Origin of the sequence: Sphingopyxis solisilvae (genome assembly GCF_015475875.1) — a bacterium.
Classification (GTDB): Bacteria; Pseudomonadota; Alphaproteobacteria; order Sphingomonadales; family Sphingomonadaceae; genus Sphingopyxis; species Sphingopyxis solisilvae.
On the sequence record NZ_JADKYM010000019.1, the window covers coordinates 1 to 55020 of the forward strand.

The window sequence follows — 55020 nt, forward strand, 5'->3', positions numbered from 1 at the left end:
CCCTTCGGCGGCGCGCCAGGCCGATACCCCCCTCCACCACCGCCTGCGGCGGCGGTCCCCCTCCCCGCAAGCGGGGAGGATTTCGATGTCTGCAACCGGCTAAAACCGGCCGCTACGGATAACTCACCGTCTTCGGCACCTCGGGAATCGGGATGAACTCCTCGCTGTCCCCCGGGACCAGCGGGAACTTGCCGTCTTTCCAGTCGTGTTTCGCTTCGTTGATCCGATCGCGCGACGAACTGACGAAATTCCACCAGACGTGGCGCGGCGTCGTGAAGGCTTCGCCGCCAAGCAGCATGACCCGCGCATCGCTCTCCGCGCGCAACGTCATCGCCTGCCCCGGCCGCAGAATGTAGAGACTGTAGCGATCGAGGCGCTCGCCATCGAGGCTGGCATCGCCGAGCGCCACGAGCACGGCCCGCTCGTCCGCGTCGGCTTCGATCGGGATGCTGGCCCCTGCGCCCATCAATATGTCGGCATAGATTGTCGCGGCATGCTGGGTGATCGGCGATGTCGCGCCCCACAGGCTGCCCATGATGACGCGCGCCGACACGCCACCATCCTCGACCAGCGGCAGGTCGTCCTTCGCGACATGTTCGAACGCAGGGTCGATCTCTTCCCTGCAGTCGGGGAGCGCCAGCCAGGTCTGCATCCCTGAAATGCCAGAGCCGGTTGCGCGTTCGGCGGCGGGAGTGCGCTCCGAATGGACGATGCCGCACCCCGCCGTCATCAGATTGCACGCCCCCGGCCGGATCGTCGCCAGCGTGCCCAGGCTGTCGCGATGCTCGATCGCCCCTTCGAACAAATAGGTGACCGTTGCGAGGTTGATGTGCGGATGCGGGCGCACATCCATGCCCTTGCCAATGTCGAAATGCGCGGGACCGAACTGGTCGACGAAAATAAACGGGCCAACCATCGTGCGCGCCTTGTTCGGCAGCGTGCGCCGCACCTCGAACGCACCAAGATCGTGGGTCGATGGGGTGATGATTTCAAACATGCGCGTCTCCTTTTGGCGGATGGCTCAGCGTTCGGCGGGTCCGGGCGCGCGCAGGATCTTCTCCATCGCCTTGCCCTTTGCGAGTTCGTCGATCAGCTTGTCGAGATAGCGAATCTCGCGCATCAGCGGCTCGTCGATATTTTCGACGCGGATGCCGCAGACGACGCCTTTGATTTGGTCGCGCCGGATTCATCGTCGGCGCATCGGCAAAGAAGGCGCGGAAATCGACCCGCGCGGCGATCCGGGCTTCCAGCTCCATCTGGCTATAGCCGGTCAGCCAGCGGATGATCGCGTCGACCTCGTCCCTTGTGCGCCCCTTGCGCTCGGCCTTGGCCACATAGTGCGGATAGACGCTGGCAAAGCTCATGCCATAGATGCGGTGCTCCGCCATGCGCGCCGCTATTCCCCCGGCGCCGTCGCGCGGATCGCCAGCGCGTGGACGCGCTGTCCGGGCAGGTCGCCGAGCGCCTTGTTCACCATGCGCTGGCGCATCACGCGGTTCATTCCGGCAAAGCCCGCCCATTCGATCGCCAGGCTGAAATGCGATTCGCCGCTGCCGTCGTCGCCGGCGTGGCCATGATGTCTGGCGCTGTCGTTGCTGACGGTGAAATTGGCGTCGGGAAAGGCTGCGGCGAGCAGGCTTTCCATCTCTTGCTGTACGGGACCTTGGCTGCTCATGGGGTTGACCATAGGCGCTGCGTCGCCAAATTATAAGACCCCCTCCCCCGACGTTCGAGTCCGAAAGCCCCTTTTGCCGTCCTCTGCCCGCCCCTCCCGTTTTCATGGCCGCGTGCCGCGCGAGGCGCCGTGCGCAGTGCCGGGCTGCCGCGAGCCGGGCGAATTTCGCGCGCCAGCATCGGCGCACCGCTCGCCCGACGGCCCGCCCCCATATCGCTGGCTGTGCCTTGACCATGTGCGCGAATTCAACGCGGGCTATAATTTTTTCGAAGGCATGAACGCCGACCAGATCATGGCGGCGCAATCCCCGACCGCGGGCTGGGAAACCGAAAGCCGTACCTTCCGCCCCGCGGGCAGCGCCGACCTGCCGCCCCGCTGGGCCGATTTCAAGGATCCGATGGACGCGCTCGGCGCGCGGTTCCGGCAGCGGATGGACGAAGCCCGGCGCGAGGCGGCCAATCCCGGCCTGTCGCGCGAAGAACATGCCGCGATGCAGTTGATGGGCCTCGCGGCCGATGCCGACCGCGCCGCGCTACGTCGCCGCTACAGCGAACTCGTCCGCAAATATCATCCCGACCGCAATGGTGGCGATCGCAGTTTCGAGACGAGACTCGGCGAAGTGGTTGCGGCATATCAGTTGCTGCGGAAGACGAAGGCATTCGTATAGGAGACGCGCGATGAGCGATCTGGACGCAGCACGGATCGAGGTGGTCCGCCGCCATATGGCGCTCGAGATCACCCACGACTGGGACGGCGTCATCGCGACCTTCGACCATCCGCGCTACGAATTGCTGGGCCCCGGAACGGTGTTTGATGGCGAAGCCGCTGTCCGCTCCTATTTTGCCGCGTCGCGCGAGCCCTTTCCCGATCAGGCGAACGAAGTCATCGCCATCGCCGCTGACGCGGCGGCGAACCTGGTGCTGGTCGAATTCTGGCTGACCGGCACGCATCTCGGTCCGCTCAAGCTCGGCCCGCGCACGATCGCGCCGACCGGCAAGGCATTCCGCATCCGAATGGCCGCCAGCTTCGAATTCGCGCCCGGCAGCGACAAGATCGTCTGCGAGCGTCCCTATTACGACCAGTCGGCAGTGATGAAGGCGCTCGGCCTCCTCTGAAAAGGCGTTGCAAGCTGAAACGGACAGCGATACCGCGCTAGCGCAATTCCCCTCTCCCCATGCGGGAGAGGGTTGCGAAGACTTGGCGGCTTGCCGCCTAGTCGAAGCTGGGTGAGGGGTATGCGAGCCGCAGGCTCGCGCGGTACAAAGTGCCGCCCACCCTCATCCAGCTACGCCTCGTCGCTTCGCGGCAAGGCTTCGTATCCTTCTCCCGTCAAGGGAGAAGGGATAGAGATTTTTGAAGGCAGCAAGATGACCGATATCCCGAACAGCCTCCCGGACCATCACGGATCGACGCTACTCGCGGCGCCCGATATCGAGGTCGATGCGCGTGAGGTGTTCGGCGTCGATATCGATATGAAAGTCCCGGCGTTCAGCGAGGCCGACGCGCGCGTTCCCGACCTCGACCCCGCCTATGTGTTCGACGGCGACACAACGCTCGCGATCCTCGCTGGCTTCAAATACAACCGCCGCGTGATGGTGCAGGGCTATCACGGCACCGGCAAGTCAACGCATATCGAACAGGTGGCGGCGCGCCTCAAATGGCCGTGCATCCGCGTCAACCTCGACGCGCATATCAGCCGCATCGACCTTGTCGGCCGCGACGCGATCGTGCTGCGCGAGGGCCAGCAGGTCACCGAATTCCGAGAAGGCCTGCTCCCTTGGGCGCTGCAGACGCCGACCGCGCTGGTCTTCGACGAATATGATGCGGGGCGCCCCGATGTGATGTTCGTGATCCAGCGCGTGCTCGAGACCGAGGGCAAGCTGACCCTGCTCGACCAGAACCGCGTCATCCGCCCGAACCCTTATTTCCGCCTGTTCTCGACCGCCAATACGGTAGGCCTCGGCGACACGAGCGGGCTGTATCACGGCACGCAGCAGATCAACCAGGGCCAGATGGACCGCTGGAATATCGTCGTCACGCTCAATTATCTGCCCGCCGCGACCGAAAGCGCGATCGTCCTCGCAAAGGTGCCCGACACCGACGACACCACGGTCGCCAATATGGTCAAGGTGGCCGACCTGACGCGGCAAGGTTTCATCAACGGCGACATCTCGACCGTGATGAGCCCGCGCACCGTCATCAGCTGGGCCCAGAACACCGCGATCTTCAACAACATCGGCTTCGCCTTCCGTCTGTCCTTCCTCAACAAGTGCGACGAGGCCGAACGGATGATCGTCGCCGAATATTATCAGCGCGTGTTCGGCGAAGATCTGCCCGAAGGGGTGATCGGCAAGTGATTCCGAAACAGTCGCTGGCACGTTTAGGAGCCACCCTTTTCCTTATTTTTGCTTGCTGGAATACGGCACCAGCCCAAGTGACGGCGCAAAAATTTACTGCTCGCCAAATTATAGATTTGCATTTGCCTGACCGAGCATTTGAAGATGCTATCGCCCCAACTTTGCAGCGAATTCGCGATGATATCGAAGCTAACGAACAGACGCGGGCATTAGAGAAGAAGTTTCCTGGCGCACGCAAGGCGCGCGCCGATGCGATGATCATCGCAACCAGCGCTATATACAAGATCAAATTTGATCAAGCTGTGGGGGAAGTCGTGGTCGAGCTTTCTAGTCAGTTCGCTCCGGCTTCGTTAGATGAGGCACTCAATTTTTATCAAAAGCCGCACGTCGCCAATTTTCTCACGTTTGTTCGAAAGCAAAGGCCCTGTCAGGCAGCAATTGTAGCCGAATGTGAACGGCAAGGAGCGGTGGCGGCGAACGATTTCTTCTCAGAAGCCCGAAAGGACGAGAAGGAGGACTGGGCCGCATTCCTTTCGTCGGATGCAGGACGGGTGGATGCCTTCCTCGAAAACTTGTTGGGCCTCGTATTAGATCGCTTTGCAAAAATGCCCCTCACACCCGCCGAAAGTGAGGCCCTCCTCAAGAACGATAGGGAAACCTTGCGCAGGATCCAAAGCTAGCACCTTTTCCTCAATATCTAAGGCAGGGCAAACCCATGCTCCACTCGCATACGGCTCTTCGGAACTCCATCATGCTGCTTGGGTGTGCCGTTCTTTCGGGATGCAGCATCGCTGCCGTCGATTACGGCCCTGTCCGCCACGCCGACTATGTCGCCGATCCGCGCTGCACCGCGCAGCCGGGTGCCGTCGTCGATGGCGAGGCACTGCCGCTGTTCTTCGCGACCACGCGCCTGCCCGACTGCCGCACTGGCGACATCAGCATGCTCCGCCATCGCGGTGACAAGATGCGTTACGGCCGCTTTTCCGCGCCTGTTGAGGCCGAGCTCGGCGGCAAGAAAAAGCTCCGCACCCCGATGGCGTTTCAGGAAGCCGGGGACTGGTGGCGGGCGCTGCAGGCAGAAACCGACCGGCGGCAGGGTCGCGTCCTGCTCTATGTCCACGGCTATCGCGAGACGTTTGAAACCACATCGAAAGACGCGGACCAGATCGCACGGATGACCGGGTTCGACGGGCCGGTGATCGAGTATAGCTGGCCGTCGCAGGGCGAAGTGCTGAGCTATGCGGTCGACGAAACCAACATGTATCACGACGTCCGCAATTTCCGCGACTTTCTGAAGACGCTGGCCGAGCGGCCGTGGGTCAAGGAGATCGTCGTCGTGTCGCATTCGCTTGGCGCGCGGCTGGTAATTCCGGCGATCGCCTATGTCGATCGCACGTCGAGCAGCGCCGACAGCAGCAATATCTCGAACGTCATTCTGGCATCGCCCGATATCGACCGCGAAACATTCGAGCGCGATATCGAGGAAGAAGTGCTGGCGCCGCGCCGAGTCGCCAACGACCGACGCATCACCGTCTATGTCTCGCGTGCCGACAAGGCGCTTGCCGCGTCGCGCGCGCTGCACGGTTATCCGCGGCTCGGTTCGCCCTATTGCTTCGATCCGTTCGAAGCGGCCGAACTGAAGGCCAAAGGGCTGCCGATCCGCTGCTACGTCAAACCGGTGTCGGGCCTCATCGTAATCGACACCACCGATGTGTCGCGCGCGACCACCGGACACAGCAATTTCCTGCGCAGCGCCGCCGCATGCCGTGATTTCGTCGATGTCGTTGCAGGAAAACGCACGCGGCCGGAACGAACGGCAACGCATCTGGCGCATGTGTTCCAGCTGTTACCCGATCCCGCCGACCCGAAACCCGCCGACGAAGCGATCTGTAACCGGGTTCCGGCTCCCTAAAAGCCGCACAGGACGGCAAAGTCGGCCAGCCAGACCGCCGGTCCTTCGCCCGTCCACAGCCACAGCCCACCCGCCGCAATCACCGCGAACAGCCCGAGCGCCGCTGCGTCCTGCCGCGCCCATTTCATGCCGGTTGCAGCCGCCTGACGGGAGCGTCCGCAATCGGCAGATGAACCAGTCCCGCAAAGACCCCCAGCGCGATCGCAAAGCCCCAGGCGATGTCATAGCTGCCCGCCCAGTCAAAGATCAGCCCCGCCATCCATGCGCCGAAAAAGCTGCCGATCTGATGGCTGAGGAAGACGATGCCGTAGAGCATGGAGAGATATCGGACGCCGAATATGCGCCCGACGATCCCGCTGGTCAGCGGGACAGTGCCGAGCCACAGGAACCCCATCGCACCCGCGAACACCAGCGCGCTGGCGTGGGTCAACGGCAGGAACAGGAATAGCGCGATTACGATCGAGCGCGCGGTGTAGAGCGCCGACAGGACATATTTCTGGCGCAGGACATCGCCCGCACGCCCGAACACGTAGGAGCCGAGGATGTTGAACAGCCCCACCAGCGCCAGCACCTGTGCGCCGATGTCGATCCCCAGCCCCTTGTCGTCCAGATAGGCGGGCAGATGCGTTGCGATGAAGGCGATGTGAAAGCCGCAGACGAAAAAGCCCGCGTTGAGCAGCCAATAGCCGCGATGGACCGCCGCCTCGCGCAGCGCCTCGCGCGCGCTCTGTTCTTCCAGCGCCAGCGTCGTGCCGCCGTCGCTGCGACCCGCAACGCCGATCGCAAGCAAGCCGCATAGCGCGACGAGCCCCGCCATGATCCACAGCGTCTGCTGATAACCGACGTCGCCAAGCAGCATCGACGCCAGCGGCACGACCAGGAATTGCCCCAGCGAACCGCCCGCGGTCACAATGCCGAACGCGCTGCTGCGTTTTTCCGCGCTGACGACGCGCCCGACCGCGCCGAGCACGACGACGAACGTCGTTGCCGACTGCGCCATGCCGATAAAGATACCGAAGCTGATATGCAGCCCGATCGCATCGGTCGCGAATGCGGCCCCGATCAGCCCGAGGGCATAGAGGAGCGCGCCCGCCACGACCACGCGCCCCGCGCCATGTTTGTCGGCCAGCGCGCCAACAAAGGGCTGAACCAGCCCGAAGAGCAGGTTCTGCAGCGCCATCGCCAGCCCGAAATCCGACCGGCTGATCCCGATGTCGACGCTCATTTGCGGCAGGAACAATCCGAACGACTGGCGCACGCCCATCGCCAGCGTGACGATGAACGCGGCGCAGGCGATGACGATCCAAGGGCGTTTCATGGGGGACGTTGTGGGGGAGGCCATGACGCGGCGATGCGCCCGACGTTCCATATCGTCAAGCGAGCTTCACTATGAGACCCCTTACTCCCGCTTTCATCATTCCGGATCGGTCCGGGGCGACGATGAAAGGGATTTCCTTCGCCCCCCAAAGCCGGTTAGAGCCGACTCGAAATGACTACCCAGTCTCCCCTCGACGATTTCAAGGCCGCGCTCTCCAGCGTCGCGCGCGCGGTGACGCGCGATGCCGAGGTCGAGGTGGGCTTTACCGCCGACGCGCCCGCGCAGGTCGGCAAGGCGATCAAGGTGCCGACACCGTCGCGCACGCTGCCGGCGGATCAGGTGGCCGAAGCGCGCGGGTTCGCCGACGGCTATGCGCTGCGGATGAAGCATCATAGCGAGAAGGTTCACGCCGCTGCCCGTCCCGCCGAACCGGTTGCCGCCGCCGCGTTCGATGCGATGGAGCGCGCGCGGGTCGAGGCGCTCGGCGCGCGGCATATGGACGGCATGCGCGCCAATCTGTCGGCCAGTCTGGCAATGCGGATGCGCAGCGATCCGATTTCGCGCGCGCAGGGCCGCGACGACGTGCCCATGTCGAGCGCGCTCGAACTGCTGCTGCGCGAGGCGCTGACCGGGCAGCAGGCGCCGCAGGGCACCGAAACCGGCCTGTCGCTGGTCCGCGAGCGGATCGCGCGCGATGCCGGCGGCGACATCACGGCGCTGTCGATGCTGCTCGACGACCAGGCGGCGTTCGCCGAAACGGCAAAACTCGCGCTGCGCCACCTCGATCTGATCCAGGCCGACGACCCCGCCGAACAAGGCAGCGAGGACGGCGGCGAAGAGGATGAGAGCGAGGCCGAGGAAAGCCAGGAAGAGCAGGAAAGCGAGGACGGCGGCGCTGGTGAAAGCCAGGTCGACGCGCGCGCCGAAATGGCGGGCGACCAGGCCGACGACGGCGACAGCGACCCCGACGCGCAGGAAATGGAAGCCGACGGCGAACCCGAAATGGGCGGCGAAGGCGACGAAGGGATGCTGCCGGTGCGTCCCAACCGCCTGCCGACCGATGTCCCCGACTTCAACTATGTCCGCTTTACCGACAAGCATGACGAGATCATTCTGGCGACCGAGCTGTGCGATGCCGACGAGTTGACTCGCTTGCGCGCCTATCTGGATCAACAGATGGCGCATCTGCAGGGTGCGGTCACCAAACTCGCGAACCGCCTGCAGCGCCGCCTGATGGCGCAGCAGAACCGGGCATGGGATTTCGACCAGGAGGAAGGCCAGCTCGACGCCGCGCGGCTTGCGCGTGTCATCGTCTCGCCCGGCCAGTCGCTGAGTTACAAGATCGAGCGCGATACCGATTTCCGCGACACGGTGGTCACCTTGCTGATCGACAACAGCGGCTCGATGCGCGGCCGGCCGATCAGCATCGCCGCGATCAGCGCGGACATCCTCGCGCGCACGCTCGAACGCTGCGGCGTAAAGACCGAAATCCTCGGCTTTACGACGCGGACGTGGAAGGGCGGACAGAGCCGCGAGGACTGGCTCGCCGCGGGGCGCCCCGTACACCCCGGCCGCCTCAACGACCTCAGGCACATCATCTATAAGCCCGCCGACGAACCCTATCGCCGCGCGCGCAAGTCGCTCGGGTTGATGATGCGTGAAGGGCTGCTCAAGGAAAATATCGACGGCGAAGCGCTGTCGTGGGCGCACAGCCGCATCATCGGCCGACCCGAGGAGCGCCGCATCCTGATGGTGATTTCGGACGGAGCGCCGGTCGACGATTCAACGCTGTCGGTGAACCACGGCGCCTATCTCGACCAGCATCTGCGCCAGGTGATCGACTGGATCGAGAAAAAATCGCCGGTCGAACTCTGCGCGATCGGCATCGGTCACGACGTGACCCGCTATTACAGCCGCGCAGTGACGATCATGGACGCCGAGCAACTGGGCGGCACGATGGTCGAACAGCTGGCGGGGCTGTTCGACGTGGATTGAACCAAAATGTCGCTTCTGACGCTTCGAAAATCGTATGGAAAATCAGACTTGCAAATACTGCTGCCGGAATTAATTCTCGCCTAGTTGGGGGAGAGTCAAACTTCATGTCGTTAAAACAATCGCATTGCTACGCCTTTGGCGTCGCAATGATTTTGTGCGTTCACTTTGGCGCTGTTGCGGCGGTGCAAGGTTCGACATCGACCGACCCTAATCAACCCGCTGGCGTCGAAGTGGTACCTACTTCCTGTGAACTGCATGTGTGGCCAAGTAACGGACTACGCTCGGTTTTTCACGGCTGGACTCGCGGCGGTATAGTCGATGGGGCGGTGACCGGTCGCGAAGGCTATCCCGTAGTCCCAAAAGATCCGATCGGCACCAGCCAACAGGCAGCGCTGTTGCGCGCGGCCAACGTTGCGGACCGCGTTGGGTTAGCCGGATATCAGGTAATCGTGCACGACACGCCGCTGGAAAGCCGCGTGATCCGGACATCAGCTAGCCGGATCGCGGATTCATCGTCATCCTGTTATGCCGAATTGATTGCCGACGACGTGTTCTTGCAACAGGATATAGTCAACGGAACTTATCTTAAATCGCTGGTGCGTTTTCGTCAGTTTGGCGCATCGGCGTCGCCTGAAAATATCTTCGGCACGTTCGTGCAGACAAAAATGACAGCATTTCCGCCGAAACCAGACAGGCCGCAAGATAATCAAACCGCGCTTAATGAGCTTCACTCCGCCTATCTTGCGAACTTCGATGCTTTCGGCGCGGCAATGACGCGGGATTCTCAATCAAAGCGCAAATAGCAACGGTCCTTAAATGAGAGGGAAATATGAAATCTGTCATCCAAACTGCCTGCATTATTTTTGCCGCAACTTCGATAACAGCTCCCGCGGCCGCACAGGATGCGCCGTGTGAATTGCATGTTTGGCCCGCTGAGCGGATGACATCAATGACGACCGGCCTGCTGGGCGGCGGATTGATCGACGCTCTGGCACACAGCGGCCGAGATGCGAGCAACAAAGCGCAGCTCGCCAGCGCGCTTGACAGTCCGTCGCAGCTGGATGCACTTCAGTCGCTTGATCTTCACAACATGCTAAAACTTTCTCCGGGCACGATTATAGTTCGCCACGAACAACCGCTCGAACGCAAGACTATGAACAAGATCAAGACGCGCCGCTCGGATTCGGTCTCCAAATGCTACAGTGAATTGATCGTTGCCGATGTTTTCTACCAAAAAGCAGCGATTTACGGCCGCTCTTTGCGCACTTTATTTATGCTTCGTGATTTCGGTAACGATCAAAAGATCGACTTTGAGTATAAGGCGTGGGGAGGCAACGGCCTGAAACTATTCCCCCCGAAAGAGGGTGAGGACGCGGTTGCGGCGCTCGATGAACTCGTTGCCGTGTTCCAGAAGAATTTTGACGAATATGCAAACAACGCTCGGAAGTCGATTGATGCGCGATCCTCGCGCAAGGGCGGCTAATAAGGACATTCACGAGCCATTGTCGGCCGTCGCATATAATATGCGACGGCCGTTCCGCATGGTGACAACCCCTTCTCCCCTCGTTACAAACTCTCCCCGGAGCAGCAGGGACTCGCGGCCTGACGACGAGAGCCGCTGCACCGGAAAATCATGCTGTGGTCGCCAGCATGGCTTGGGGCTGCACCGATGGAGGTGCGCGGCTGAGGGGGCGACTGTCACATGAAAAAAGCATCCGACCTGTTCATCGAATGTCTGGAAGAAGAAGGCGTCGAATATATTTTCGGCGTTCCGGGCGAGGAAAATCTCGACTTTCTCGACAGCTTGTCGCGGTCCAAGCAGATCAAATTGATCCTGACCCGGCACGAGCAGGGTGCGGGCTTCATGGCCGCGACCTATGGGCGGCACACCGGCAAGACCGGTGTTTGCCTCGCCACACTCGGCCCCGGCGCAACCAACTTCGTCACCGCCGCCGCCTATGCCCAGCTTGGCGGAATGCCGATGATGATGATCACCGGGCAAAAGCCGATCAAGAAATCGAAGCAGGGCCGCTTTCAGATCCTCGACGTCGTCGCGATGATGGGGCCGATCACCAAATATACCCACCAGATGGCCGCATCGGACAACATCCCGAGCCGCGTGCGCGAAGCATTCCGCCTCGCCGAGGAGGAAAAGCCCGGCGCAGTGCATATCGAACTGCCCGAGGATATCGCCGACGAACATACCGACGCGACCCCGCTGAAACGCAGCCATTCGCGCCGCCCCACCGCCGACACCAAATCGATCCGCGAGGCGGTGAAAGCGCTTGAAGCAGCGAAGTCGCCCGTCCTCGTCATCGGTGCCGGTGCCAACCGTACCATGACCAGCCGCATGCTGCTGCAATTCATCGAAAAGACCGGCATCCCGTTCCTGACGACGCAACTCGGCAAGGGCGTGATCGATGAGCGGCATCCGAAATTTTTGGGCTGCGCCGCGCTCAGTTCAGGCGATTTCGTCCACCGCGCGGTCGAGGCATCGGACTGCATCGTCAACCTCGGCCATGACGTCATCGAAAAGCCGCCCTTCTTCATGCAGCGCGGCGGGCCGACGGTTATCCACGTCTCGACCAAAACCGCCGAAGTCGATCCGGTCTATTTCCCGAATATCGAGGTCATCGGCGATATCGCCAACGCGGTGTGGCAGATGAAGGAAGACATCGTCCCCAGCGGCAGCTGGAAATTCGACCATATGCTGAAGTTCCGACAGGGCGAGATTGAACACACCAAGCCGCTGGCCGAAGACGCGCGTTTCCCGATCTTTCCGCCGCATCTGGTCCAATCGATCCGCGACAGCATGCCCGACGACGGCATCATCTGCCTCGACAACGGTGTGTACAAAATCTGGTTCGCGCGCGGCTACACCGCCTATCGCCCGAACACCGTGCTGCTCGACAATGCGCTGGCAACGATGGGCGCCGGGCTGCCGTCGGCGATGATGTCGGCGATGGTCTACCCCGACCGCAAGGTCATGGCGATCTGCGGCGACGGCGGGTTCATGATGAACAGCCAGGAGATGGAAACTGCGGTCCGGCTTGGACTCAACATGACGGTGCTGATCCTCAACGACAACAGCTATGGCATGATCCGCTGGAAACAGGCGAACATGGGCTTCAAGGATTGGGGGCTGACCTATGGCAACCCCGATTTCGTCAAATATGCCGAAAGCTATGGCGCGCACGGCCACCGCGTAACGAGCGCAGACCATCTCAAGGAGCTGCTCGCGCATACGCGCGATACGCCAGGCGTCCACCTGATCGACTGCCCGGTCGATTATTCGGAGAATGATCAGATCTTGAACATCGACATCAAGAAGTTGTCGAAGGAGCTTTGATCTCCGCTCCCCTCCCGCAAGCGGGAGGGGCAGCGAGACTTGCGAGCTTGCTCGCTAGTCGCAGCGGGGTGGGCTATCCGCACCGTTGCTGGCCCACCCCCGACCCCTCCCGCAAGCGGGAGGGGGGAGTAGAATGATGAAACTCAAGGACGTCTATCCGCTCTACCTCAACAACAAGGCGGTGCAGCCGAACACCGACCTCGAGGTGATCGACAAATATACCGGCGAGGTCACGTTCCGCACCGCGCTGGCGACCCCCGATGTGATCGACGAGGCGATCGCGGGCGCCGTGCGCGCCGCTGAGCCGATGGCGCGGCTCGCGAGTTTCGAGAAGCGCGACGTCCTCAATCATTGCGTCACGCGTTTTCAGGAGCGGTTCGACGAGCTCGCCTATGCTTTGTGCGTCGAAGCGGGCAAGCCGATCGCCGACAGCGAAGGCGAGGTTACGCGCCTGATCGACACCTTCCGCATTGCCGCCGAGGAAGCGACGCGCAATTATGGCGAGGTCCAGCCGCTCGACATTTCGGCGCGCGCCAAGGGCTATATGGGGATGTGGAAACGCGTGCCGATCGGCCCGTGCAGCTTTATCTCGCCGTTCAACTTCCCGCTCAACCTCGCGGCACACAAGATCGCGCCGGCGATCGCGATCGGCTGTCCGTTCGTGATGAAACCAGCATCGATGACCCCGCTCGGGGCGATCATCATGGGTGAGGTGCTGGCCGAATGTGATATCCTCCCCGAAGGCGCGTTCAGCATCCTGCCCGCGAGCCGCGCAGGGGCCGATCTGTTCACCACCGACGAGCGGCTGAAACTGCTCAGCTTCACGGGTTCCCCCGGCGTGGGCTGGGATCTGAAAGCCAAGGCGGGGAAGAAAAAGGTCGTCCTCGAACTCGGAGGCAATGCTGCGGTGGTCGTCGACAAGGACGCCGACCTCGACCATGCGCTCGCGCGGATCATCTTCGGCGGCTATTACCAGTCGGGGCAGAGCTGCATCCATGTGCAACGCGTGATCATCCACGAGGATATTTACGACACTTTCCGCGACATGCTCACCGCGAAGGTCAAGGCCTTGAAATCGGGCGATCCCAAGCATCGCGACACCTTCATCGGCCCGATGATCTCGGTCAAGGAAGCACAGCGGCTGAAGGGCTGGATCGACGATGCGGTCGCCGCAGGCGCGACCCTCCTCGCGGGCGGCGGCTGTGAGGGAAATATGCTCGAAGCCGCGCTGCTCGAAAATGTCCCGGCGGGCAGCGATGTCGTCGTCGAGGAAGCGTTTGGGCCGGTTGTGGTGCTCAGCAAATTTTCCAAATGGGAAGAGGCGCTGGCCGAGGTCAACGACAGCAAGTTCGGCTTGCAGGCGGGGCTGTTCACGAGCGACATTCAGAAAGTGCTGGAGGCGTGGGATCATCTCGACGTCGGCGGGATCGTCGTCAACGACGTGTCGAGTTACCGCGTCGACAACATGCCCTATGGCGGGGTGAAGGACAGCGGATTGGGCCGCGAGGGCGTGCGCTTCGCCATTGAAGACATGAGCGAGATCCGCAATCTGGTGATAAGGCGGACCTGATCTTCCCCTCCCGCTTGCGGGAGGGGTTAGGGGTGGGCGCGAGCGTAGCGAGCATGTGACGTCGCGATTTCCCGCCCCGCTGCGACTAACGAGCAAGCTCGTAAGTCTCGCTGCCCCTCCCGCCTGCGGGAGGGGGCAGCCTTGTCCCACCGTCACCAAACCGCCTTCAAACTGCCTCCGAACCGACGCGGGTTTGAATCGCACAGTGTCACAAAACTCCTGTCTAGGCCGTGGGCAGCTAAGGCTGCCACGGAGCATGACATGGCCTCGATCTCGACCCTGCCGATCCCCGCCCGTTTTGCCGACCCCTTTACAACCGACCCGCATATTCCCGAGCGCGTGATCGGCGAGCGGCGCAACTACCGCGCGGTATGGGTCAGCGACATCCACCTTGGCACCCGCGGCTGCAACGCCGCAATGCTGATCGACTTTTTCGACCATATCGATTGCGAGACGCTGTATCTGGTCGGCGACATCATCGACGGCTGGCGGCTCAAGAAGCGCCATTTCTGGCCGCCCGAGCATAATGACGTGGTGTGGCGGGTGCTGAAGCGCGCCAAGCGTGGTACCCGCGTGGTCTATGTCCCCGGCAACCATGACGAGATGGTCAAACCCTTCGACGGCTTCGATTTCGGCGGGGTCGAAATTCGGCGCGAGGCGATCCACGAGACCGCCGACGGGCGCAGATTGCTGGTCGTCCATGGGGACGAATTCGACGCAGTGATGCTCGCGCACCGCTGGCTCGCCTTCGTCGGCGACGCCGCCTACACTGCGTTGATGAAGTGCAATGTGGTGGTGAACCGCATCCGCAGCGCATTCGGCCTGCCCTATTGGTCGCTGTCGATGGTCGCCAAGCACAAGGTCAAGAACGCGGTTCAGTTCATCGGGCGTTATGAGGAGGTCGTCGCCCACGCCGCCCGCTCGCGCGGGGTCGACGGGGTCGTATGCGGCCATATCCACAGCGCCGAAATGCGCGAGATCGAAGGCACAGCATATTATAACGACGGCGACTGGGTCGAAGGCTGCACCGCGCTGGTCGAGCATCATGACGGGCGAATGGAGATATTGCACTGGGCCGAGGAGGTCGCGAAGCGCAGCGTCCCGGCGACGCTCGAACTTCCTGCCCCGGCACGCGCGGCATGAAGATTCTGATCGTCAGCGACGCATGGGAGCCGCAGGTCAACGGCGTCGTGCGGACGTTGCAGGCAACGATCGCCGAACTGCGCAAGGCAGGACATGAGGTCGCGGCCGTTTCGCCCGACCTGTTCCGTTCGGTCCCCTGCCCCTCCTACCCCGAAATCCGGCTGGCGTTCGCAGGGTGGCGAAAGGTCGGGCGGCATATCCGCGCCTTTGACCCGCAGGCGATCCACATCTCGACCGAAGGTCCGCTGGGGCTGGCGGCGCGGCGCTGGTGCCTGAAGAACGGCTTTCCCTTCACCACCGCTTATCACACGCGCTTTCCCGAATATGTCGCGGCGCGGCTGCCCGTTTCGCCGGCCTTCGTTTGGCGCTTCATTCGCTGGTTCCACCGTCCCGCGCGCCATATCATGATTGCGACGCGCAGCCTGGCGCGCGAGCTCGCCGATCAGGGGCTCACTCAAACGATGATGTGGGAACGCGGCGTCGATCATGATCTGTTTCGCCCCGACCGCGCCGCGCATCCGGCCTATGCCGGCCTGCCGCGCCCGATCCAGCTTTATGTCGGCCGCGTCGCGGTCGAAAAGAATATCGGCGCGTTCCTCGATATCGATCGGCCGGGTACGAAGGTGATCGTCGGCGATGGACCCGCGCTGGCCGCGCTCCAGGCGCAGCACCCCGACGCGATGTTTCTCGGAAAACTGGGTGGCGAAACGCTCGCGGCGGCCTATGCGGGAGCCGACGTGTTCGTTTTCCCCAGCCGCACCGACACCTTCGGGCTGGTAGTGATCGAAGCGCTCAGCTGCGGGACGCCCGTTGCCGCGTTCCCCGTTCCCGGCCCCGGCGATATCATCCGCGATGGCGCGGGCGCGCTCGACCAGGATCTGGGCCGCGCGATCGACACCGCATTGGCATGCGACCGCTCTGATGCCGCCGCCCTGGGCGCGCGTTACAGCTGGGCGGGTTGCACCGCGCAGTTCGCAAAGGCGCTAACCTTCGTACCCGGCTCGCCATCATCGCAAGGCGCCGAAAGCGCGATCGGCGTTCCGGCCTAAAAGGTCTTGCGCCACTCCAGCTCGATATAGCGGCCGAGCGGGTCGATATAGCCCGGCTGGTAATTGAGCGGCACACGTCCCGTCGCATCGGTGATCTTGCGCTGCGCGTCGAACAGATTGTCGACCGACAGCCGCAGGCGCGATCCTTTCAGGAACGGCACTGCTTCGGTCAGCTTCGGCTTCTGGTTCAGGTCCATGAAGAAGCGCAGGTTGAAGGTCGCGAGGTCGCCGAACTTCAGATCGCCCGCACTGCCGCCCGTCACCGTGCTGCCGCTGTCATATTTCGCGCTGAGCCTGACCCCCATACCCTTGTTGAACAGCCCGCCGTCGAGTTCTAGCAGGTGCCGGTTACTGCCGCCGCCGTTGCCCGTGGCCGACCCGTTCAGCAGGTCGAGTTCGGGCACGCCGGGCCGGATCAACACTTTGTCGGTCAGCTTGATCGTATGATAGAGCGACACCTGCCAGCGTCCGCCCTGCGGACCACCGAACATGCCGCCCGGGCCGCCACGACCACCGCCACCGCCCATCCGCGGGCCGCCGCCGCCGCGCGGGGCTCCGGGACCTGCACCGTCCGGACGCCTGCCTCCGGCGGCCGGACCGCCCGAACCGGGGCCACGCGGCTGTTGCTGGCCAAAGCTTTTGCCGAAGTTCAATCCCCAGCGGATTTGCGAATTTTCGACGCGATCGAAATTGACCGGACGCTGGTCGAGCGCGAGCAGCACGCCATTGGCATCGCGGGTCACACGGTCGGGAAACGCCGCCTCGATCTCGGGGGTCAGCAGCGGAAAGCCGTTCGACGTGTCAAAGCTCTTGTTGCGGTTGTAATTGACCGAGAAATTCAACCCTTCGACCATCGGCGGCGACCAGTTCAACCCCAGTTTCAGATCGCGTCGCTGTTCGGCAAGCAGGAAGGGATTGCCGCCGGTGGTCGTGGTGATCTGCACCGTCTGCCCGGTCGCAAAATCATAATAGGTCACCGCCGGCGTCACGAGCGGTGCCGCTCCCAGTTGCTGGATGCCCGGTGCTGCCTCGTCCTGGTTGAAGCTGGCGATCAGCGACAGGTTGCTGGTCAGCCCCCAATTCAGGTTGGCGCCCCAGCTTTTCAGCGCCGCAAAGTCGCTGGGGTCCTGATACTGGCCGCTCAGCGTCAGCGACAGTCGGCCGATATTGCCGACCTGATACTCGGGATCGAGCAATGGCACGGTCAGCGATCCGAACACGCCCGGCAGATCGCGGCTCAGGTTGGTCGTCGTGACGGCGCCCGAGCGTTCCGATCGGCTGTCGAACCGGAGTCCCGAAAAACTGCCGGTCGCGGACAGCCGGATCGGCCCGGCCCAGCCTTCGGTCACCGTGCCCGACAGATTGGCGTTGCCACCAAAACTCTGCTGGCTGCTGTCGAACCGGTCGCGCGCACCGCTGATGCGATCGGTGAACGTCCGCTGGTCAGCGTCGGCATAATTGCCCGACACCGACCAACGCCAATTGCCGAGCATACCGTTGACGCTGGCCGTCGAGCTCAGATTACGGCTCCGGCCGTCTCGTTCGAGCGGGTCCGTCACCCCTCCAATCCCGGGGCCGAGCAACGAGCGCGTATCGGTCTGGTCGAAACGGACATTGAGCGACGCATCGGTCACCTTGTTCAGACTGCGCTGGATCGTCGCGTCGATACGATATTCGTCCGACGCCCCGAGCAGGCTGCGCGCCGCGGCGCCCGCCGCCAACGCCTGACCGGCCGCGTCGGACGCATAATCGAGCCTACGCTCGCTTTCGCGCAGCATCGACTTGCTCTCCCAGCCCGCGTTGAGGTTGAGGCGGCCATTCTCGCCGATCATTAAAAAGCTGGGTTCGATCTCGCCCTGAAAACGTCCGCCCTGTGTCGGCAGGCCGCCTTCGACCTCGACCGCAATCTGGCGGAAATTGGGTTTGAGCACGAAATTCACGACGCGCTCGTCGGCCGAATAGCCGTATTGAAGCGCGACTTCTTCGGGAAATACTTCGACCTTCGCGATTGCTTCGGGCGGCAGATTACGCACTTCGCCGAAGCCACCGATGCGGCGCCCGTTGACGAGGATAATCGGCCGACCGCTTCCGCGCCCGCGCCCCGACCGCGTCTGCGGTGCCAATGCTTCCAGAAGTTCGGCGACGTTCGACACGCCATAGCTGGCGATCGCCGCTTCATCGAGTTCGGCTTCCGCCTTGATATTGGTGTCGAGTTGCCCGGCCAGACGCGGCGCGGTCACGACAATCTCGTCGCCGTCGATATCGTCGAAGTCGGGGCCGCGCGCAGGCGAAGCCGGCCCCGCCTGGTCGGCGGGCTGGTCGTCGGCGGCGACAACGATCGCAGCGGCCGCGCTCGTCGGCATCACTTCGGTTTCGGCATAGGCTGGAACGGCGAGCGAAGCGCTGGCAGCCAGCAACATGGCGCGCACGGACAGGGAGGGGCGAGACATATTCATCAAGGGAAAGCCTTTTTCTGTTCTTTTGTCGTTGCTTGTGTTGGCGGCACCGCAGTGAACCGGCACTGACACAGTTTGTCGGCGGTGGTTCAGTTATGTCGCAATTGTCGCAATAATGTGTCGAAACCATAAGCGTTCCACCAACGGTCGATATCGACCGCTGGACAGCATGGCCCCTGCCCCTTATCGGCCAGCCATGCCGACTCCAGCCTCTTCGCAGCCGCCCGAATCGATCCTGATCGTCGATTTCGGCAGCCAGGTGACCCAGCTCATCGCCCGCCGCGTTCGTGAAGCGGGGGTATATAGCGAGATTGTCCCCTTCACCTTGGCCGAAGCGGCGCTTGAACGCATGCAGCCCAAGGGGATCATCCTTTCCGGCTCGCCCGCCTCGGTTCCCGCCGACGGCAGCCCGCGCGCGCCGCAGTCGGTGTTTGGCAGCGGCCTGCCGATCCTCGGTATCTGTTACGGCCAGCAGGTGATGAGCCAGCAGCTCGGCGGCCGCGTCGAACCCGGCGGCGCCGATGGCGAGCGCGACGGCGAATTCGGCCGGGCCTTCCTGACCGTCACCGAACCCTGCGTGTTGTTCGACGGCCTTTGGAACGTCGGCGAGCGCCATCAGGTGTGGATGAGCCACGGCGACAAGGTCACCGAGTTCGCCCCGGGTTTCCGCATTGTCGCGGTCAGCGACGGCGCGCCCTTCGCACTGATTGCCGATGATGAACGCCGCTATTACGGTACGCAGTTCCACCCCGAGGTCGTCCACACCCCCGACGGCGCCAAGCTGATCGCCAATTTCGTCCGCCATGTCTGCGGGTGCAGCGGCGACTGGACGATGGCCGAATTCCGCGCCACCAAGATCGCCGAAATCCGCGCGCAGGTCGGCGACAAGCGCGTGCTGTGCGGCCTGTCGGGCGGGGTCGACAGCGCGGTCGCCGCGGTGCTGATCCACGAAGCGATCGGCGAGCAGCTGACGTGCGTCTTTGTCGACCACGGCCTCTTGCGCATGAACGAACGCGAACAGGTCGAACGGCTGTTCCGCGACCATTACAACATCCCCCTTGTCGTGGTGGACGCCGAGCAACGCTTTATGGCGGGCCTCGCGGGCGTCACCGATCCCGAAAAGAAGCGCAAGTTCATCGGCGCCGAGTTCATCAATGTGTTCGAGGAAGAAGCGAAGAAGATCGGCGGCGCCGACTTCCTCGCCCAAGGCACGCTCTATCCCGACGTGATCGAGAGCGTCAGCTTCACCGGCGGGCCGAGCGTGACGATCAAGAGTCACCATAATGTCGGCGGCCTGCCCGAACGCATGAACATGAACCTGGTCGAGCCCTTGCGCGAGCTGTTCAAGGACGAGGTGCGCCTGCTCGGCAAGGAACTGGGCCTGCCTGACATCTTTGTGGGCCGTCACCCCTTCCCCGGCCCCGGCCTGGCGATCCGCATTCCCGGCGAAGTGTCGAAGGAACGCTGCGACATCCTGCGCAAGGCCGACGCCGTGTATCTTGAAGAAATCCGCAACGCCGGCCTCTACGATGCGATCTGGCAGGCATTTGCGGTGCTGCTGCCCGTCAAGACCGTCGGCGTGATGGGCGACGGACGCACCTATGACCATGTCTGCGCGCTGCGCGCCGTGACCTCGACCGACGGCATGACGGCCGACATCTATCCTTTTGACGCGAGCTTCCTCAGCCGCTGCGCGACACGCATCATCAACGAAGTGCAGGGCATCAACCGCGTCGTTTACGACTATACGTCGAAACCGCCGGGGACGATCGAGTGGGAATGATTCGGGGCACGCAAATGCCCGAATACCTCTCGCAGGGATGACGTCCAACTAATTGAAAAAAATAATTTTGTTGTCGATAACATTCGGCGACAATCGGTGGGCAGCCTTCATTGCGAGCGGACGGGCTGACGGCCTTGCCTACCCTTGTTTCTTCCAGAAATCGTCGATACCGTCAGGGACACATCAGTCCTAGACGGTATTTTTTTCGCTCTAACAGTCGGAAAAGCAGTGCTTTTTCGGGCGGGAGAACTGCGCTTTTAGGCTGACGGTATTTTTCCGTCGGAGTCCCCCTCATGCTTACCGATACAGAACTCAAGCACCTGAAACCAAAAGCAAAACCATATAAGGTCACGGACCGTGACGGCATGTATGTGCTGGTCAGTCCCGGCGGCACCATTTCCTTCCGCGTGGACTACCGTTTGCATGGTCGCCGGGAGACCGTGACACTTGGCAAGTACGCGCCTTCGGACCTTTCGCTAGCGCGCGCTCGCGAAAAGTGCATCGACGCAAAACGAATGATCGCCGAGGGGCAGTCGCCGGCCATCGAGAAGCAGCGCGAGAAGAGGCGGATCAAGGAAGCCAAGAGCTTTGGCCAGTTCGGAGAGAAGTGGCTTCAGTGTGCTCCTATGGCCGACAGCACACGAGCAATGAGGCGCTCGATATTCGAGCGTGAGTTACTTCCGGTATGGAAGAGTCGCCTATTGACCGAGATCACCCCGGGCGATCTACGCGAACATTGCCTCAAGATCGTAGATCGCGGCGCGCCGGCAACCGCCATTCATGTCCGCGATATCCTCAAACAGATTTACGCCTTTGCAAAGCTGCACGGCGAAAAGGCGGAGAATCCCGCTGACGAAGTGGGTCCGGCATCAATCGCGACTTTTGTCCCGAAAGATCGCTCGCTATCTCCTTCGGAAATCAGGGTGCTGTTCAAGGCCCTCGAGCAGGTGGCAACCATCCCGACAATACGCTTGGGGATGCGATTCATCCTACTTTCGATGGTGCGGAAGAGTGAATTCCAGGATGCGGTCTGGAACGAGGTCGACTTCGAAAATGCCGTCTGGTCCATTCCGAAGGAAAGAATGAAAAGATCGCGGCCGCACAATGTCTATCTGTCGACGCAGATGCTCGACATCCTGATCGCGCTGAAGACCTGTGCGGGCAATTCGAAATATTTGCTGCCATCCCGCTACGACGCGGATGCGCCGATGTCCCGTGCAACTCTGAACCGGGTGACTTACGCCGTGGTCGAACAGGCGCGGAAAGACGGCCTGCCGCTTGAACCATTCACCGTGCACGACCTTCGCCGAACGGGTTCGACGCTTCTGAACGAGATGGGGTTCAACAGTGACTGGGTCGAAAAATGTCTTGCGCATGAAGACGGCCGCTCGTCGAGGGGCGTGTACAACAAAGCCGAATATGAGCAGCAGAGGCGCCACATGATGCAGGAATGGTCAAATACCGTCGATGCGTGGATCGCAGGTCAGCGCTATGCACCCACACTGCTCCCCCCAGCACCGCCACTCCTCGACCTCGACCCTAGCCTTTGACCGGCCGATTGCGCCGGTCGCGGACATCCACTTGCTGGGCGCGACCGATAGGCCGTGCCCGGCGATCCGCCAACCAAGCCTCAACCTCCGCCAGGTTCCAGACTACCGTCCTTGGAGACAATGCGTAGCGACGAGGGAATTCTCCCCGACGCTCCATCTCGAAGATGGTGCTGTCGGCAAGCGGTACCATCTCTCTTAGCTGATGGCGCCGGATCGTGCGTGTATAGTCGTTTGGGCCGTCCTTGGACATTTGCTGTGACTCGGCTTTGGCGCTCGGAGGCCTATTTCGACCGAAGGCGAGCGAACGCCCGATCGGTGCTGATGAAATGATCGAGCATCGGAGCAATGAGGCGCTCGGGCAAAATCGGCTCGCTGAGCCCCGTCTCACGCGCATGAACTTTCGCATATTCGACCAGCCTGGCGTGCAAGGCACCCGGGAGTTCGATACTGAGCTTGACTGGTTTTTCGTCCAGCACCGCTCCCAGTCTGAGCTTGCTCACCGCGCACCTGCCGAAGCCGAGCTATCAATAATGAGGTCGCGGGTCACCATGACGCGAAACGCAAAGCCGGGCCGGACTGTGAGCGTTGGTGGCACGGAGAGCTCGCGTTCGACCACCCGCCGCCCAGCCTCGTTCGTGCTATCCTGAAGGCCCGACCGAAGCGCCCGGACGAGGTCACCGTCCCCACCGACGGCGAGTTCGGTCCCGACGCCGAGAAACGCCGAGACCAACGCCGCGCGCAACATCCGCCCCCAATGGTTGTTCACGCCATCTTCAAGACCGACATAGCCCGAGACATCTGCGCCGAGCTGGCGATCAAGACGAATTGATCGCCCGCCCGGGAGTATAAGGCGATCCCAGGCCAGAAGCACACGGCGCTGACCCGCGGCGACCTCGCTGTCATACTCTCCGACGAGCCGCGCACCTTGCGGAATGAGCAGCAGCCGACCGGTCGGACTGTCATAGACATTCTGCGTGACCTGCGCGGTGATCTGGCCGGGAAGGTCGGACCGGATTCCCGTGATCAGAGCAGCCGGGATAACGGTGCCAGCCTGAACCACGGCCGCCGAACTCGGCGCGACGATCCGCTCGGAGCTTTCGAACGCGGGCTGCGGCCCGCCGGCGAGAAAGGCTTTGCGCACTGCTGCGGGCGTACCTGCCTCCTTGGCCGGTTCTAAGGCTGCCGGCGGGGCATCGAGAATTCCGTGCGCGGCGGCCGCCGCGCTGCCGCCGCCCAGAAACAGGCGGCTTCCCTCGGCGGCCTCGCGTTCCTGCAGAGCGCGCTGCTTCGCCTGGTCCCGCGCGGTTTGGCGCGGATCGGGCGGGGGCGGCCCCATCGCGGGGACGGGGACAGGCTCGCCCGCCCTTTGCGCCGCCACGATCGGCCGCCCGAGGTCCCCTGGCAGCGGCGGTCCGAGCTTGGGGACAGCGCCATAGTCGGCGGGCGCCCCGGTCACGGCTTCGGACCGGTTGGGCGAGGCGACCTCGTAAAGCTCCTGCGCGACCTTTGGATCGGCCGAGCGCAGCGCCCAGAGAAGTGCGCCCCCAATTGCGATCCCGGCGGTGCCACCGAGCACCGCAAGCGTCTTGCGCGACAGGCGCATGACGCGCGGCAGTTCGCCCTCAAGACGAAAGCCGTCAGGGCTTGCAGGCGCAACTACCGCCGCGTCCGGCATGGGTTCGGCGGCCGGCGCCTCCCCTTCGGCGTCTGCGAGCCGGCTCACGGGCGCACCCGCGCGGTCGGCGCGTCGCGAGCGATCCGGACCTTCCTCGCCGCCTTTCCGGTACCCAGGCGAAGCTCGCCGCGATCGAACAACCGGTCGACTATCATGAAGCGGCCGTCGACACGGTAGTTCAGAAGCTCGGCCGCACCCTTCTCGCCGACGGCAAATAGCGGCGGCATTTCGCCGGTGGCGATCGACGGGCCGAACTCGACGAACAACTGGCGGCCGTCGTCGAACGCCCGCACCGGCCGCCACGCGACCTTGTCGCCGCTGATCCGGTACGCGAAGTTGAGCGACGGCAGGTCGATCCCCCCGGCAATCGGCGCGGCCCGGACGCGTTCGGCCTCGGCGGCGCGGAGCGCGATAAGCTCGTCCTGCGGATACCGCCACGAGACAGCGGCCATATAGGTCGCCGGCGTCGCGCGTAGCTCCATGTGATAGGTTCTGCGGCTCGTGTTGATAACGAGGTTCGTCATGATGTCGGGCCGCGTGGGCTTCACGAGGATATGCACGCGCCGCGCGCCGCCTTCACCGCTCAACGTATCACCGATGATCCAGCGCACCGTATCGCCGGCGGCGACCGGCCCCGGGCCCACCAGTTCCTCGCCTTCCTGCAGGGCGATGTCGGTGACTTGTCCCGGTGCCGTATAGACCTGAAACAGCGCGCCCTCGGCCCACGCATATTGCTGGATCGCGTTGATAAAGGTCGCGCGCTCGGGCTGGACGCGCGCCGCATCGTTGGCGCGGCCGACCTGCGCGCGCGGATCGCCGGGTGCTGCGTGGAGCGGCGTCGCCAGCAAGGCTGCGCCCGCAAGCAGTGAAATCCTCATCATTGATTGAGCTCCTTGGAAAGATTGATCGCGGTCACGAAGACGCCCAAAGGATTTTTTCTGAGGGCATCGGGGGTGCGCGGCGGCAAGATCGTGACGGTCACGATTGCCGACCAGCGCGAGGTTTCGATGAGCCCGCCGTCCTGGTAGCGACGCTCGGTCCAGGCGATGCGGAAGCTGTCCTTAGACGCCCGGATCACGCTCGACACATCGACCGCGACCTGGCGCTTGCCGACCTCGGCGAACGGATCGTTGTTGCGCGCATAATCGTTGAGCGCCTGCGCGCCCGATGTGGCCGCGAAATCATAGGCGCTGAGCCAGTTCGCGCGTAGGACCACGGGATCTGCGGGGATCGAGCGGATATGCTCGATGAAGCGCGCGAGGTGGAAGGCGACCTGCGGGTCGGTCGGCGCATAGTCGGCATCGGCAGGCGCGACCGCCCTCGCCTCGCCGAGCGTGTCGACCTCGACCACCCAGGGCGTGATCGTGCCGCGCAGCGACTGCCAGACGAGCGCCGAGGCGAGCCCGCCCGAAAGCGCGAGGCAGCCGAAGAAGGCGAGCCGCCAGTTCTTCGCCTGGATCCGCGCCGAGCCGATGCGATCGTCCCAGATCTGCGCGGCGCGCTGATAGGGCGTCACCGGCTCGGGCGACTTGCCATAATGTTGGTGGGGTCGTCGGAACATGGTCTCAATCCTTCTGGCTGATGTCGGGGGATGAACCTGCGCCATGGCTGTCGCCTTGTTTCAGGGTTTGCGCGCCGATGGTGGCGCCGGAGGAGATTGCCTGGCGCCGCTTCATGGCGGCGGCCCAGGCCGGCTGGCCGGAGGGCTCCGCCCCGGCTGCGGTAGGCGCGGCCTTGCCGGCCTGCCCCTCGGCGAAATTATGGCGAAGCTTGGCCGCTGCCTGCCGCAGCGGCGAGCCGGCACTGCTCGCCGCGTCGCGCGCGACATTGGCCATGCCCGAGCCGAAGGCCCGCATCCCGGACTTGCCTGCAGCGCCGCGGGCATAGGAAGCCGAGGCCGATCCGGCAGCCCGCGAGGCTCCCGCCGCTCCCTTCCCGGCCATCGATGCGGCGGCGCCGGTTGCGAGAGTCGCCCCGGCGGCTCCGGCTGCGATGGTCGCGCCGGCGGCCAAGGTCGTTCCGGCAGCGGCGCCGGCGCCGAGCTGCGGCCCCCCGGCAACGATGCCGTTGGCGACGCTCGGACCGAAGATGCCGAGACCGAGCAAAGTGAGCGCGCCGAGCGCGATCGCCATCACTTCGCGGATGTCCGGCTCGGTGCCGAGGCCCGCTTCAATGAAGCGCTCGAACAGGGTGACGCCGATCCCGGTGATCACCGCGAGCACGAGCAGTTTGATGCCTGAGGAGATGACATGGCCGAGCACACGCTCGGCCATGAAGGCGGTGCGATTGAAGAAGGCGAAGGGCAGCAGGACGAAACCTGCGAGCGTCACCAATTTGAATTCCAGAATAGTGACGAAGACCTGCACCGCGAGGATGAAGAAGGCGAGCACGACGATCACCCAGGCGATCAGCAGGATCAGGATCTGGACGAAGTTGGTGAAGAGCCCGACCGGGCCGACGAGATCGGCGGTCGCATCGAGCAGGGGCTCGGCGGCATCGAGGCCGGTCGCGGCGATCATTCCGGGGCGCATGAAGTCGCCGATCGCCATCGCGCCGCCGCTCGCCTTCAGGCCGAGGCCGGCAAAGCTTTCGAGCAGGATGACCGAAAGCGCCTGAAAATTGCCGATGATGAAGGCGAAGACACCGATATAAAGCGTCTTCTTGATGAGCCGCTGCAGCACATCCTCGTCGGTGCCCCATGCCCAGAAGAGCGCGGCGATCGTCACGTCGATCACGATCAGCGTCGAGGAGAGGAACCCGACCTCGCCGCCGAGCAGCCCGAAGCCGCTGTCGATGTATGTCGAGAAGACCGACAGGAAATTGTCGATAACGCCGGTGTCGTTCATTGCTCGGGCTTTCCAGAACGGAAGAAGTGACGCCGTTTCGCTTCCCACGCCGCCTCGCATTCGGGGTCAGCTTCGGTGGCGGTTCGGCAGCGGCGCAGCGTGTCGCCATAATCGGGGGGTGCGTCCGCTCCGGAGATTTGGGGAGCGGACGCACGGGGCGCGGGCGGATCGAGCGCAGCGATGAGGGCAAGGGTCAGCGCAAGACCCAGGACGATTGCCGCTATCACCAGCCCGCCCGCCCGGCCCATCTCAATTGCCCTTGCGGAAGCGGCGGAAGCGTTCGCGGCCTTCGGCCTCGGCCGCCGCTGCGCGCGCGGCACCGAGCATCTCGGCGCGGCCCTGTGCCGTCACGACGGCGGCGAGGTCGGCGATCTGCTGCGACTGGATGGCGAGCAGCTGGTTGCCCGCCTGGGCGGCCTGCAGCGCACCGGTCGCGCCCTGGCTGGCGCCCACGATGGTCGAGATCGAGGTGCGGGTGCCGCCCATGTTCGAGACGATGCCGGCCTGCACCTTCATCGCATCCTCGAACGCGCCGACGCTGTCCTTCCAGCGCGCCTCGGCGTTGGCGACCAGCGCCGACGCCGGACCCGAGAAAGCCGTGCCCTTGTAGCGCTGCTCGAAGCCCTTGCGGATGTCGGCGACATCATAGGCAATGCCTTCGGCTTCGCTCAGCAGCTGCTTGGTCTGGTCGATCTGCGCCTGCAGTTCGCCGAGCGTCGATGTCGGCAGGCTCTGGAGATTGCGCGCCTCGTTGAGCAGCGAGGTCGCCTGGTTCTGGAGCTGTTTGATCTGGTTGTTGATCTGCTCGAGCGTGCGCGCGGCGGTCAGGATATTCTGCGAATAGTTGCGCGGATCGTGGACGATGCCGCCGACCTGCGCGATCGCCAGCGCCGCGACCATCGGACCCGCGGCGGATGCCAGCAAGGCGGCGGCAAGGACGCGAGCAAAATTCATCTTCATTGGGGGGACTCCTGGTTGGGGGCGACTGCGGGAGGCAGCAGCTCGGTCGCCCATTCGAGCTTGCGGTGGGAGAGCCAGGCGGCCGCGAAACCCTCGCGGCCGTGCGCGGCGAAAAGCTCGCCAATGCGCGTCTGGTCGGTCTTCGAGGAGGCGGCCGTGAAGGCGAGTGCGATGTCGCCGAGGCCTAGGTCGAACAGGCGGTTGCCGCGGCGCGACTGGCAATAATAGTCGCGCTTGGGCGTTGCCCGGCTCAATATCTCGACCTGCCGGTCGTTGAGCCCGAACCGCTCGTAGATGCGAGCGATCTGCGGCTCGAGCGCGCGCTCGTTCGGCAGGAAGATGCGCGTCGGGCAGCTCTCGATGATCGCGGGTGCGATGCTCGAGGTTTCGATATCGGCGAGACTTTGGGTCGCAAACACCACGCTCGCGTTCTTCTTGCGCAGCGTCTTGAGCCATTCGCGGAGCTGCGCGGCAAAGGCCGGACTGTCGAGAACGAGCCACCCCTCATCGATGATGATAAGCGTCGGCGACCCGTCGAGCCGCCCGGCGATGCGGTGGAAGAGATAGGACAGCACCGCACCCGCCGATGCTGCGCCGACGAGGCCTTCGGTCTCGAACACCTGCACCAGCGCCTCGCCGAGCTTCTCCTCGTCGGCATCGAGTAGCCGGCCCCAGGGACCCCCGACCAGATAGGGAGCCAGCGCTTGCTTGAGCTCGATCGACTGGAGCAGCACCGCGAGGCCCGTCAGCGTCCGTTCGGATACTGGCGCGGTCGCGAGCGAGGTCAGCGCCGACCAGAGATGCTCCTTGGCGGCCGGGTCAATCTCGACGCCTTCGCCGGCGAGCATCGCGGCGAGCCATTCGGCTGCCCAACTGCGCTCAGCGGCCTCGTCGATGCGGGCGAGCGGCTGCAACGCCACGCCGCCTTCGCCGTCGTGCAAGGCGCCGCCGAGATCCTGCCAGTCGCCGCCCATCGCGAGCGCTGCGGCGCGGATCGAACCGCCGAAATCGAAAGCGAAGATTTGCGCCCCTGCATAGCGGCGGAACTGCATCGCCATGGTGGCAAGCAGCACCGACTTGCCGGCGCCCGTCGGGCCGACGACGAGGCAATGGCCGACATCGCCGACATGAAGGGAAAGGCGGAACGGGGTCGAACCTTCGGTCTTGCCATACAGCAAGGGGGACTGACCGAAATGCTCGTCCCGTTCCGCCCCCGCCCACACGGCGGATAGGGGGATCATGTGGGCGAGATTGAGCGTCGAAATGGGAGGCTGGCGAACATTGGCATAGACATGCCCCGGGAGACCCCCGAGCCACGCCTCGATCGCGTTCATGCCCTCGATCGTGCAGGTGAAGTCGCGGCCCTGGATGACCTTCTCGACGAGCCGGAGCTTCTCGGCCGCGAGCGCCGGATCGGCGTCCCAGACAGTCACGGTGGCGGTCACATATGCGACGCCGGCATGATCGGCGCCGAGTTCCTGTAGCGCCACGTCGGCGTCGGCCGCCTTGTTCGAGGCGTCGCTGTCCATGAGCACCGACTGCTCGTTGGTCATCACCTCCTTCAGGATGGCCGCGATCGACTTGCGCTTGGCGAACCATTGCCGCCGGATTTTGGTCAGCAGCTTGGTCGCATCGGTTTTGTCGAGCATGATGGCGCGCGTCGACCAGCGATAGGCGAAGGCGAGCCGGTTGAGTTCGTCGAGCAGCCCCGGCCAGGTCGACGACGGAAACCCCGTAATCGTCAGCGTCCGCAGATGCGACGAGCCAAGCCGAGGCTCAAGCCCGCCGACGAGCGGCTGATCGGTCAGCAGCGCGTCGAGATAGACCGGGGTCTCGGGCACGCGAACGCGCTGGCGCTTGGTCGAGACGGTAGAGTGCAGATAGGTCAGCGTCTCGCCGTCCTCCAGCCACTCGGCCTCGGGCATGAAACCCTCGACAAGATGGAGAACGCGGTTCGTCCGGTCGGTAAAGCTTGCGATATGCTCGCGCGGGTCGACGCCCGAGCGCGCCATCCCCTCATAGAGCCACCCTTCCGCGCGCGAGGCATCCTCGGCGGGCGGCATCCACAGGAGGGTCAGGTAATAGCGGCTCTCGAAATGCGCCCCTTCCTCCCGGAACTGCTCGCGGCGCTCCATATCGACCAGCGCCGAGGCCGGATCGGGAAACTCCGACTGCGGATAGTCGCTCGCCGGCAGTCGCTGCGCCTCGACGAACACCGCCCAGCCGGAACCCAGCCGCCGCAGCGCATTGTTGAGCCGCGAGGTCACGGCGACGAGTTCGGCGGGCGTGGCACTGTCGAGATCGGGGCCGCGGAAGCGCGCAGTGCGCTGCAGCGATCCGTCCTTGTTCAGCACCACGCCCTCGCCCACCAGCGCGACCCACGGGAGAAAATCGGCAAGGCAGGCGGATTTCGAACGATATTCGGCGAAGTTCATCATGGCCGCATCCAGACAGGATATTTGAGGTGACGCCGGGCGACGTCGACGAATTGGGGATCGCGGCGCGCCGCCCAGACCGAGAGCGCGTGGCCGATCGCCCAGATGGCGAGGCCCGCGATCCAGAGCCGAAGACCGAGGCCGATCGCCCCGGCGAGCGTGCCGTTGACGATCGCGAGCGACCGCGGCGCGCCGCCGAGCAGGATCGGCTCGGCGAGCGCCCGGTGGACCGGCGCGAAGAAGCCTGAGACCTCGCCCTGCGATTCCATCAGACCAGCGCTCCGCCGCCGAAGGAGAAGAAGGAGAGGAAAAAGCTTGACGCCGCGAAGGCGATCGACAGGCCGAACACGATCTGGACCAGTCGGCGGAAGCCACCCGACGTGTCACCGAAGGCGAGGCTAAGACCCGTCACGATGATGATGATCACCGCGACGATCTTAGCGACGGGGCCCTCGATGCTCTCGAGGATCGATTGCAGCGGCGCCTCCCACGGCATCGACGAGCCGCCAGCGCGGGCCGGTGCGGCGACAGCGAGCGCGACGATGAGCGCGGTCGAACAGAGCATGGCGCGGCGCGCGCCATGCCGGCAGGCATGGATCATCATATATCTCCTTCGGGGTTGATGAGCGGGGCAATGCAGAACTGGCCGGTCGCAGGGTCGAGACCATCGATACGGGCGAGTTCGGAGAGGCGTCGCCCGGCGCCGTCGCGTACCAGCACGGCGACTAGGTCGATCGTCTCGGCGAGCAGCGCACGCGGGACCGTCACCACGGCTTCCTGGATCAGCTGCTCCATTCGGCGCAGCGCGCCGAGAGCGGTCCCCGCATGGATCGTGCCGATGCCGCCGGGGTGACCGGTGCCCCAAGCCTTCAGAAGCTCGAGCGCCTCCGCTCCCCGGACTTCGCCGATCGGGATGCGATCAGGCCGCAGACGGAGCGAAGAGCGAACGAGGTCTGCAAGCGTCGCCACGCCGTCCTTCGTTCGCATCGCGACGAGATTGGGCGCGGCGCATTGAAGCTCGCGTGTATCTTCGATCAGAACGATACGATCCGACGTCATCGCAACCTCCGCGAGCAATGCATTGGTAAGCGTGGTTTTTCCGGTACCGGTGCCGCCGGCCACCAAGATGTTCTTTCGCTCGGTTACTGCACAGCGGAGGATCTCGGCCGAGAGGTCCGACATGATACCGGCGGCGGCATAATCGTGGAGGGTGAACACCGCGACGGCGGGCTTACGGATGGCGAAGGTCGGCGCTGCGACCACCGGCGGCAGCAACCCTTCGAATCGCTCGCCGGTCTCCGGGAGTTCTGCAGAAACGCGCGGCGAGCCGGCGTGGACTGCAGCGCCGACATGATGCGCGACGAGGCGAATGATGCGTTCGCCATCGGGGGCGGCGAGAAGGACGCCGCTATCGGCGATGCCGATGCCCAGCCGGTCCACCCAAAGCCGGCCATCGGGATTGAGCATGATCTCGATGACCGAGGGGTCGGCCAGCCATTCGGCGATGGCGCCGCCAAGCGCGGTCCGGAGCATGCGCGCGCCACGCGCCTGCGGCTCGTTGCCGGTTGGTACTGCGCCCATTGTAAACCCCGTTCGCTGGTCCGGGCAACGGCGCCCGGCTCGACGGGGACGAGTAAGAGACGCAGAAAAGTGCCAGCTTCAACAAGGATTTTCGGGCATCAAACGGTCGGAAAGAATGACTAGCCATTGCCTATGCAGACGGCCCGGTCCGAAGCCATCTTACCGCGACTCACCCCGATGATGCTTGCGCTCGGCGGCTTTGTGACAAGAGTGGGACCATGGATGATTCGGGGTCGCACCCACCTGACGATGAAGATCGATGGAACCGCCTGACCGAGAAGCAGCGCGCGTGCCTGGACCTGCTCATTGAGCACAAGACCTCGAAAGAGATCGCCCGGCTTCTGGATATTTCGAAGCACACCGTCGATCAGCGCCTGAATCTGGCGCGCGACACGCTAGGCGCGCAGGACCGGAACGAGTCCGCCTTCATCTATCGGCAGATGAAGGAGAAATACGACCGAGTGACATACGACACGGTGGAGGTTCCGGCGACGCCGGCCTTGGTGCGATCCGAGTTTCCGGACGGCGGCTCGCCCAACCTCATGGAACTGCACGACAGTTCGGCGTTGCGGGGCGGGTCATCGGGAATTCGCCCGCCGTTCAGAGGTCTTTTCAAGCGCAACCATAATTCGGCAAACCGGCTTTGGATTTATCTCGCCGGACTTGCCGCTGCGGTCTGGATTGTCCTGGGTGGTCTCGGCGTTGCTCAAGCGCTGAACCAGCTGATCCAGAACTGACCTCTCTTCAAATCGGTCCAATTGGCTGAGGCTTTGCGGCTTCGGCGAAGGAGAACCTATGTCTCAGAATATTGCCGCAATGGCGGCCCGGCTGCATCGCGACGTTCCGAACGCCGAAGGAAGTATCGACGACGCGCTGATTGCCGTGGCTTCGCTCACCACCAGCGTCGTGATGGCCCGGCGCGCGATCGGCGCACCGGCGAAGACCGGCCAGGGAACAATCATGCGCTTGGTCGAGGCGCAGATGTCGCTCGTCAAGGTCAGCGGCAGTATTCTTCGTGCGCACAACGAGCTGGCCGAGATTGGCAAGGAAACGGCCGGGTACGATCTGCGCGAATGCCCGTCCGTTGCCGACACGGAGGTCGTTCCGCTTTCGTCGGCTGCATGAAGCGAATTGACCGAGAGCGATCCGCATGAAAAGTCACGAGAATGCGCATAGCCATTTTCGCCACGATATTGCTGATCGCTCTCGTCTATGCGGCGTGGAAGGGTGGCGGGCCCGAGCGGGCGATGGTCGCGATCGCAGTTACCATTGTGGTCTGGGATCGCTTGTTGGTCGCTTCTGGCTTGGTCTCATATCATGCGCTCGACATTGGTTATCTCGCGCAAGACGCATTTGGAGCTCTGGCGACGCTCGCCCTGGCGATGGTCGCGTACCGCTTCTGGACCATTCCCGCGGCGATACTTCATGCTTTGCCCCTGCTCGCCCACTTGAGCCGAGCCGTGGACCTCTCCATCAGTCCTGTCGTGTATCTCACGATGCAAGTCGCATCGTCCTGGCTGGTGCCGCCCCTGCTGATCCTTGCAACCTGGCATCACCAGCGTCGCCTGAAGCAGTTCGGCAGCGATCCATCTTGGCACATCTCGTGGAAATCGCAGCCCCGGGACGCGGCGCAGCAGTCGCCAACGCTCTCCTAGACGAATTCCAGTCGCTCGGCCGCCTGTGGGCCCAAGAGCCCGAGGCAATAGCAAGGATCGTCGGCAGCAATTCTCCCGTGGCGTCCCTCATCCTTCACGCTCGCGACGCCGCAATTGCAGCGGCGAGTTCCGACATCCGCGGGATTCGCATCGACCCTTTCGCGGCCGAAGTCAGGCAGTATCTGATACTGTCGATGGGCAGCCTTGCCGACGAGCGCTTCCGCATCCTGTTTCTGGATTCTTCGCAACGCCTGATCGCCGACGAAGAGATGCAGCGCGGCACAATTTCCCAGATCAGCCTCTACCCGAGAACGATCTTTCGCCGTGCGCTCGAAGTGAACGCCGCCGCGATCATCCTCGTGCACAATCATCCCAGCGGCGACCCGAGCCCAAGCGCGGAAGATATCGAAGTGACCAGGCGCCTCGACCAGATAGGCCGTTCGCTCGGGATCGAGGTGCTCGACCATATCATCGTGACCACTGCATGCGCACATCACCTCATCAATCGCGATCCGACAGCCAATCGGGAGGCGGCGGCGCCATTTACGCTCCGGAGCCCTAGCAGCCAGCAGACTTCGGACGGCGAGGACCTGGCGCTCGCCAATGCCCGCGCAATGATGCGGAGACGGCTCCTCCGCCAGCAACTGCTCGGCGCGCCCGAACTCTTCGGGGATCCCGCGTGGGAGATGTTGGTCGACCTCTTCATCCACGAATGCGAACGAAAGCCCATCTCGGTGACCTCGCTATGCGTTACGCCCAGCATCCCCATGAGCAGCGCTATTCGCCTCTGCCAGAAGCTCTGCGACGCGAACCTTACCGAGCGAAAACCTGACCTCTACGATGGTCGCCGCGTCTTCATCGAGCTCAACCCGGAAGTGTCCCATCGCCTCCGCGCCTACTTCCTCGCTGGATCCGACTGAGCGTCTCCGCGGCGCAGTTCGGCCCCCAGTTTCGCGCCGCCGTCCATCCGCTTTGCGAGCGCATCGACAAATCCCTCCCACCGCCGCTTGCCGGTTGCCTGCGCCGCAGCGAGCGCGTTGTCAGGAAGCGGCGTCGTGCTGGTCAACCAGTGCCGCACGAAGAGCGCCAGCGTCTCGTTGGTGAGGTCGGTATGCCATTCGAGCCGTTCGAAGAGCCGGACCAGGCGGTCCAGGCGCCGGATCAGCAAGGCCTCAGCACGGTCCTGATCTTGGGGCAGCAACAAGGCCGTAAGCGCTGCTTCCACGACCTCGGTCTTGGTAGTGCCGCGTTGGCGCGCTCGATCTTCCAAACTTCGCACGAGGCCAGCGTCGAGGCGAAACGTCTGTTTGATATGGGCGCGGCTCACAGGTCGATCCCGTCACCGGGATCGAGCGAGGCATTTCGCGCCGCGCGCGACAGGCGGCGATCGGCAGCCGCGCGGGCGCGGGCTGCGTCGCCCTGTGCGTCGTCGTCGGCATAGTCGAACTCGCCCTGCACCGGACGGCTTGGCGGCGCGACGTCTTCATGTGCCGGAAGCTCTGGTTCCTGCCGGATCCCGCTATTCGCAGTGTCGCTCGCGCTGTCGTTCTGTTCCTTGGCTTCAGGCGCGGGCAATGCGAGGCGAACGGGCGCAGGCTCAGCTCCTTCCCTCCGCGCCCAGTCATGAAGCTTCATTGGTCCGGCCTTCCGATCGGGTGGCGCAATGATCCGCGCACTGAACCGGGCGTCAAGAAAATATCTCGCCTTCCGCGCCCGGATCGGCGCAAGACCCGCGACCATCACGATCTCGTCGTCGGGCGGAAGCTGCATCACCTCGCCGGGTGTGAGTAAGGCGCGGGCCGTCTCGGTACGCGATATCATCAGGTGACCGAGCCAAGGCGAGAGCCGGTGGCCCGCATAATTCTTCATCGCCCTTTGTTCGGTGGCCGTCCCGAGGGCGTCCGATATGCGCTTGGCGGTGCGCTCATCGTTCGTCGCGAAACTGACGCGCACATGGCAATTGTCGAGGATCGCATTGTTCTGGCCATAGGCCTTCTCGATCTGGTTGAGCGACTGGGCAATCAGGAAAGCCTTGATCCCGTACCCCGCCATGAAGGCCAGCGCGCTTTCGAAGAAATCGAGCCGCCCGAGCGCCGGGAACTCATCGAGCATCAACAATAGCCGACGCGGCCGCGCAGCGGGATTGAGTTCCTCGGTGAGGCGCCGCCCGATCTGGTTGAGGATCAGGCGGATCAGCGGCTTGGTCCGACTGATGTCTCCCGGCGGTACGACGAGATAGAGCGAGACCGGGACATCATCCTCCATGAGGTCGGCGATCCTCCATTCGGACGATCCGGTGACGGCCGCGATGACCGGATCGCGGTAGAGGCCGAGAAAGGACATGGCGGTCGAGAGCACGCCCGATCGCTCATTCTCGCTCTTGTTGAGCAGTTCCTGCGCCGCTGCCGCCACCACCGGGTGAACCGATGTGCCGAGGTGCTTCGTCGTCTTCATGCGCCGGAGCGTCGTCTCGATCGGGCGGCGCGGGTCTGAAAGGAAAGCGGCAACCCCAGCGAGCGTCTTGTCCTCCTCCGCATAAAGGACGTGAAGGATCGCGCCGACGAGGAGCGCGTGGCTCGTCTTCTCCCAATGGTTTCTCTTCTCGAGGCTGCCCTCGGGATCGACGAGAACGTCGGCGACATTCTGCACGTCGCGCACCTCCCACTCGCCGCGGCGGACCTCGAAGAGCGGATTATAGGCGGCCGACGCCTTGTTGGTCGGATCGAAGAGCAGCACGCGGCCGTGCCTCGCGCGGAAGCCCGCGGTAAGCTCCCAATTCTCGCCCTTGATGTCATGAACGATGCAGCTGCCGGGCCATGTCAGCAAGGTGGGGATGACGAGGCCGACGCCCTTCCCCGACCGCGTCGGCGCGAAACAGAGCAGGTGCTCGGCGCCATTGTGTCGCAGATAGCGTTTCCCGAGCCGCCCGATGATCACCCCGTCCTCGCCGAGCATGCCAGCGGAGCGAACCTCGCGTTCGCTAGCCCAGCGCGCCGAGCCATAGGTCTCGGCGCGGCGCCGCTCACGGGCGCGCCAGATCGACATGAAGATCGCGACGATGATCGACAGGAAGCCGCCCGAGGCGGCGATCGCGGCGCCACGATAGAAAACCGGCGGCGCATAGGCATCGAAGGCGAACCACCACCAGAAGAAGGCCGGCGGAGGATAGATTGGATAGCCCGATATGCGGAACCAGGGATCGCCGAGCGCTGCCTGATAGCCAAGTTCCCATGCCGTCCACTGCGTCGCGGTCCAAACCGCGCCGAGGACGATCAGAAAGATGACCGTGATTTGTCCCCAAAGGATTCGGTCGTTCATGGGTTTTCTCCTGTCCGGTCAGATGCCGATCCCGCGGCCGCGGCCGAGCGACCAGTCGATGCCGCCAGTCGCTGTTGCCGTTCCGCTGATATGCTTGCCGAGATGCGGCTCAAGTGCTGGCCTCCAGGGCACGAGCTGGAAGCCGAGCCCGTCGTCGATCATCGCGAAGCGTCCCGAGGCGAGCTGCACGCGCTCGCGGTAGATGCCGCTCACATGCTCGCCCGGCGCCGACGGCCGATGCTCGAGTCCGGTTCGCGCCGCGATCGCGTCCACCGCTGCGTCCATCTCGCGCCGGCGGAGCATCTCGATCCGTTCCCAGGATGACTGGCGCCCCATGTCGCGCGGCAACAACTCCTCGCGCTCGAGAAAGGCGGTGCGCGCCTTCATCGCATCCCGGACCTCGCGGCCGAACCCTTGGGAGCGCATTGACCGGTCGGGCGCGGCAAGCTGCCGATCGAGCCAAGTCGCGCCGGGGGCCTCGACCTGTTCGCCCAGCGGCAGATCCGAGCGAACCGCCAGCGAGATATGGCGGGCGCCATCGCGTCCGTCCCAGTGCCTCAGCTCGACAATCGCGCCGGGCTTTGCGTCGCCGGTCCGTTCAAGATCGGGAAAGCGGATATGATGGGTTCGGCCATCGATCCCGTCGACGATCGCATAGGCAGAACCCGCGAGCTCGTCGTCGAGCCCCCGCGCCACCAGACGGCCGATTATAGGACCCTCGCCCTGCTCTCCGATCGCCAGAGCCGAAGCATCGAATGCGATCCCGCGCGCGGCCATTTCGCGGTGCATGGTCTTGATGATGTCGCCGCGCTCCCCGATGGTGCGAAGCCTTTCCTCGGCCCCCGGATCGAGAAGATATTGGGCGGGTCCGACACGCGAGGCGAGCCCCAGCGCCTCGAGCTTCGCGGCACGCCCCAGCAGATGCCGGTCCGTCCTGGCCTCGCCCCCGGCGACCGGGCGAAGATCGACGATTTCATTCTCGCGCGATCGCCGCGCAAGCTCGGCATCGAGACTGGTCCAGCGTTCGGCCTCGACTTCGCGGCGCAGCGCAGCATCGACCTGAAGCTCGCTCCTCGGGCCAAGCTCCAGGGTCGCGATCTCCGACGCACGGCCGCGGACGCCCTCGGCCATATAGCCCCGGTCGACAACGAGATCAGTGCCATCGGCCGTGGCCCCGCGCACAAGGACATGGATGTGCGGATTGTCGGTATTCCAATGATCGACCGCGACCCAGTCGAGGCGCGTCTCGAGATCGACCTCGAGCTGGCTCATCAGGTCGCGCGTGTAGCCGCGCAGGTCGCCAAGCTCGGCCGCGTCCTCGGGGCTGACGATGAAGCGGAAGTGGTGACGATCGCCGCCGCAGCGCTCAGCGAAGCCGCCGCGATCGGCCTCATCGCCGGCGGCATCGAACATCGAGGCGTCGCGTCCATCGCGGGTCACGCCGTCGCGTTCGAGATAGGCTATGTGGCGTCCGAGCGGGGCGGCACGAAACCCTGCGCCGCGATGCCGGACGATCCGCGCCATCACGGTGACACGGCGCATCGCGGGACCGCGCCGGATGACCGCGAGCGCCCGGCGGCCGCGCCCATGACGTCCGGTCCCGCCGCGCGAAGGCCCCGCGCGCCGGAGCCGCGTCGCGCCCGAACGCGCGGCCGCACGCCGCACCTCCGCCGCAAGCCGCTTGCCGCGACCGGCGGAACCCGCCCCCGCGTCTCTCCCCCGTCCCGGCCTGACCCGGAAATCTTGGTCGTCGTCGCTCATCGGCGGGGTGCCAGACGGCAAGCCGTTGAAAGGAAAGGCGTAAACTGCCCGCTATATGGCACGGCGGGCCGCGTGCCATACGCAAAAGCTGAGACAAACCAACCACATACCGCCAGCGAGCTGGCCGGTCTTTTATCTTGCCCTGCCCCCTTCCCCTTCCAGACGAGCCAGAACACCCGAGCCAACAGGTCCGGGCAAGGCATCGAAACCGAGGCGCGACAGATCATTGGTCGCGGCCGGAAAGCGGAACGAAGAGCGCCGCAGGCGCGCGAGGTGGCGCACGTTCCGCTGCATCGGCGCTGCGCCCGGATTGCAGCGGAGCTGCACCGGGCAGCGCGGCCGCATCGTCGCCGGGGCGTTCGGCGAACAGCGAAGCGCTGCGCCAGGACGGTGCCGTCGGTGTCGGCGCGGGGGCGAGCGAAGCGATGCCCGATGCGCCGATCGCCGGTGCAATCGCGGCAACATAGGCGATGGTCTCTGCGGGAAGTCGGCGCCGACCCACCGCATAGGCGTCGGCGCGGCCCGGTCCCGCATTATAGGCGGCGAGCATGAGCGAGACGTCGCCATATCGGTCCCACATCATGCGCAGATAGGCAGCACCGGCATGGATGTTCGCGCGCGCGTCGAAGGGGTCTGACCCCAGCCCGTATCTTGCAGTCAGCATGGCCCAAGTCCCCGGCATGATCTGCATCAACCCCATTGCCCCCGCGTGCGACACGGCGCGCGATCGACCCCGGCTTTCGACATGCATGACGCGCCATATCCATGCCTCGGGTATGGCGAACCGCTGCGAAGCCTCGCTGACATGGGGCGCATAAGGATGAGCGGCAGGCGCAGCGACAGGCCGCTCGCGCGCTGCCGCCGGAACGGCAGGCAGCGCCGCGAGCGCCAGCAAAGCGGCACCGGCGATGCGCATCGCGCGGAAGCGCGCCGAGCGAGCCAAAGGCCGCATCACTCAGCCTTTCGCCTGCGGTGCCGGGCGCGACCAGAGCAGATGATATTCGTCCTCGTGTCGCGTGGAGCGAATGAGGTTGGCGCGCAGCGGCGACGGCAAGGCCGGGTCGTCGATCTGCAGCGCGATAAAGGAACCGGCGCGTTCGCCGGTGCGGTCCCAGCCCGCTCCGATCTCGACGCCATCGTCGGCCTCGACCAGCAGCACCCGCCAGCCCGGCGCGTTTTCGGCGTCGGACGGCGCAGCCGGAACGATCGCGATCATCGCGTCGAGCAGGAGGGTCCGGATCGATCCCGCATAGCCCTCGCCTGCGGTCTGAAAGCTTCCGATCATCATGATGTCTGTTCCTCGTCCGGCTAGTTGGTGAAATGCCGCGCGCCGTTCCGGCGCCAGCGAAGCGGCGCGCCGGAGGCGTCGCGGGTGAGAATGGGATGCGCGGTGCCGATGACGGCGGATGCCGGAAGCGGCCCGAAATATCGGCCGTCGAGGCTGTCGGGAGACAGGCCGAGGACGAATAGCTCGCCGCGCTCCAGCCGGCGGCAGCCGAGCCAGAGCGGCAGTGTTCGTCCCATGCGGTCCGCCGATCGCGTGCGCGCCGCAGGCGCGCCGTCGATCGTGACGAAGACGCCGCTGCGGCACACGAGCGCGCCGCTCGTTGCTGCGACCCGCTTCAGGAGCGGCACGCCGCGCGGCAGATAGCCGCGCTCCGAAAGCCAGGCGGAGAGCGGCGCGGGCGGCGCAATGGCGACAAGGTCGCCGCGCGCAGGCTTTGCGCCGACGTCGATGGCGTAAAGCCCGACCGGCACGCTCGCGCTCGCGTTCCAGATGAGCCGCGGCTGCGGCGCGAGGATCGCGGCCGCGCCGAACAGCCCGCAAAAGAGCGCGCCGCAGGCGGCGGTCGTGCGGAGCCACCGCCGGTTCATGGACGGGCCTCGCCGCGGCGGAGCCACGCGGCATGGCGTTCGGCTGAGTAGGAGCGGAACGGCAGCGTCTCTGCGAGCCGCCGCCCGATATGGCGCCAGTGATCGGGAGACACGTCGCACGCATCGACGCCCGTGACCTCGATCATGTCGATCTCGCGGCACACTGCGCGGATGGGTTCGAGATCGGAAAGCTCGAGGAGAATGTCGCCTCCCGGGTGAACAGCGGGATGGGTCGCATAGGGCGCACCGGGTGCGACCGCCCTGACGATGGCTAGGCTCCAGAACAGAGATCCGAGATCGTTCACTGTGCAACCGATCAGCCCGAAGGTCGCACCCGGACGGAAGGACGCGATGCGCTTGTGCGGTCCGCCGGACCGCTCGGCGGCGACCCGCCCGAAGCGGAGCTGCTGTTCGAGCCGGCCCTCGATCCAGGTCATCTCGACGTCGGTCAGGCCGCTTGCGGGGAGCCGAACGCCGGCAGGCGGAGACGCCGCCGCCGGCATGAGCGACGGCAAAGCCGATGCCATTCGCCGGCGCATCAGCGGCGCACCGGGCGCAGCGGCGAAATGTGGCCGACGCCGGGATCCGAGGTCGATGTCTTGCGTCCGATCGCCGCCCAGGCGTCGAGGTCGGCGATCGCATAAACGACGCGGCCGCCGAGCTTGTGATAGCGTGGCCCCGTCCCGTAGCAGCGATGCTTCTCGAGCGTCGCCGCCGACAGGCTCAAGTGGACAGCCGCTTCCGGCGTCCGGAGATAGCGGGCGACGACGGGCGTGTGACGATCGGACAATGGGGCCTCCTGCCAAGGACCGGAACCCGGATCAGGGTTCAGGAACGAGGAGGCGTTCTTGGAAAATCACCCGAAGGATTCGGAACGGACAAAACGAAGGTCGTCGGAATGTCCCGATCAGGCCGCGCCGAGAAGCGCGTTGAATCCACCGTCGCGCATGGCAACGGCGGCGCGCTGCCAGCGCGCGATACGGCGGCGCTCGCTCGACGCGTCCCACTCGGCGGCGGAATAGTTGCGCGCCTCGGCGAGCAGTAGCGCTGCCGCCATGTCGCGGGCCGATGCTCCCTCGGTCATGGCGTCGAGAATGCGGAGCCATTGGACCAGGCGCCAGCGCTCCGTCGCCCCCGGGGCGCTGTCAGGTGCCGGACGAGCGCCGCCCGTATCGAGGAGTTCGCGGTGAAGCGCCATGATCATCGAGGCGCGGAGACCGGCCTTTGCATCTGCGGGCGTGAGAAATGCCAGTCGCTCGTTCGCGCAGCAGCGCCGGACCAGCAGACGATAGTGCCGTCCCCCGGCAAGCAGGACGATATGCCAGTCGCGGTACGAGAGCAGCTCTGCGGCAATCTCTGGTCCGTCGACAATCTCGGCGAGGCGCAGCGCGGCAAAGCCCTTGGGCGCCGGGCGTGCGATCGTGACGAAGGCGCAGGCCTGCGGCCGCCACAGGGCGGGCGCGGCCGCGGCCGGAAGATCAGGATCGAAGGCGAAAGACCAACCCCCAGCGGCTGGCGAGCCGCCGAAAGAGCCGCACGCGGTCGGCGCCCGGCGCCGCCGCGGCGGCGGCATAGCCGCCGCGATAGGCGGGGCTTCGCCGCAGGAATTCCTGCGCGAAGTCCGCGCGATCATATCGTTCGAATATTTTCGGAAAATATGGCGACTGCCATCCGACTGCCTGATCCATTCGCACCTCCGACCCGTTTGAGGAGAATAAACCGCCGCTTTCGGCCGACCTTGGCCCGCCAACAGCGGCGTGGTTACCGGCGCATACATCATGGACTTAGCGCAAAAATATCCGAGCTACGCACGCTAAAGCCCTCAAATTGGATATAACATCGCCCGGCCGAGGCCGGGCGATGGGCGCCGCATCAATTGTCGTTGCGGCGGTTCTGGCGGCTCCAGACGAGGTCATATTCGCCCTCGTCGCCCGCGAATAGCTGCGCGAAGATCGGGGCGACGAAGCTCGGGTCGTCGAGCTTGACCGAAAGATAGGGGCGTTTGTCCTGGCTGGTCTTCGACCAGGCGGCGCCGACTTCGGCGTCGCCGACGAAGACGCGATGGCTCGGGGCGTTGCCGCTTGCGTTCTTCTCCGGGACGATGCGGACCGATTTGGCCTGCACCGAAAGCGTGACGATCTCGCCCTGATATTCGCCCGAGACGAGTTGGAAGCTGCCGATCTTGCTCATGATGATGTCCTTTGCTGCATGTCGAGCCGCACCATCGCGGCCTCGATGCGCATCGACGTCCGGCAAGGGATCGCGCCGCAGCCGCCAGGCCCGCAGCAAAGCGGAGGACGGAGGGCAAAGGCTTTCTTGATTCGCGAGGAACGGCGGAACGCCGGGGGAAGAAAGTCGCATGCCCGCCGTTGCGGTCAGCGATCCAGCGTCAGCGTCTTGCCGGCAGATGGCGCAGATCGAGGAGGCCGCGCCGGTTCGGCGTTGCAGCGTAGCGCAGACCGGAGATGGGCGGTCATCCAACCTTCACTGGCGGCGGGCTGTACTCACACGGCGCCTATCGTCGCTTCACGCGGAGAGCCGTCCTGCCTCGCACCGAGGCCGCGCATGGCGGCTGCGGCCGCGGCTAACGCGCCGGCGATTCCGAGCGTCTCGAGCATGGCGCCTTCCGCGAGCCCGAGACCGGCAAACCCCCTCGCCGCCTGGTAGCCTGCGAATCCCGCCGGGATGGCGAAGACAAGCATGACGACGAAGCGATAAAGCGGCGGGAGGAAGGCGCAGAGGGCTCGTCCACATCCGATGACCAGGGCGCCGACGGCCAGTCCGGCGATGATCGGGACCAGATATCCCAAGTCGCGATCGATCAGGTAGAGCGTCGTGCCGATGCCCGCGTAGAGCGGCAGTGCAACCGAGGCCAGCCGGAACATCAGGATGGCAATATAGATGGCAGCCACGGCGCCGAGAATGATCATAAAAGTCATAAGCGTCCTCCCATCGGACGCGCTCTCCACCACCACCACAGCGCAATCTGCTTGCCCGACATAGCAAAATCGCCCCGAGGGTGGAACCGAAACTGGAACCACCGTGGGGCGAGTTTTCTCGAGATTTCAGCGATTGAACGGATCATATTCGCACACGATGCAGGCGGGATCGCCGTCGAACTCGTCGAGCGGCATGACCGAGAAGCCGCTGCCCGTTTCGATCAGGACGATGATGGTCATCATCGTGCGGGCCATGCTCCAGGCGAAGGATTGTGCGGTGGAAAGCGGCATTTCGAGGCTCCTGTCCGGGAGCGGGACCATTCCCGCTCGACAGTCGCCCCGCCGGACGGGGACAGGCCGCTGTCACCGCGGCGCAGCCGCGGCCCAAGCTTGCGCAGGGACCCCATCGGGGTTGACTGTAGGAGGCCGGTCCTCGGCCAAGGGATTAGCGGCATTCGAGAGCGGGATGGATCCGCGGGCTGCGGGAGCATCGGCCTTGCTGTCCTGCCTTTCCGGTGCGAAAGCCAACGCGTCTAGGTGGCGTGGGGCGGACGCGAATGGGTGAAGCAAAGCAGCGTAAGTCCGCATTACGGACAAGGCTCCTCGACCAGGTCGAGGGCTGGACATTTCCGCCAACGGACTGGGAACGCGCGCTCGTCCAGGACGTCATGGCCCTGCCCGCCTATCGTGCTCGGCGGATGCCCGCTAAGGACCTCGCGTGGATGGGCATGCCGGCCAATCATTGTCACGCAAATGTCCGCTGGTATGTCGCCAACGACTATACCAAACAATCGAAGGCCGCTGTCGGCTGGTGGCCTCAGGGGTCCGACCTGGTGTTGCACAGCGTCCTGACTAATGGCGCCGAATATATGTGCATTACGCCCTCTTCGCTCGGAGAAGCCGAGATCGTCTTCATTCCAGACCCCCAGATCGCATGGGTCGAGCATCAGGGGCAATTGGCAGCAAAGCGAAACGGACAAATCATCGGCCTCGGCATTCGCCGCTTTCCCGCGCTGACGATCGCGATGCACGAGATCATGCGGAAAAAGCTCGAAAGCGGGACGGATCCCGATCGAGCGTCTGAATTCAGCGAGAAAGAACGCGATGAACTGATGCGCGTGCATCTTTCCCCGGAGGAATATGCCGCCGTGAGCGAAACCGGCTCCGCCTGACGGCGGAGCCGGTCAACCGATCAGGTGCCGGGGGCGTTCCAGATCAGCACCTTCTTCATCGGATCCTCGCCCGGCGCGTTCGCGACATTGCAGAAGATCTCGCCGAGTTCGGGCGCCGACAGCGACACCGAGATATATTCGGCGCCGGTCGAGCGCGCGGTCTTCGTCCAGCCGCCGCCGAGTTCGAAGCCGTTCCGCCGGCTGACGACGCGGAAGTCGGGCTCGCTTTCCTTCGTCTTGCGGCCGTTCGGAACGATCGCGATCGGCACGGTGACCATGAGGGTCGCAAGCGTGCCCTCGAGGCTGCCGTCGTCCTTGAGGGTCAGATTTCCGATGGTGGTACCCATTTCAAGTCTCCTTGGTTGCTCGGGACCTGTTCCCGATGGCGCCAAAAGGAGGGGCCGTGAGCCGCCGTCACCGAGCGCCCGCGCGAGGGCGAACCCCCAACGGGGGTTGACGGCATTAGGCGAGCCGAGACCCGCAATCAGGCAGCCAATGAGGGAGAGGTCCGCCGAGCGAGGAGACCCATGGGCCTCAGTGGAAATCGTGGCTCCGGATGCGCAGGCCAGGCTCGCGGCTGTCCGGCCCTCCCCCGCTCCGCGCCCCGTCCCCGCGTCCCGGCGCAATGGGAAGTGCGCTGCGCCCTACGCTGCGGAGCAGCGCATCATGATCGGTGATCCGGTCGCAGATGATGTGAATGACCTCGCCTTCTTTCTGGAGCCGTCCTCGCATCGCGATCATCGAGGCCGACATGACCTGGCGCCTGTAGATGTCGAACCGGTCAGGCCAGAGGATACCGTTGGCGATCCCGGTCTCGTCCTCGATCGTGACGAAGAGCACGCCCTTTGCGGAGCCGGGCCGCTGCCGTACGAGGATCACCCCAGCCACCTCGATATTCCGGCCATCGCGGATATAGGCGAGGTCCGCGCAGCGGACCACGCCCATCGCGTCGAGCTCGTCTCGCAGGAAACTCAAAGGATGCGCGCGCAGCGACAGCTGGAGCGTGCGATAATCCTCCACCACCTCACGTCCCTCGGTCATCGGCCGGAGTGCGGTGGCGGGTTCGAGCCCCTCGGGCGAGAAGCCCGCCTCGCGGGCGTCCGCCGCAGCAAACAGCGGCAGCGGCGCCTCCCCCAGCCCCCGCACCTTCCAGAGCCCCTGCCGCCTGTCCTCGGCGAGGCAGGCAAAGCCGTCGGCTTCGGCGATCCTTTCGATCGCGGCGCGCGGCACCCCCGCGCGGCGCCACACATCCTCGACGCAATCATAGGGCACATCGCCCCGCGCCCCCACGATCGCGGCGCCATGAACATTGGCGAGCGAGCGGACTTGGCGAAAACCGAGGCGGACCGCGAGATAGCGCCCACCGCTTTCCTCCAGCGTGCAATCCCAATGGCTGTCGTTGATCGAGACCGGGCGCACCTCGACGCCGTGATTCCGCGCATCGCGCACGATTTGCGCGGGCGCATAGAAGCCCATCGGCTGCGCATTGAGCAAAGCGGCGCAGAAGACATCGGGATGATGATGCTTCATCCAGCAGGAGGCGTAAGCGATCTTCGCGAACGAGGCCGCATGGCTTTCGGGAAAGCCATAGGAGCCGAAGCCCTCGATCTGCTTGAAGGTGCGCTCCGCAAAATCCTTGGGATAGCCGCGCTCGACCATGCCGCCGACGAGCTTGTCGTAGAAATGCGACACGCCTCCCGTCAGCTTGAAGGTCGCCATCGCGCGGCGAAGCTGGTCGGCCTCGGCCGGCGTGAAGCCGGCGCCGACGATCGCAACCTTCATCGCCTGCTCCTGAAACAAAGGCACGCCCAAGGTCTTCTCAAGCACGGTGCGCAGCTCGGGCTTGGGATATTCGGGCTTTTCCTTGCCTTCGCGCCGGCGAAGATAGGGATGCACCATGTCGCCCTGGATCGGACCAGGCCGGACGATCGCGACCTCGATCACGAGGTCGTAGAAACATTTCGGCTTGATCCGCGGCAGCATCGACATCTGCGCGCGGCTCTCGATCTGGAAAACCCCGAGCGTATCGGCCTTCTGGATCATGCCATAGACGGCGGGATCGTCGTCCTGCAGATCGGCCATGCCGACATCGATCCCCTTAAGGTCACGAAGCAGGTTGAACGCCCGGTTCATGCAGCCGAGCATCCCGAGGCCGAGGACATCGACCTTCATGAACTTGAGGACGTCGATATCGTCCTTGTCCCATTCGATGATCTGCCGGTCTTCCATGCGCGCCGGCTCGATCGGCACGAGATCGTCGAGCCGCTCCTCGGTCAGCACGAAGCCGCCGGGATGCTGCGACAAGTGCCGCGGGGTTCCAATGAGTTGGCGCGCAAGATCGAGACAGAGTCTCAGCCGATAATCATCGGCATTGAGATTGAGCTCGGCGATCCGCTCCTCGGGGATGCCGTCCATCGACCAGCCCCAGACAAGCCCCGTGAGCATCTTGGTGAGATCGCGCGGCAAGCCCAGCGCCTTTCCGACCTCGGCGACCGCGCCTCGTGTGCGGTAACGCGTGACCACGGCAGTGAGCGCGGAGCGATGGCGGCCGTAGGTCTCGTAGATCCACTGGATGATTTCCTCGCGCCGCTCATGCTCGAAGTCGACGTCGATGTCGGGCGGCTCCTTGCGCTCGCCCGACACGAAGCGCTCGAAGAGCAGCTCGTGGCGGATCGGGTCGATCGACGTGACGCCGAGCAGAAAGCACACGCAGCTATTCGCCGCCGACCCGCGGCCTTGGCACAGGATGCCGCGGCGCCGGCTCTCGGCGACGATCGAGTTTACCGTCAGAAAATAGGGCGCGTAATCGAGTTCTCCGATCAATCGCAGCTCGTGATCGATCTGCTGCCGGTAGGCAGGCGGAACGCCGCCGGGAAACATGCGCGACGCGCCTTCCTCCGTCAGCGCGGCCAGCGCCTCCTGCGCCGTTCGTCCCGCCATCACCTGCTCATAGGGATATTGGTAGCGGATCTCGCCGAGATCGAAGCGGCATAGCGCCGCGATATCCGCGGTCGCCGCAATCGCATCGGGAAAGAGCGCGAAGCGCCTTTCCATCTCGGCCGGGCTCTTCAGCGCCCGGTCCATGAACCGCTCGCGCTTGAACCCCAGCGCGTCGATGGTGGTCTTCTCGCGGATTGCGGTCAGTACGTCCTGCAGCGGGCGGCGGTCGGGCGCGTGATAAAGAATGTCGCCGAGCGCGACGCTGCGTGCGCCGAGACCGCGCGCCAGCGCGTCGAGGGCGGAAAGCCGCGCGAAATCGCCGGGACGGCGCCGCAGCGTGAGCGCCAGAAATGCGCGCGAGCTGAAGGCGTCGCGCAATTCCGCGAGATCGAGCCGCGTCCGTTCGTCGGCCGCATCGGGCAGGAGGATCGCGACGAGGCCGTCGGCCGAGGCCGCGATATCCGGCCAGTCGAGCCAGCATTGGCCCTTGCCGCCGCGCGCCTTGCCCAGCGAGAGCAGCCGCGTCAGCCGCGACCAGGCCGCGCGATTGGTCGGATAGAGAAGGATCGAGCGGCCATCGCGAAGATCGACGCGCGTCCCGGCGATCAGCCGGACGCCGGTCGTCTCCTGCCCCGACAGGCCGCGGACCATGCCGGCGACGCTGCCCCGGTCGCAAAGCCCGAGGGCCGAATGGCCGAGGTGCGCGGCGGCCGCGAACAGCTCTTCCGGCGAAGAGGCCCCCCGCAGGAAGGAAAAATGGCTCGTGGCATAGAGTTCGACATATGTCGTCGCGGACGCGCTCATCCGAAGACGCCGTGCATGTACCAGCTCAGATCGCCCGTGTTGCCGGTGATCGCGTCGCCGCGGCGGAAGAGCCAGAAGCGCTCGCCGCTTTCCGCCTCGACCCGGAAATAGTCGCGCACCGCCCACATCTCGCCGGGGCGGCGCCACCATTCGCCATGGATGCGCTCGGGTCCGTCGCCCGCGACCACCGCATAGCTCCGCCCGCGCCACGCGAAGCGGCGCGGCGGATGGTCGGGCAGCAGCGCGACGACGCCCGACAGGGCTTCGGGCCGCGCAAGCATGCGAATGGGCCGCGCCCACGCCGGCCAGCCGTCAGGCTTGGTCAGGGGGCCGGCGCGCGTGATCGCGCGCTCAGGCACATCGCTTTCAAGCGCGCCCAAGCGGAACAGCGCGCCTTCTCCGCCACGGCCCGCCAGCGCATCGACGAGCGGAGCGAGGTCGGGCGCTTGGCGTGACGTGTCGAGCGCGGTGCCGATCGTCTCGGGCGCCAGACTTTCGACCTGCGGCGCGGTCAGGACCATAGCCTCGATCCCGAGCCCCGGCTCGATCCGGTCGACCCGGAGCTTGAACAGGCGCAGCAGATGCTTCGCATCGCGCGTCGCGCGCGCCGTCCCCACGGTGACGAGCTGCTCGCCCATATCGAGCCGGTCGCAGCGGAGCACGAGGCTGCGCGCGCCAAGTCCGCGCTCGCGAAGCGCAGGCACCAGGTCGTCCAGAAGGTCGGAAATCACCTGTTCGATCGCCTCGGCCGTCCCGATCGGCTCAAGCAGCGAGCGCCGCGCTTCGGGCATCTCGAACGGGACGACGGGGATGATCGGCTCGGGCACGAACCCGCGCGCCTGGTCGAGACGCTCGACCGCCGCGCGCCCGAGCCGCCGGGCCAGGGGCCCGCGCGGCATCGGGTAGAGATCGGCGATCCGCTCGATCCCGAACCGCGCGGCCGCGGCGAGCGCCTCCGGCGCCAGCCGGAGCGCCGCGAGCGGCAAAGGCGCCAGCGCCTCACCCTCTCTGCCTTCCGGCAAGATGAGAGACGTCGCGGGCCCGTAGCGCGCGAGTGCGTAAGCGGAGCCGGGCGTCCCGGCGATCGCGACACGCGCGGTAAAGCCGAGCCGCTTCAGAAAGCAGAGCAGCCGCGCCGCGAAGCGCTCCTCGCCACCGAAGAGATGCGTCGTCCCCGACAGGTCGAGCCATAGCCCGTCGCTGCCCGATACCGCTGCGGTCGGCGTCCAATAGCGGGCGGCGTGGAGCGCAAGGCGATCCAGCCAGCCGCGATCGCCGACGGGATCGGCATCGAGCACCTCAAGATCGGACACGAGCGCCCGCGCATGGGCCGCGGCCATACCGGGTGCGAGCCCGAGATCGAGCGCATGCGGACAGGTGGCCGTGACAATGTCGCGCTGGCCGGTCCGCGCGACAAGAATCGTCGGCTTCGCTGCCCATGGGGCCATATCGACAGCGACACCCGCGCCCGCGCCTCCGCCATCGTCGGCACGAAGCGTGCGAAACACCGGGGCGGCTGCTTCGCTGCGCCGTCCCAGCTCGCGCATCGTCGGTCGCTGGTGTGCGGGCAACGCATCGACCGCCGACTGATCGGGTCGCGCCCGCGCCGATGCATCCTGTGCCCAGCGCGCGCCGGGGCGCCAGCCACCGCCGCGCGGCACCGAGCAGGTACCGGGATTGTCGTCGATCGGCTCGGGAAAGCGTGGAGCAGCTCGCGCCGGTTCAGGCGGCGTGTCTTGCCGCCCCGCCCGTCGCAATCGCTCTATCGGCAGTTGCGGCAGGAAGAGCGAGGCGACCCTGGTCATCGCACGCCTCCAGTTCGAGGGAGAAAGGCGGCCCGCCGCGCTGGCGGACAAGCTCGACGCTCCATCGCCCGCGTCCGACGCCCGGCGACGCTATACGCCCCGACGACAAAGTACCGATGCGCCAGCGGGTCATGGCGAGCGAGGGATCGGCAAGCGGGCATTGGCCGTATCGCCGATATCGCCGGTAGAGCAGCATCGGCGTATGCCCTTCGGAAGCGGCAAGCTGAAGCCGGCGCGTCGCCGTCTGGTCGGCCGCTTTCACCTCGGCGACGACACAGGCGAGCGAGCCGTCGCGCAGCGCATCCTCGCACATAGCGAGCAATTCCTTGTCGGTCCGGCCCTGCGCATAGAGAATGCGGTCCGGCCCCAACCCCGCCTGTTCGAGACCGGGGGCATAGAGATCGAAACGCGTCAGCGCCCAGAGGGCGGCGACACCGGGCGCGGCGGCGAAGCGCGCGGCGATCCCCGCGGTAAACAGTGTCGCCGCTGCGTCATCGCTCCAGCTTGCCGATGCGCCCGCAAACTCGTGCAAGCCCGCGCCGTCGAGCCCGCCGCCGCTCAGCAGATGATCGAGCGGGCCGATCCCGAACGGCAGCACCGGCCCGCGTGCGGCCGCGACGCGCGCGACCGCCTCACGAAGCGTCGCGAGCTGGTCGGCACTCGGCCGGAGCGAAGAAATGGGCGTAGCGCTCATGATGATACCGACTCAAATGTTCCCTATATGTTCTACTTGCGAGAAACATTCGTCAAGGCAGCTCCCGCACGGTCGTGTTGATCGTTTGTCACTGCATTGAGATTCGGGGATAATTGACCCGATCAGGATGAGGTATTTCCGGGTTCGCAGGGGTGCGCGATCGAAAACTCGAGCGAATATCGTCCTGTAGGATTCGGTTCCTCGGCTTCGATCCGAAAGCGATACCCGTTCCAATCGAGCGAGGCGCCATCGGCCTCCGGATCAAGCTCATCGCGGAACGCAGAACGGGCCTCCGCGCCGACCGCACGATCCATCAAAATGGTGACAAGTTCTGCAAAGCGCTCCTCGTCCCTTTCGCGATTGTCATTCCCCCATATCCAGAGTTCTAGGGTGAGCAGCGTCGCTCGCGCCTCGTCGCCCTCGACATAATAGGTGGCGTAATTGGCCAGCGGACCATCGCCGAACTTGTGCGTGACGCTCGCGCGGTACCGGTCGGAATACCAGAGATAGGGCGTCGGCGGAAATCCTTCTGACACGAGGAATTCCAAGGCAACGTATGGCGACCAGCCGTCTGTCAGGTCGACGGCTGGTCGTCGCAACGCATTGTCCCGCTCCCGCATAGCCTGGGCGATCGCCTGCACGACACCCAGCCGATCGGAAGGACGCCGCTGGGCGACGATATGGCGCCAGCGTTTCAGGAGATCGAGGTCGGTACGAAAGGCGAAAAGCGCGCGACCCCGAGCAAAGCGCGCAAGCCCCTTGTCGGGCAGGGCATATGCGATGTTCGTGAAGTTGCGGTCATAGACGAGGAAAATCGAGAGGGCATACAGAAAGGGCAGGAAAAGCAGTGACAGAAGGATCGGAACGAGCAGTTCGCTCAGATTCTTGCGCAGGTCAAACTTCGCCCATTCGAGCCAGGTTGCGTGAATGCTGTACGCGAGAATGGCGATGCCTGCGACCACGAGGAGTGCGCCGAGGCAGCTCGAGGCGGGCTTGTGCGCGGGATCACGAAGACCGACCTGATGCATGAGGGACACGAAGGACATGACCGGGACGAAGAGCATCTCGGCTGGCAGGCTGAAGCTTTCGAGGCCGCCGATGAAAACGAGGAGGCCCGTCAGTCCGAGTGTATCGCCGATCGTCCGCCCAAAGTAGGTCTTATCCTCATCGATCCTGTTGGCATCGATGAGTGTTACGAAGACGAACGTGATCGACCAGAAGATCGTCGATTTCAGATTGTCGGCAGTCCATATGCCCCACCAAGAGAGAAACGCGATACATGCGCCTACATATAGGGCTGCCACGCCGTAGATCAGGAGAATTTGGCGCTGAACAAAAGCTCTTAGCAGTCCCCGAAAGGCGATCCTAACCGAGGCATGGCGGAAGACGGCGACTGCGAGGATCGCCAGCCAGATCAGCGTTGCGATTTCGCGATTGTTCAATTCCATCGCGCCGGCCAATCTTCTTTCGCGTCAGTCTTTGCCCGCGGAGCGGAGCAAGGCGAGGCTACGATCATCACGTTCGCCCGCGAACCATCGGTTCAGCGCGGCCGCCAAGAGCGAATTGTCAGAGGCTGCCTCGAACAGAGTAAGCGACGAGCGGAGCTTGATGCTGTCGACTTCTCCAAACACCGCCACCGGGTCACTGCCGGTAAGATCCTGCAACGCCTCGACGCATTCGAGATAGCGCGCGCCGAGAAGCGGATGGGCGAGATAGGCACGCGCTTCCTCTATGCCTCCGAGGCCGTAGAGCTGCGCCACCGCGCTGCGCCCGAGGCCGGCAAGCTGGGGAAAGACGAACCACATCCAGTGCGTGCGCTTGCGCCCGCGCCGGATTTCATCGAGTGCGCGCGGATAGACTTGCTCTTGCGCCTTGACGAAGATGTCGAGCCCTTCGGCGTCGGTCATGGTCATAGCGCCAGCGCTCCTTGGGCCGGCGGCTTGCCGTAGACCTGGGTGACCTCGAGCATGCTGGCCGGCAGCCATTGCAGAATATCCTCGGCGGGGGCCCGCGGGTCCAGCCAGGCCACCCATTTGTCGCGCGGCAGCGGAATGATCTGGCGGTGATGATAGGGCGCGATGTCCGGCCCAGCGTCCATGGTCAGCAGGCTGAAGGCCTCTCCGACATGCGCATCGCGCCAGATGCCCGCCATGCAGAACCAGCGATGATCCTTCAACGTGAAGAGCCATTTATCGAGGCGCTTCTGCGACGGATCGGTGGGGTCGGTGAACTCGTAGAAGCCATCGCAAAGTACAAGGCAACGCTGCGTCCCGAGATCGCGGCCCTCCGAACGGACATTATAGACCGGCTTCCCGCCTTGCCCCGGCCAGCTCCACCGCCGGTTGACCAGCTCGCCGACGGCGTCGCCATCGCTCGCCTTCACGATCGGCGCCATATCGGTGATTCGCACATCCTCGCGCGCCGGCACGTTCGGCGCGCCCTCGGGCATCTTGATCTTGATCTGGAGATCGTCGAAGTCTTCCATGATCGAAGCAACGTCGACTTCAAGCTTGTAATCGTTACACATTGCCCTGCAGCCCCTGATGCTTGCGACTCACGGTCGTTCCCATTATGTTCCAACCATGAGCACGGCGCCAACCCCTTTCGATCCCGATGCCCCGGACGGCGGTCGCCGTGCGCTCATAAGACGCAATCCCGACGACGAAAGCGAGATCGAAATGGTCGAGGCTGTCTGGGGAAGCGACCCGCGCTTTTCCGACGGCATCAACTACCGCTTTGCGCGCTCCGAGGGCCGCGCCTTCCCGAAGCGCCGCTGCCTGATCCCCGCGTCCGAGTTCCGCATGGGCACCGGCGACCGCCGCTACCGGGTAACGCTCGACAGCGGCAATTTCTTCTACCTTGCGGGCGTATGGGATCCCCCGCTCGCCGACTGGCCCCTCTCCTACCGTATCCTCACGATCCCGGCCGGCGCCGATGTCATCCCCTATCAGCAGCGCCACGGCGTCATCATCCATCGCCGCGACGTGATACATTGGCTTGATGCTACACTCCCCAACGAGGTGCTGTTCGAGGAGCCCCCGCGCCACACATTCATCGTCGAGCCGCTGCGCGCTCAGACTGAATTGCCGCTGTGATGTCCAAGGGCGCTGGCCGTTAAGCTTCTGCCTAACGGTCGGTCCGTCGGTAGCCGTTGAGAGGCCGCCTCTTTTCGGACGGCATGCTGAGATCCGTTCGGACGAAGAAACTCGCGTCATGATAGCTGAACAACCGGGGGGACAAGGGAAATAGGCCAAGTTCCTTCCCGAGCATCTCCGGCGACATTACACGAGCCTTCAGACGGCTGACGGCGGCGCTGCGCGCCTGAGCCTCGACGGTCCGGATGAACTTGAAATCCATCGTCAAGAAAGCATGGATTCCGAATTTGTCGGCGGTGTAAAGGTGCCACGCATCCTGACTGTTGGCCTGACCCAACGTCCTTACCAACTCGTCGAAGGCTTCGTCCTGGCGATGGCGATCAATGCGGGCTCGCTGCTGCTCTTCGGCCGACGGCAGCCGCATCCAACTCGGGCCGAGATGCGGAAAGACATGCCCATCGACGCTCTCGATCTGAAGCCGGGCGAAAAGGCTATGATCGAAATAGCCATAGCCCCGATAGCGGCCGGCAGGCTGCCGAAACTGCTCGTCCTGCAGCTCGGCAGAAGTCAGAAGCTCGACGAAACCGTTACGGCACAACTGCGCGATCCCAGCAAGAAAGCGAACATTCCGATGCTCACGACCATCCGTATCGTCATCGTGAACAGGAACGCGCGCCGAATAACCCGTGTCGATCTCGTGCGGCCCCCACTTGCTCTTGCCAGTCGATATCCACGCGGTCTCGTGTGTCACCGCGTGATAGAGCACCGTGTTGTCGACGAGCAGCCGCATTGGCTGCATCCCCCCAAGCGTCTGTCGTGCCTGATATGTGGACGCCCACGCCAGCCAATCGGCGATAGGCGGCATAAAACGGAACCGTAGCCGCTCCTTGAAGTTTTCAACGCGCTGAGCGAGGCTCGGCACCGCAGTAGCTCCCTCCTGTTCTTACACTCATGTGTCGTTTCATTCCCGACCATTCAAGTCGGTGCGTCACGCCAAAGCGGCAGCGCTGCGGAGCAGTGCCGGCCCGAAGGGCCCGAGCAATCGCGCTCTTGGCGAGCCCGCAGCGGCACGGCGTGTGCGCAGACGGAAGGGTAGGTCTTGGCGTAGCCAGGACCGTGGCAGCGCGTCAGCGCTGTCCACCCGCTCCGGGTGCGTGCGCCCGCGCCGCAAGGAGAGCGAGCCCAAGTGCGCTCGCGCGGCCAGAACAATGTCGCGACCCCTGGCCGGAGCTCAGCGAGGCCAGAGCGCGCTCATCAACTGCCGCGCTCGACATGCCGCCACGCGGCCGTCCCGCCGGCCAAGCCGGC

At 64.6% G+C, this 55020-nt stretch carries 59 protein-coding genes; 20 read left to right on the forward strand and 39 right to left on the reverse strand.

Going from position 1 to position 55020, the window contains the following annotated elements:
• Positions 1 to 112: 112 nt before the first annotated feature.
• From IR187_RS12780 to IR187_RS12790, 3 genes are read right to left on the reverse strand one after another with little or no spacing between them, the layout of a single operon-like run.
• The gene (locus IR187_RS12780) at positions 113 to 997 is read right to left on the reverse strand and encodes a pirin family protein (RefSeq protein WP_194955000.1); all 885 of its coding nucleotides are present in this window, start codon (positions 995 to 997) and stop codon (positions 113 to 115) included.
• Complete coding sequence (locus tag IR187_RS17180) at positions 990 to 1364, reverse strand: DUF2200 family protein (protein ID WP_456115037.1); 375 nt, start codon at positions 1362 to 1364, stop codon at positions 990 to 992. The genes IR187_RS12780 and IR187_RS17180 overlap by 8 nt, the downstream gene beginning before the upstream one ends.
• A gap of 32 nt (positions 1365 to 1396) precedes the next feature.
• Positions 1397 to 1675 (reverse strand): BolA family protein, encoded by a 279-nt coding sequence (locus IR187_RS12790; protein WP_407699087.1) that lies wholly within the window; start codon positions 1673 to 1675, stop codon positions 1397 to 1399.
• 112 nt (positions 1676 to 1787) lie between these two features.
• Between IR187_RS12790 and IR187_RS12795 the strand changes: the two genes are divergently transcribed.
• From IR187_RS12795 to IR187_RS12815, 5 genes are all read left to right on the forward strand, one after another.
• Positions 1788 to 2342, forward strand: coding sequence for a DnaJ domain-containing protein (locus IR187_RS12795; RefSeq protein ID WP_194955002.1), 555 nt, complete (start codon positions 1788 to 1790; stop codon positions 2340 to 2342).
• Between the two features lie 10 nt (positions 2343 to 2352).
• Complete coding sequence (locus tag IR187_RS12800; RefSeq protein WP_194955003.1) at positions 2353 to 2790, forward strand: ester cyclase; 438 nt, start codon at positions 2353 to 2355, stop codon at positions 2788 to 2790.
• Positions 2791 to 3042: 252 nt separating this feature from the next.
• Positions 3043 to 4032 carry a cobaltochelatase subunit CobS gene (cobS, locus tag IR187_RS12805; protein ID WP_194955004.1) on the forward strand — a complete coding sequence of 330 codons (990 nt, stop codon included), beginning with the start codon at positions 3043 to 3045 and terminating at the stop codon, positions 4030 to 4032.
• A complete protein-coding gene (locus tag IR187_RS12810; protein ID WP_194955005.1) occupies positions 4029 to 4712 on the forward strand; it encodes a hypothetical protein in 684 nt (227 codons plus the stop codon). Before cobS ends, IR187_RS12810 begins: the two co-directional genes overlap by 4 nt.
• A 71-nt stretch (positions 4713 to 4783) precedes the next feature.
• Positions 4784 to 5944 (forward strand): alpha/beta hydrolase, encoded by a 1161-nt coding sequence (locus IR187_RS12815; protein WP_194955006.1) that lies wholly within the window; start codon positions 4784 to 4786, stop codon positions 5942 to 5944.
• Here the strand turns inward: IR187_RS12815 and IR187_RS17025 are convergent.
• On the reverse strand, positions 5941 to 6072 hold the full coding sequence (locus IR187_RS17025) for a hypothetical protein (RefSeq protein WP_267463785.1): 132 nt from the start codon (positions 6070 to 6072) through the stop codon (positions 5941 to 5943). The two genes, IR187_RS12815 and IR187_RS17025, sit on opposite strands and share 4 nt — an antisense overlap.
• Positions 6069 to 7262, reverse strand: a complete 1194-nt coding sequence (locus IR187_RS12820) for an MFS transporter (protein WP_228765918.1) — start codon at positions 7260 to 7262, stop codon at positions 6069 to 6071. Before IR187_RS12820 ends, IR187_RS17025 begins: the two co-directional genes overlap by 4 nt.
• 171 nt (positions 7263 to 7433) lie before the next feature.
• Between IR187_RS12820 and cobT the strand changes: the two genes are divergently transcribed.
• From cobT to IR187_RS12855, 7 genes are all read left to right on the forward strand, one after another.
• On the forward strand, positions 7434 to 9257 hold the full coding sequence (gene cobT, locus IR187_RS12825; protein ID WP_194955008.1) for a cobaltochelatase subunit CobT: 1824 nt from the start codon (positions 7434 to 7436) through the stop codon (positions 9255 to 9257).
• Complete coding sequence (locus IR187_RS12830) at positions 9254 to 10060, forward strand: hypothetical protein (protein WP_194955009.1); 807 nt, start codon at positions 9254 to 9256, stop codon at positions 10058 to 10060. The genes cobT and IR187_RS12830 overlap by 4 nt, the downstream gene beginning before the upstream one ends.
• Before the next feature lie 26 nt (positions 10061 to 10086).
• Positions 10087 to 10740 (forward strand): HPr family phosphocarrier protein, encoded by a 654-nt coding sequence (locus IR187_RS12835; protein ID WP_194955010.1) that lies wholly within the window; start codon positions 10087 to 10089, stop codon positions 10738 to 10740.
• A 219-nt stretch (positions 10741 to 10959) separates the two neighbouring features.
• Entirely contained in the window at positions 10960 to 12606 is a 1647-nt protein-coding gene (locus IR187_RS12840) for an acetolactate synthase large subunit (RefSeq protein ID WP_194955011.1), read from the forward strand.
• A gap of 133 nt (positions 12607 to 12739) precedes the next feature.
• Entirely contained in the window at positions 12740 to 14176 is a 1437-nt protein-coding gene (locus IR187_RS12845) for an aldehyde dehydrogenase family protein (protein ID WP_194955012.1), read from the forward strand.
• Positions 14177 to 14437: 261 nt separating this feature from the next.
• Positions 14438 to 15319, forward strand: a complete 882-nt coding sequence (locus IR187_RS12850) for a UDP-2,3-diacylglucosamine diphosphatase (RefSeq protein WP_194955013.1) — start codon at positions 14438 to 14440, stop codon at positions 15317 to 15319.
• A complete protein-coding gene (locus IR187_RS12855; protein ID WP_194955014.1) occupies positions 15316 to 16368 on the forward strand; it encodes a glycosyltransferase family 4 protein in 1053 nt (350 codons plus the stop codon). Before IR187_RS12850 ends, IR187_RS12855 begins: the two co-directional genes overlap by 4 nt.
• Here the strand turns inward: IR187_RS12855 and IR187_RS12860 are convergent.
• Positions 16365 to 18788 carry a TonB-dependent receptor plug domain-containing protein gene (locus tag IR187_RS12860; RefSeq protein ID WP_228765922.1) on the reverse strand — a complete coding sequence of 808 codons (2424 nt, stop codon included), beginning with the start codon at positions 18786 to 18788 and terminating at the stop codon, positions 16365 to 16367. The genes IR187_RS12855 and IR187_RS12860 overlap by 4 nt on opposite strands.
• A 232-nt stretch (positions 18789 to 19020) precedes the next feature.
• On the opposite strand from IR187_RS12860, the gene guaA reads away from it, so the two are divergent.
• A complete protein-coding gene (gene guaA, locus IR187_RS12865; RefSeq protein WP_194955016.1) occupies positions 19021 to 20607 on the forward strand; it encodes a glutamine-hydrolyzing GMP synthase in 1587 nt (528 codons plus the stop codon).
• A gap of 293 nt (positions 20608 to 20900) precedes the next feature.
• Entirely contained in the window at positions 20901 to 22157 is a 1257-nt protein-coding gene (locus tag IR187_RS12870; protein WP_058807806.1) for a tyrosine-type recombinase/integrase, read from the forward strand.
• Here the strand turns inward: IR187_RS12870 and IR187_RS12875 are convergent.
• From IR187_RS12875 to trbB, 12 genes are all read right to left on the reverse strand, one after another.
• The gene (locus tag IR187_RS12875) at positions 22147 to 22407 is read right to left on the reverse strand and encodes a helix-turn-helix transcriptional regulator (protein WP_082662796.1); all 261 of its coding nucleotides are present in this window, start codon (positions 22405 to 22407) and stop codon (positions 22147 to 22149) included. The genes IR187_RS12870 and IR187_RS12875 overlap by 11 nt on opposite strands.
• Before the next feature lie 31 nt (positions 22408 to 22438).
• Positions 22439 to 22657, reverse strand: coding sequence for a DUF2274 domain-containing protein (locus IR187_RS12880; RefSeq protein ID WP_058807805.1), 219 nt, complete (start codon positions 22655 to 22657; stop codon positions 22439 to 22441).
• The gene (locus tag IR187_RS12885) at positions 22654 to 23760 is read right to left on the reverse strand and encodes a TrbI/VirB10 family protein (protein WP_324187696.1); all 1107 of its coding nucleotides are present in this window, start codon (positions 23758 to 23760) and stop codon (positions 22654 to 22656) included. Before IR187_RS12885 ends, IR187_RS12880 begins: the two co-directional genes overlap by 4 nt.
• A gap of 116 nt (positions 23761 to 23876) precedes the next feature.
• Positions 23877 to 24710, reverse strand: coding sequence for a P-type conjugative transfer protein TrbG (trbG, locus tag IR187_RS12890; RefSeq protein WP_443028864.1), 834 nt, complete (start codon positions 24708 to 24710; stop codon positions 23877 to 23879).
• Positions 24710 to 25393 (reverse strand): conjugal transfer protein TrbF, encoded by a 684-nt coding sequence (gene trbF / locus IR187_RS12895; protein WP_058807804.1) that lies wholly within the window; start codon positions 25391 to 25393, stop codon positions 24710 to 24712. The genes trbG and trbF overlap by 1 nt, the downstream gene beginning before the upstream one ends.
• Positions 25394 to 25397: 4 nt before the next feature.
• Positions 25398 to 26678 (reverse strand): P-type conjugative transfer protein TrbL, encoded by a 1281-nt coding sequence (trbL, locus tag IR187_RS12900; protein WP_058807803.1) that lies wholly within the window; start codon positions 26676 to 26678, stop codon positions 25398 to 25400.
• Positions 26675 to 26926, reverse strand: a complete 252-nt coding sequence (trbK-alt, locus tag IR187_RS12905) for a putative entry exclusion protein TrbK-alt (protein WP_058818527.1) — start codon at positions 26924 to 26926, stop codon at positions 26675 to 26677. The genes trbL and trbK-alt overlap by 4 nt, the downstream gene beginning before the upstream one ends.
• Position 26927: 1 nt before the next feature.
• Positions 26928 to 27638, reverse strand: coding sequence for a P-type conjugative transfer protein TrbJ (trbJ, locus tag IR187_RS12910; protein WP_058818526.1), 711 nt, complete (start codon positions 27636 to 27638; stop codon positions 26928 to 26930).
• Positions 27635 to 30076, reverse strand: coding sequence for a conjugal transfer protein TrbE (gene trbE, locus IR187_RS12915; protein WP_058807802.1), 2442 nt, complete (start codon positions 30074 to 30076; stop codon positions 27635 to 27637). The genes trbJ and trbE overlap by 4 nt, the downstream gene beginning before the upstream one ends.
• The gene (locus tag IR187_RS12920) at positions 30073 to 30342 is read right to left on the reverse strand and encodes a VirB3 family type IV secretion system protein (RefSeq protein WP_058807801.1); all 270 of its coding nucleotides are present in this window, start codon (positions 30340 to 30342) and stop codon (positions 30073 to 30075) included. Before IR187_RS12920 ends, trbE begins: the two co-directional genes overlap by 4 nt.
• A complete protein-coding gene (locus tag IR187_RS12925; RefSeq protein WP_058807818.1) occupies positions 30342 to 30674 on the reverse strand; it encodes a TrbC/VirB2 family protein in 333 nt (110 codons plus the stop codon). The genes IR187_RS12920 and IR187_RS12925 overlap by 1 nt, the downstream gene beginning before the upstream one ends.
• A complete protein-coding gene (trbB, locus tag IR187_RS12930) occupies positions 30674 to 31654 on the reverse strand; it encodes a P-type conjugative transfer ATPase TrbB (protein WP_058807800.1) in 981 nt (326 codons plus the stop codon). Before trbB ends, IR187_RS12925 begins: the two co-directional genes overlap by 1 nt.
• 218 nt (positions 31655 to 31872) lie before the next feature.
• On the opposite strand from trbB, the gene IR187_RS12935 reads away from it, so the two are divergent.
• The 4 genes from IR187_RS12935 to IR187_RS16900 are packed head-to-tail and all read left to right on the forward strand — an operon-like array spanning position 31873 to position 34229.
• Positions 31873 to 32391, forward strand: a complete 519-nt coding sequence (locus IR187_RS12935; protein WP_058807799.1) for a helix-turn-helix transcriptional regulator — start codon at positions 31873 to 31875, stop codon at positions 32389 to 32391.
• A gap of 58 nt (positions 32392 to 32449) precedes the next feature.
• On the forward strand, positions 32450 to 32779 hold the full coding sequence (locus tag IR187_RS12940) for a hypothetical protein (RefSeq protein WP_058807798.1): 330 nt from the start codon (positions 32450 to 32452) through the stop codon (positions 32777 to 32779).
• A 41-nt stretch (positions 32780 to 32820) separates the two neighbouring features.
• Positions 32821 to 33309, forward strand: coding sequence for a hypothetical protein (locus IR187_RS16895; RefSeq protein WP_058807797.1), 489 nt, complete (start codon positions 32821 to 32823; stop codon positions 33307 to 33309).
• The gene (locus IR187_RS16900) at positions 33258 to 34229 is read left to right on the forward strand and encodes a JAB domain-containing protein (RefSeq protein WP_324187697.1); all 972 of its coding nucleotides are present in this window, start codon (positions 33258 to 33260) and stop codon (positions 34227 to 34229) included. Before IR187_RS16895 ends, IR187_RS16900 begins: the two co-directional genes overlap by 52 nt.
• Here the strand turns inward: IR187_RS16900 and IR187_RS12955 are convergent.
• The 13 genes from IR187_RS12955 to IR187_RS13010 all read right to left on the reverse strand — a co-directional run bounded on the left by IR187_RS12955 (position 34205) and on the right by IR187_RS13010 (position 43493).
• Positions 34205 to 34636 (reverse strand): hypothetical protein, encoded by a 432-nt coding sequence (locus tag IR187_RS12955; protein ID WP_058807796.1) that lies wholly within the window; start codon positions 34634 to 34636, stop codon positions 34205 to 34207. The genes IR187_RS16900 and IR187_RS12955 overlap by 25 nt on opposite strands.
• Positions 34633 to 36627 carry a conjugal transfer protein TraG gene (locus IR187_RS12960; protein WP_058807795.1) on the reverse strand — a complete coding sequence of 665 codons (1995 nt, stop codon included), beginning with the start codon at positions 36625 to 36627 and terminating at the stop codon, positions 34633 to 34635. The genes IR187_RS12955 and IR187_RS12960 overlap by 4 nt, the downstream gene beginning before the upstream one ends.
• A gap of 18 nt (positions 36628 to 36645) precedes the next feature.
• Positions 36646 to 38388, reverse strand: coding sequence for a relaxase/mobilization nuclease domain-containing protein (locus IR187_RS12965; protein ID WP_058807794.1), 1743 nt, complete (start codon positions 38386 to 38388; stop codon positions 36646 to 36648).
• 223 nt (positions 38389 to 38611) lie between these two features.
• Positions 38612 to 39340: a lytic transglycosylase domain-containing protein gene (locus IR187_RS12970; protein WP_137867268.1), complete on the reverse strand. Its 729-nt coding sequence runs from the start codon at positions 39338 to 39340 to the stop codon at positions 38612 to 38614.
• A gap of 3 nt (positions 39341 to 39343) precedes the next feature.
• Positions 39344 to 39676 carry a DUF736 domain-containing protein gene (locus tag IR187_RS12975; RefSeq protein WP_058807793.1) on the reverse strand — a complete coding sequence of 111 codons (333 nt, stop codon included), beginning with the start codon at positions 39674 to 39676 and terminating at the stop codon, positions 39344 to 39346.
• Positions 39677 to 39696: 20 nt separating this feature from the next.
• A complete protein-coding gene (locus IR187_RS12980; RefSeq protein ID WP_058807792.1) occupies positions 39697 to 40263 on the reverse strand; it encodes a S26 family signal peptidase in 567 nt (188 codons plus the stop codon).
• Positions 40260 to 40790 (reverse strand): DUF2840 domain-containing protein, encoded by a 531-nt coding sequence (locus IR187_RS12985; RefSeq protein WP_228765919.1) that lies wholly within the window; start codon positions 40788 to 40790, stop codon positions 40260 to 40262. The genes IR187_RS12980 and IR187_RS12985 overlap by 4 nt, the downstream gene beginning before the upstream one ends.
• An 11-nt stretch (positions 40791 to 40801) precedes the next feature.
• Positions 40802 to 41053, reverse strand: a complete 252-nt coding sequence (locus IR187_RS12990) for a helix-turn-helix transcriptional regulator (protein ID WP_058807790.1) — start codon at positions 41051 to 41053, stop codon at positions 40802 to 40804.
• Between the two features lie 117 nt (positions 41054 to 41170).
• A complete protein-coding gene (locus tag IR187_RS17030; RefSeq protein WP_082662792.1) occupies positions 41171 to 41836 on the reverse strand; it encodes a DNA -binding domain-containing protein in 666 nt (221 codons plus the stop codon).
• The gene (locus tag IR187_RS16910) at positions 41742 to 41951 is read right to left on the reverse strand and encodes a transcriptional regulator domain-containing protein (protein WP_082662791.1); all 210 of its coding nucleotides are present in this window, start codon (positions 41949 to 41951) and stop codon (positions 41742 to 41744) included. The genes IR187_RS17030 and IR187_RS16910 overlap by 95 nt, the downstream gene beginning before the upstream one ends.
• Positions 41952 to 42135: 184 nt before the next feature.
• A complete protein-coding gene (locus IR187_RS13000) occupies positions 42136 to 42453 on the reverse strand; it encodes a DUF736 domain-containing protein (RefSeq protein WP_058807789.1) in 318 nt (105 codons plus the stop codon).
• A 314-nt stretch (positions 42454 to 42767) separates the two neighbouring features.
• On the reverse strand, positions 42768 to 43202 hold the full coding sequence (locus IR187_RS13005) for a hypothetical protein (protein WP_156420512.1): 435 nt from the start codon (positions 43200 to 43202) through the stop codon (positions 42768 to 42770).
• A 126-nt stretch (positions 43203 to 43328) separates the two neighbouring features.
• The gene (locus IR187_RS13010; RefSeq protein ID WP_194955017.1) at positions 43329 to 43493 is read right to left on the reverse strand and encodes a hypothetical protein; all 165 of its coding nucleotides are present in this window, start codon (positions 43491 to 43493) and stop codon (positions 43329 to 43331) included.
• A 266-nt stretch (positions 43494 to 43759) separates the two neighbouring features.
• On the opposite strand from IR187_RS13010, the gene IR187_RS13015 reads away from it, so the two are divergent.
• A complete protein-coding gene (locus IR187_RS13015; RefSeq protein ID WP_156420511.1) occupies positions 43760 to 44374 on the forward strand; it encodes a hypothetical protein in 615 nt (204 codons plus the stop codon).
• A gap of 20 nt (positions 44375 to 44394) precedes the next feature.
• Here IR187_RS13015 and IR187_RS13020 read toward each other — a convergent pair whose 3' ends face one another.
• The 7 genes from IR187_RS13020 to IR187_RS13050 all read right to left on the reverse strand — a co-directional run bounded on the left by IR187_RS13020 (position 44395) and on the right by IR187_RS13050 (position 53144).
• Entirely contained in the window at positions 44395 to 44721 is a 327-nt protein-coding gene (locus IR187_RS13020) for a DUF736 domain-containing protein (RefSeq protein ID WP_058807786.1), read from the reverse strand.
• Between the two features lie 187 nt (positions 44722 to 44908).
• Positions 44909 to 48118, reverse strand: coding sequence for an error-prone DNA polymerase (locus IR187_RS13025; RefSeq protein ID WP_058807785.1), 3210 nt, complete (start codon positions 48116 to 48118; stop codon positions 44909 to 44911).
• Positions 48115 to 49923, reverse strand: coding sequence for a DUF6504 family protein (locus IR187_RS13030; RefSeq protein ID WP_082662790.1), 1809 nt, complete (start codon positions 49921 to 49923; stop codon positions 48115 to 48117). The genes IR187_RS13025 and IR187_RS13030 overlap by 4 nt, the downstream gene beginning before the upstream one ends.
• Positions 49841 to 50617 carry an ImuA family protein gene (locus IR187_RS13035; protein WP_194955018.1) on the reverse strand — a complete coding sequence of 259 codons (777 nt, stop codon included), beginning with the start codon at positions 50615 to 50617 and terminating at the stop codon, positions 49841 to 49843. The genes IR187_RS13030 and IR187_RS13035 overlap by 83 nt, the downstream gene beginning before the upstream one ends.
• Before the next feature lie 122 nt (positions 50618 to 50739).
• Positions 50740 to 52077 carry a hypothetical protein gene (locus tag IR187_RS13040; protein WP_156420510.1) on the reverse strand — a complete coding sequence of 446 codons (1338 nt, stop codon included), beginning with the start codon at positions 52075 to 52077 and terminating at the stop codon, positions 50740 to 50742.
• Between the two features lie 12 nt (positions 52078 to 52089).
• Positions 52090 to 52524, reverse strand: coding sequence for a DUF1810 domain-containing protein (locus IR187_RS13045; protein ID WP_058807783.1), 435 nt, complete (start codon positions 52522 to 52524; stop codon positions 52090 to 52092).
• A 2-nt stretch (positions 52525 to 52526) separates the two neighbouring features.
• Positions 52527 to 53144, reverse strand: a complete 618-nt coding sequence (locus tag IR187_RS13050) for an SOS response-associated peptidase family protein (RefSeq protein ID WP_058807782.1) — start codon at positions 53142 to 53144, stop codon at positions 52527 to 52529.
• 55 nt (positions 53145 to 53199) lie between these two features.
• On the opposite strand from IR187_RS13050, the gene IR187_RS13055 reads away from it, so the two are divergent.
• Entirely contained in the window at positions 53200 to 53712 is a 513-nt protein-coding gene (locus tag IR187_RS13055; RefSeq protein WP_082662789.1) for an SOS response-associated peptidase family protein, read from the forward strand.
• A 31-nt stretch (positions 53713 to 53743) separates the two neighbouring features.
• On the opposite strand, the gene IR187_RS13060 is transcribed toward IR187_RS13055, so the two are convergent.
• A complete protein-coding gene (locus IR187_RS13060; protein WP_058818523.1) occupies positions 53744 to 54634 on the reverse strand; it encodes a hypothetical protein in 891 nt (296 codons plus the stop codon).
• Positions 54635 to 55020 lie beyond the last annotated feature (386 nt).

What these genes read in the sequence shown, in the direction of transcription:
- IR187_RS12780 (WP_194955000.1), bottom strand. Translation starts at nt 997, where the DNA reads ATGTTTGAAATCATCACCCCATCGACCCACGATCTTGGTGCGTTCGAG.
- IR187_RS17180 (WP_456115037.1), bottom strand. Translation starts at nt 1,364, where the DNA reads ATGAGCTTTGCCAGCGTCTATCCGCACTATGTGGCCAAGGCCGAGCGC.
- IR187_RS12790 (WP_407699087.1), bottom strand. Translation starts at nt 1,675, where the DNA reads ATGAGCAGCCAAGGTCCCGTACAGCAAGAGATGGAAAGCCTGCTCGCC.
- IR187_RS12800 (WP_194955003.1), top strand. Translation starts at nt 2,353, where the DNA reads ATGAGCGATCTGGACGCAGCACGGATCGAGGTGGTCCGCCGCCATATG.
- cobS (WP_194955004.1), top strand. Translation starts at nt 3,043, where the DNA reads ATGACCGATATCCCGAACAGCCTCCCGGACCATCACGGATCGACGCTA.
- IR187_RS12815 (WP_194955006.1), top strand. Translation starts at nt 4,784, where the DNA reads ATGCTGCTTGGGTGTGCCGTTCTTTCGGGATGCAGCATCGCTGCCGTC.
- IR187_RS17025 (WP_267463785.1), bottom strand. Translation starts at nt 6,072, where the DNA reads ATGAAATGGGCGCGGCAGGACGCAGCGGCGCTCGGGCTGTTCGCGGTG.
- IR187_RS12820 (WP_228765918.1), bottom strand. Translation starts at nt 7,262, where the DNA reads ATGAAACGCCCTTGGATCGTCATCGCCTGCGCCGCGTTCATCGTCACG.
- cobT (WP_194955008.1), top strand. Translation starts at nt 7,434, where the DNA reads ATGACTACCCAGTCTCCCCTCGACGATTTCAAGGCCGCGCTCTCCAGC.
- IR187_RS12835 (WP_194955010.1), top strand. Translation starts at nt 10,087, where the DNA reads ATGAAATCTGTCATCCAAACTGCCTGCATTATTTTTGCCGCAACTTCG.
- IR187_RS12840 (WP_194955011.1), top strand. Translation starts at nt 10,960, where the DNA reads ATGAAAAAAGCATCCGACCTGTTCATCGAATGTCTGGAAGAAGAAGGC.
- IR187_RS12845 (WP_194955012.1), top strand. Translation starts at nt 12,740, where the DNA reads ATGATGAAACTCAAGGACGTCTATCCGCTCTACCTCAACAACAAGGCG.
- IR187_RS12850 (WP_194955013.1), top strand. Translation starts at nt 14,438, where the DNA reads ATGGCCTCGATCTCGACCCTGCCGATCCCCGCCCGTTTTGCCGACCCC.
- IR187_RS12855 (WP_194955014.1), top strand. Translation starts at nt 15,316, where the DNA reads ATGAAGATTCTGATCGTCAGCGACGCATGGGAGCCGCAGGTCAACGGC.
- IR187_RS12860 (WP_228765922.1), bottom strand. Translation starts at nt 18,788, where the DNA reads ATGTTGCTGGCTGCCAGCGCTTCGCTCGCCGTTCCAGCCTATGCCGAA.
- guaA (WP_194955016.1), top strand. Translation starts at nt 19,021, where the DNA reads ATGCCGACTCCAGCCTCTTCGCAGCCGCCCGAATCGATCCTGATCGTC.
- IR187_RS12870 (WP_058807806.1), top strand. Translation starts at nt 20,901, where the DNA reads ATGCTTACCGATACAGAACTCAAGCACCTGAAACCAAAAGCAAAACCA.
- IR187_RS12875 (WP_082662796.1), bottom strand. Translation starts at nt 22,407, where the DNA reads ATGTCCAAGGACGGCCCAAACGACTATACACGCACGATCCGGCGCCAT.
- IR187_RS12885 (WP_324187696.1), bottom strand. Translation starts at nt 23,760, where the DNA reads ATGCGCCTGTCGCGCAAGACGCTTGCGGTGCTCGGTGGCACCGCCGGG.
- trbG (WP_443028864.1), bottom strand. Translation starts at nt 24,710, where the DNA reads ATGAGGATTTCACTGCTTGCGGGCGCAGCCTTGCTGGCGACGCCGCTC.
- trbF (WP_058807804.1), bottom strand. Translation starts at nt 25,393, where the DNA reads ATGTTCCGACGACCCCACCAACATTATGGCAAGTCGCCCGAGCCGGTG.
- trbL (WP_058807803.1), bottom strand. Translation starts at nt 26,678, where the DNA reads ATGAACGACACCGGCGTTATCGACAATTTCCTGTCGGTCTTCTCGACA.
- trbK-alt (WP_058818527.1), bottom strand. Translation starts at nt 26,926, where the DNA reads ATGGGCCGGGCGGGCGGGCTGGTGATAGCGGCAATCGTCCTGGGTCTT.
- trbJ (WP_058818526.1), bottom strand. Translation starts at nt 27,638, where the DNA reads ATGAAGATGAATTTTGCTCGCGTCCTTGCCGCCGCCTTGCTGGCATCC.
- trbE (WP_058807802.1), bottom strand. Translation starts at nt 30,076, where the DNA reads ATGATGAACTTCGCCGAATATCGTTCGAAATCCGCCTGCCTTGCCGAT.
- IR187_RS12920 (WP_058807801.1), bottom strand. Translation starts at nt 30,342, where the DNA reads ATGGAATCGCAGGGCGAGGTCTCAGGCTTCTTCGCGCCGGTCCACCGG.
- IR187_RS12925 (WP_058807818.1), bottom strand. Translation starts at nt 30,674, where the DNA reads ATGATCCATGCCTGCCGGCATGGCGCGCGCCGCGCCATGCTCTGTTCG.
- trbB (WP_058807800.1), bottom strand. Translation starts at nt 31,654, where the DNA reads ATGGGCGCAGTACCAACCGGCAACGAGCCGCAGGCGCGTGGCGCGCGC.
- IR187_RS12935 (WP_058807799.1), top strand. Translation starts at nt 31,873, where the DNA reads ATGGATGATTCGGGGTCGCACCCACCTGACGATGAAGATCGATGGAAC.
- IR187_RS12940 (WP_058807798.1), top strand. Translation starts at nt 32,450, where the DNA reads ATGTCTCAGAATATTGCCGCAATGGCGGCCCGGCTGCATCGCGACGTT.
- IR187_RS16895 (WP_058807797.1), top strand. Translation starts at nt 32,821, where the DNA reads ATGCGCATAGCCATTTTCGCCACGATATTGCTGATCGCTCTCGTCTAT.
- IR187_RS12960 (WP_058807795.1), bottom strand. Translation starts at nt 36,627, where the DNA reads ATGAACGACCGAATCCTTTGGGGACAAATCACGGTCATCTTTCTGATC.
- IR187_RS12965 (WP_058807794.1), bottom strand. Translation starts at nt 38,388, where the DNA reads ATGAGCGACGACGACCAAGATTTCCGGGTCAGGCCGGGACGGGGGAGA.
- IR187_RS12970 (WP_137867268.1), bottom strand. Translation starts at nt 39,340, where the DNA reads ATGCGGCCTTTGGCTCGCTCGGCGCGCTTCCGCGCGATGCGCATCGCC.
- IR187_RS12975 (WP_058807793.1), bottom strand. Translation starts at nt 39,676, where the DNA reads ATGATGATCGGAAGCTTTCAGACCGCAGGCGAGGGCTATGCGGGATCG.
- IR187_RS12980 (WP_058807792.1), bottom strand. Translation starts at nt 40,263, where the DNA reads ATGAACCGGCGGTGGCTCCGCACGACCGCCGCCTGCGGCGCGCTCTTT.
- IR187_RS12985 (WP_228765919.1), bottom strand. Translation starts at nt 40,790, where the DNA reads ATGGCATCGGCTTTGCCGTCGCTCATGCCGGCGGCGGCGTCTCCGCCT.
- IR187_RS17030 (WP_082662792.1), bottom strand. Translation starts at nt 41,836, where the DNA reads ATGCCGCCGCCGCGGCGGCGCCGGGCGCCGACCGCGTGCGGCTCTTTC.
- IR187_RS16910 (WP_082662791.1), bottom strand. Translation starts at nt 41,951, where the DNA reads ATGGATCAGGCAGTCGGATGGCAGTCGCCATATTTTCCGAAAATATTC.
- IR187_RS13000 (WP_058807789.1), bottom strand. Translation starts at nt 42,453, where the DNA reads ATGAGCAAGATCGGCAGCTTCCAACTCGTCTCGGGCGAATATCAGGGC.
- IR187_RS13005 (WP_156420512.1), bottom strand. Translation starts at nt 43,202, where the DNA reads ATGACTTTTATGATCATTCTCGGCGCCGTGGCTGCCATCTATATTGCC.
- IR187_RS13010 (WP_194955017.1), bottom strand. Translation starts at nt 43,493, where the DNA reads ATGCCGCTTTCCACCGCACAATCCTTCGCCTGGAGCATGGCCCGCACG.
- IR187_RS13015 (WP_156420511.1), top strand. Translation starts at nt 43,760, where the DNA reads ATGGGTGAAGCAAAGCAGCGTAAGTCCGCATTACGGACAAGGCTCCTC.
- IR187_RS13020 (WP_058807786.1), bottom strand. Translation starts at nt 44,721, where the DNA reads ATGGGTACCACCATCGGAAATCTGACCCTCAAGGACGACGGCAGCCTC.
- IR187_RS13025 (WP_058807785.1), bottom strand. Translation starts at nt 48,118, where the DNA reads ATGAGCGCGTCCGCGACGACATATGTCGAACTCTATGCCACGAGCCAT.
- IR187_RS13030 (WP_082662790.1), bottom strand. Translation starts at nt 49,923, where the DNA reads ATGACCAGGGTCGCCTCGCTCTTCCTGCCGCAACTGCCGATAGAGCGA.
- IR187_RS13035 (WP_194955018.1), bottom strand. Translation starts at nt 50,617, where the DNA reads ATGAGCGCTACGCCCATTTCTTCGCTCCGGCCGAGTGCCGACCAGCTC.
- IR187_RS13045 (WP_058807783.1), bottom strand. Translation starts at nt 52,524, where the DNA reads ATGACCGACGCCGAAGGGCTCGACATCTTCGTCAAGGCGCAAGAGCAA.
- IR187_RS13050 (WP_058807782.1), bottom strand. Translation starts at nt 53,144, where the DNA reads ATGTGTAACGATTACAAGCTTGAAGTCGACGTTGCTTCGATCATGGAA.
- IR187_RS13055 (WP_082662789.1), top strand. Translation starts at nt 53,200, where the DNA reads ATGAGCACGGCGCCAACCCCTTTCGATCCCGATGCCCCGGACGGCGGT.